General features: G+C 44.6%; 27 protein-coding genes and 1 tRNA gene (1 of these 28 cut by a window edge). 13 read left to right on the forward strand and 15 right to left on the reverse strand.

Annotated features, from left to right (window positions below; genetic code table 11):
• Positions 1-590, forward strand: partial view of a LytR/AlgR family response regulator transcription factor gene (locus ED312_RS14775; RefSeq protein WP_123216789.1) — the 3' portion only. The gene continues 145 nt to the left of window position 1, outside the view; 590 of the gene's 735 nt are visible here — the last part of the coding sequence; the start codon falls outside the window, past its left edge; its stop codon occupies positions 588-590.
• A gap of 43 nt (positions 591-633) precedes the next feature.
• On the opposite strand, the gene ED312_RS14780 is transcribed toward ED312_RS14775, so the two are convergent.
• Positions 634-1428, reverse strand: a complete 795-nt coding sequence (locus ED312_RS14780; protein ID WP_123216790.1) for a DUF2797 domain-containing protein — start codon at positions 1426-1428, stop codon at positions 634-636.
• A gap of 65 nt (positions 1429-1493) precedes the next feature.
• On the opposite strand from ED312_RS14780, the gene ED312_RS14785 reads away from it, so the two are divergent.
• A complete protein-coding gene (locus ED312_RS14785; RefSeq protein ID WP_123216791.1) occupies positions 1494-3050 on the forward strand; it encodes a GH3 auxin-responsive promoter family protein in 1557 nt (518 codons plus the stop codon).
• Positions 3051-3163: 113 nt separating this feature from the next.
• Here ED312_RS14785 and clpX read toward each other — a convergent pair whose 3' ends face one another.
• The 11 genes from clpX to ED312_RS14840 all read right to left on the reverse strand — a co-directional run bounded on the left by clpX (position 3164) and on the right by ED312_RS14840 (position 21843).
• Positions 3164-4396 (reverse strand): ATP-dependent Clp protease ATP-binding subunit ClpX, encoded by a 1233-nt coding sequence (gene clpX, locus ED312_RS14790; protein ID WP_123216792.1) that lies wholly within the window; start codon positions 4394-4396, stop codon positions 3164-3166.
• 149 nt (positions 4397-4545) lie between these two features.
• Positions 4546-5220: an ATP-dependent Clp endopeptidase proteolytic subunit ClpP gene (clpP, locus tag ED312_RS14795; protein ID WP_123216793.1), complete on the reverse strand. Its 675-nt coding sequence runs from the start codon at positions 5218-5220 to the stop codon at positions 4546-4548.
• Positions 5221-5301: 81 nt separating this feature from the next.
• Complete coding sequence (tig, locus tag ED312_RS14800; RefSeq protein WP_123216794.1) at positions 5302-6624, reverse strand: trigger factor; 1323 nt, start codon at positions 6622-6624, stop codon at positions 5302-5304.
• 333 nt (positions 6625-6957) lie between these two features.
• Entirely contained in the window at positions 6958-7314 is a 357-nt protein-coding gene (locus ED312_RS14805) for a phage holin family protein (RefSeq protein ID WP_123216795.1), read from the reverse strand.
• Between the two features lie 147 nt (positions 7315-7461).
• On the reverse strand, positions 7462-9546 hold the full coding sequence (locus ED312_RS14810) for a TonB-dependent receptor family protein (RefSeq protein ID WP_123216796.1): 2085 nt from the start codon (positions 9544-9546) through the stop codon (positions 7462-7464).
• Between the two features lie 127 nt (positions 9547-9673).
• Positions 9674-11191: a RagB/SusD family nutrient uptake outer membrane protein gene (locus ED312_RS14815; protein ID WP_123216797.1), complete on the reverse strand. Its 1518-nt coding sequence runs from the start codon at positions 11189-11191 to the stop codon at positions 9674-9676.
• Between the two features lie 10 nt (positions 11192-11201).
• Complete coding sequence (locus tag ED312_RS14820; protein ID WP_123216798.1) at positions 11202-14285, reverse strand: SusC/RagA family TonB-linked outer membrane protein; 3084 nt, start codon at positions 14283-14285, stop codon at positions 11202-11204.
• A gap of 341 nt (positions 14286-14626) precedes the next feature.
• Complete coding sequence (locus ED312_RS14825) at positions 14627-16063, reverse strand: alpha-amylase (RefSeq protein WP_123216799.1); 1437 nt, start codon at positions 16061-16063, stop codon at positions 14627-14629.
• Between the two features lie 93 nt (positions 16064-16156).
• Positions 16157-17221, reverse strand: a complete 1065-nt coding sequence (locus tag ED312_RS14830) for a SusE domain-containing protein (protein WP_123216800.1) — start codon at positions 17219-17221, stop codon at positions 16157-16159.
• A gap of 92 nt (positions 17222-17313) precedes the next feature.
• Positions 17314-18882, reverse strand: a complete 1569-nt coding sequence (locus ED312_RS14835; protein ID WP_123216801.1) for a RagB/SusD family nutrient uptake outer membrane protein — start codon at positions 18880-18882, stop codon at positions 17314-17316.
• A gap of 21 nt (positions 18883-18903) precedes the next feature.
• On the reverse strand, positions 18904-21843 hold the full coding sequence (locus ED312_RS14840) for a SusC/RagA family TonB-linked outer membrane protein (protein ID WP_206363262.1): 2940 nt from the start codon (positions 21841-21843) through the stop codon (positions 18904-18906).
• 519 nt (positions 21844-22362) lie between these two features.
• Here ED312_RS14840 and ED312_RS14845 point away from each other — a divergent pair.
• The 10 genes from ED312_RS14845 to ED312_RS14890 all read left to right on the forward strand — a co-directional run bounded on the left by ED312_RS14845 (position 22363) and on the right by ED312_RS14890 (position 34071).
• On the forward strand, positions 22363-23385 hold the full coding sequence (locus ED312_RS14845; protein ID WP_123216803.1) for a LacI family DNA-binding transcriptional regulator: 1023 nt from the start codon (positions 22363-22365) through the stop codon (positions 23383-23385).
• Between the two features lie 202 nt (positions 23386-23587).
• Positions 23588-24919, forward strand: a complete 1332-nt coding sequence (locus ED312_RS14850; protein ID WP_123216804.1) for an MFS transporter — start codon at positions 23588-23590, stop codon at positions 24917-24919.
• 118 nt (positions 24920-25037) lie between these two features.
• On the forward strand, positions 25038-25685 hold the full coding sequence (gene pgmB, locus ED312_RS14855; RefSeq protein ID WP_123216805.1) for a beta-phosphoglucomutase: 648 nt from the start codon (positions 25038-25040) through the stop codon (positions 25683-25685).
• 73 nt (positions 25686-25758) lie between these two features.
• A complete protein-coding gene (locus ED312_RS14860; protein ID WP_123216820.1) occupies positions 25759-28068 on the forward strand; it encodes a glycoside hydrolase family 65 protein in 2310 nt (769 codons plus the stop codon).
• Between the two features lie 31 nt (positions 28069-28099).
• Positions 28100-29977 carry a glycoside hydrolase family 13 protein gene (locus ED312_RS14865; RefSeq protein ID WP_123216806.1) on the forward strand — a complete coding sequence of 626 codons (1878 nt, stop codon included), beginning with the start codon at positions 28100-28102 and terminating at the stop codon, positions 29975-29977.
• 36 nt (positions 29978-30013) lie between these two features.
• Positions 30014-31402, forward strand: a complete 1389-nt coding sequence (locus ED312_RS14870) for an alpha-amylase family glycosyl hydrolase (RefSeq protein ID WP_123216807.1) — start codon at positions 30014-30016, stop codon at positions 31400-31402.
• Positions 31403-31528: 126 nt separating this feature from the next.
• Positions 31529-32281, forward strand: a complete 753-nt coding sequence (locus ED312_RS14875; protein WP_123216808.1) for a glycerophosphodiester phosphodiesterase — start codon at positions 31529-31531, stop codon at positions 32279-32281.
• A 146-nt stretch (positions 32282-32427) separates the two neighbouring features.
• Entirely contained in the window at positions 32428-32745 is a 318-nt protein-coding gene (gene trxA / locus ED312_RS14880) for a thioredoxin (protein WP_123216809.1), read from the forward strand.
• Between the two features lie 237 nt (positions 32746-32982).
• On the forward strand, positions 32983-33912 hold the full coding sequence (locus ED312_RS14885) for a DUF58 domain-containing protein (protein ID WP_123216810.1): 930 nt from the start codon (positions 32983-32985) through the stop codon (positions 33910-33912).
• Positions 33913-33997: 85 nt separating this feature from the next.
• Positions 33998-34071: transfer RNA gene (locus ED312_RS14890), tRNA-Asp, on the forward strand.
• Between the two features lie 185 nt (positions 34072-34256).
• Here the strand turns inward: ED312_RS14890 and ED312_RS14895 are convergent.
• The 3 genes from ED312_RS14895 to ED312_RS14905 all read right to left on the reverse strand — a co-directional run bounded on the left by ED312_RS14895 (position 34257) and on the right by ED312_RS14905 (position 40965).
• Positions 34257-36017, reverse strand: coding sequence for a RagB/SusD family nutrient uptake outer membrane protein (locus ED312_RS14895; protein ID WP_123216811.1), 1761 nt, complete (start codon positions 36015-36017; stop codon positions 34257-34259).
• A 113-nt stretch (positions 36018-36130) separates the two neighbouring features.
• Positions 36131-39673, reverse strand: coding sequence for a TonB-dependent receptor (locus ED312_RS14900; protein ID WP_206363263.1), 3543 nt, complete (start codon positions 39671-39673; stop codon positions 36131-36133).
• Between the two features lie 152 nt (positions 39674-39825).
• Positions 39826-40965, reverse strand: coding sequence for a FecR family protein (locus ED312_RS14905; protein WP_170164530.1), 1140 nt, complete (start codon positions 40963-40965; stop codon positions 39826-39828).
• Between the two features lie 120 nt (positions 40966-41085).
• Between ED312_RS14905 and ED312_RS14910 the strand changes: the two genes are divergently transcribed.
• Complete coding sequence (locus ED312_RS14910) at positions 41086-41628, forward strand: RNA polymerase sigma factor (RefSeq protein WP_123216813.1); 543 nt, start codon at positions 41086-41088, stop codon at positions 41626-41628.
• Positions 41629-43038 lie beyond the last annotated feature (1410 nt).

The following is a 43038-nucleotide window of genomic DNA, read 5'->3' on the forward strand; positions in this document are numbered from 1 at the left end:
TTATATTTTCGGATATTGAAATGCCACAGATAAGCGGAATCGATTTTATTCATTCCATGGACAATAAACCCATGTTCATTTTTACTACGGCCTATTCGCAGTATGCTATTGAAGGATTTGAACTGAACGCGGTAGATTATCTCGTAAAGCCCATTCCCTATCACCGTTTTGTAAAAGCGGTAGTACGGGCTAAAGAACTGATGAGTTTTAAAGAGAAAGAGAAAAACATGAGACTACCCCATATTTCACCTTCCTGCGGAGTGCAGGACGGGCAGACGGGATACATTTTTGTAAAAGCCGATTATGAAAATATAAAATTGAATATAGATGACATTGTTTATATACAAGGGCTTAAAGACTATCTTAAAATTCACATTGCCGGGGTTAATAAACCCGTTCTGACCCTGTTGAGTTTCGGGGATTTTCTGGAGAAAGTTCCGGAAGAACAGTTTTTACGTATTCACAAGTCTTTTGTAGTTAATGTAAGTTATATCCGTTCTGTCCAGAAAAACAAGGTTATCATCAATGATAACCGGATCCCGATAGGAGAAAGTTATAAGACCGCTTTTATGGAGCGACTGGGCCTCTAGGTAAATTTACGATTTAACACCATATCGGCATCCTGTTCGCAAATCAGCTTACGGTAATATTTACCACATACCCTTCGCTTCCTCTTACATTGAATACCGTGCTGTCTTCGAAGATGAGGTACTGCCCTTTGATCCCTTTTAATTTTCCGGAGTATTCCGGGGTTTTGTCAAGATTGAGGCTTTTTACCTTTTGCGGGTACTGTAGTACCGGATAATCGATGGAGTAGATCTTCTGATTGGTATCCAGGTAATATGGTTTTACTTCTTCCGGAAGAAAATCGTCGAGACGGTCCTTTTCAAGTACAAGATCGGCGTCTGCCAGGGTATTGGTGAGCATTTTCCGCCAGTTGGTTTTGTCGGTCATGTGCTCTTTCAGGGCAACTTCGGTTATTCCGGCGAGGTAGCGGTTCGGCACTTCCACAACTTCTATGGCCCGGTGTGCCCCCTGGTCTATCCACCTGGTAGGCACCTGTGCTTTCCTTGTTACACCCACTTTTACTTCACTGGACAGTGCCAGGTATACCACATGTGGCTGTAACTGCACCTGTTTTTCGTAATCCAGGTCCCTGTCCTCTTCATCCAGATGGGCCTTGCTCAGTTCGGGCCGCATGATCCAGTCTCCGGCAGAAGCGGTTTCGTAAAAGCAGCTTTTACAGAAGCCCTGACGGTATATGGGCTTGTCCAGATGACAGTTCAGGCACTCGTAGGAAACAAAAGAAAACCTTACTTCTTTGTCCAAAAGCTGATTCATATGGATAAAGTCATTTTTGAAAACCAGGTAGTAGTTTATAGGGCTGGTAAATTCGGTCTTCATTTTTATAAGGACACCTTGGTACATGGTAAAGTTTTTTAGTATTTTTATTCCCTGTCAATATAGAAAAGGACTGTAAAAGTACACAAAAAATGCCGATTCCGTTGTTTAATTCCATAGCTTCCTGGTGGCTGAAAAAAAGGTTCTACCAGATGGAACTCTTCCTGAAATATCCGGAAGAGGTTCAGGTAGAGTTGTTAAATCAGTTACTTATAACCGCAAGAAACACGGATATAGGGAAGAAGTACGGGTTTGAAACCATAACTACCTACGAAAGTTTCAGGGCAAATGTCCCTATCAACAAATATGAGGATATAGAACCGTACATAGAAAGGTCGAGAAGGGGGGAACACAATGTTTTCTGGCCTACACCGATCAGGTGGTTTGCCAAAAGCAGCGGTACGACTAATGCGAAAAGCAAATTTATCCCGGTCAGCACCGAATCCCTTGAGGACTGCCATTTTAAAGCCGGAAAAGATATGCTTTCCCTTTACTTCAATAACAATGAGGATTCCAAACTGTTTACAGGAAAAAGCCTGAGGCTGGGGGGGAGTAAATCGCTGTATGAGGACAACAACACTTTTTTTGGGGACCTGTCTGCCATTATAATAGATAACCTCCCTTTCTGGGCGGAAATGAACAGCACGCCGAGCAATAAGATATCGCTGATGAGCGAATGGGAAGCAAAACTGGAGGCTATTATTACCGAAACCGTTCAGGAGAATGTAACTAGCTTTGCGGGGGTGCCTTCATGGATGCTGGTATTGCTCAACCGGGTGCTGGAAAAAACGGGAAAGGATAATCTCTTCGAGGTCTGGACTAACCTGGAGGTGTATTTCCACGGCGGTGTGAGTTTTAACCCGTACCGTGACCAGTATGAAAGACTGCTTCCGAGGGATTCTTTTAAATACTATGAGATATACAACGCCTCCGAAGGCTTTTTCGCCATTCAGGACCGCAACAATTCCGATGAATTACTACTGATGCTCGATTACGGGATTTTCTATGAATTCATCCTTATGGATACATTCGGTACGGACCGTCAGAAAGCCATTCCGCTGTGGGAAGTGGAAACCGGGAAGAACTATGCTATCGTAATAACGACCAATGCCGGATTATGGCGATATCTTATAGGCGATACCGTACGTTTTACCAGTACAAATCCCTACCGTATTAAAGTGACGGGACGTACCAAACATTTTATTAATGTGTTCGGCGAAGAACTGATTATAGAAAATACGGAAGAGGCCCTGAAAAAAGCTTGTAAATCGGCAGATTGTGAGATCGTGGATTATACGGTTGCCCCTATATTTATGCAGGGGAAGGAAAAGGGGGGGCATGAATGGCTTATTGAATTCCGGAAGTACCCGAGCAGTATGGAGCAATTTACGGTATTGCTCGACGAAGGTCTGAAATCCCTGAATTCGGATTACGAAGCAAAGCGCTATAACAATATGACGCTTAATATGCCGAAGATAAACATTGCCCGTCAAGGCCTGTTCTACGACTGGTTAAAAACATATAACAAACTCGGTGGACAGCATAAAGTACCCAGGCTGTCCAATAAAAGAGATTATCTGGAAGAAATGCTGGGAATGAATGGCTCCTTCACCGGACCGATGCCGGGAAACAGAGGGGTAAATATTTAAAAAATCAGGGAGCCGCCTGAAGATATCATTTTCTGTCGTCCCGAGCGGAGTGACAGTATGAGTCTCAGGCGGCTCCTTTTTGTTTTGAAGCCGAAATATAATACAGGACTTCTTTATGAAGCAGCTTTTAATTTGCTTACTTTGGCCTTAGCGAGTTTTTCGTGGACGTATTGACGGTCTATTTCAAGTGCTTTTTCGTCCGAGCTCGGCAGTTCAAACATGGCGTCTGTTAGTATGGTTTCGCAAAGCGAACGCAGTCCCCTTGCTCCCAGTTTGTACTCCATCGCTTTTTCCACGATAAAATCAAGGGCATCGTTAGAGATGCTGAATTCTATATCATCCATGTCGAAGAGTTTGCTGTACTGTTTTATGATGGCATTCTTCGGCTCGGTGAGTATAGCTCTCAGTACTTTGGCATCCAGAGGGTCCATGTAAGTGAGTACCGGAAGCCTTCCTATGATTTCCGGGATAAGCCCGAACTCTTTCAGGTCTTTCGGTATGATGTACTGCAACAGGTTTTCTTCGTCTATAACCTCTTCCTCCCTGGAAGCATTATATCCTATGGCCTGCATGTTCAGGCGTTTGGTGATCACTTTCTCTATACCGTCAAAAGCACCTCCCGCAATAAACAGGATATTTTCCGTATTCACTTCAATGAACTTCTGGTCCGGGTGTTTTCTTCCGCCTTTCGGTGGTACGTTTACAACCGTTCCTTCCAGCAGTTTCAACAAAGCCTGTTGTACACCTTCTCCGGATACGTCCCGTGTAATGGACGGATTGTCACTTTTCCGGGCGATTTTATCGATTTCATCTATAAAGACGATACCTCTTTCGGCTTTTTCCAGATTGTAATCCGCTGCCTGTAACAGCCGGGTAAGGATACTTTCCACGTCTTCTCCCACGTATCCCGCTTCGGTAAGTACGGTGGCATCTACAATAGCCAGGGGTACATTGAGCATTTTGGCAATGGTTCTGGCCATAAGGGTTTTTCCCGTACCGGTCTGTCCTACCATGATGATGTTGCTCTTTTGTATTTCGATATCATCTTTGGAAGTGGGCTGTAACAACCTTTTGTAGTGGTTGTATACTGCAACCGACATTACTTTCTTGGTAAAATCCTGTCCTATGATATACTGGTCCAGGAAGGATTTTATTTCCTGCGGTTTTTTTAGTATGAGTTCAGCAGAGAGTTCTTCCGACTGGGATTGTTTGATCTCTTCCAGAACAATGCTATGGGCCTGTTCAATACACCGGTCGCATATATGTGCATCCAACCCTGCAATAAGCAGATTGGTTTCCGGTTTTTTCCTTCCGCAAAATGAGCATTCTAATTCTTCTTTAGCCATAACCAATTTTTTAGTGTGCAACCCCTGCTCCCGCAAGGGAACAGGGCTGTGATTTATTATAGGAAAACCGCGGGGCAAAGGTTTTCGTTTGTTCCGGGGCCTTTATATTGTTGATGTTTTTAAGGCCCGGAAGCAGAGGTCACCCTCTTTTATTTTCGGGCCAGTATTTCGTCGATCATACCATATTCCTTGGCCTCGTCTGCTTTCATCCAGTAATCCCTGTCGCTGTCCTTGTTGACTTTGTCATAGGGTTGCCCGGAGTGATTGGCGATGATCTTGTAGAGCTCATCTTTTAGTTTCAGGATTTCCCTTGCGGTGATCTCTATATCGCTGGCCTGGCCTTGCGCACCTCCCAGAGGCTGATGTATCATTACCCTGGAGTGTGTAAGACCGCTCCTTTTTCCTTTTTCACCGGCACAAAGCAATACGGCTGCCATGGAAGCTGCAATACCTGTACAGATAGTGGCTACATCCGGCTTGATGAACTGCATGGTATCGTAAATGCCGAGACCTGCATAAACGCTTCCTCCGGGAGAGTTGATATATATTTCAATGTCTTTTGAAGAATCAACACTGGAAAGGAACAATAACTGTGCCTGTATGATATTAGCTATCTGATCGTCTATCGCAGTCCCCATAAATATGATCCTGTCCATCATAAGGCGCGAAAATACATCCATCGCCACAGCGTTCATCTGGCGCTCTTCTATAATGTTCGGGGTCATGCTTACCGGGGCCATTCTGCTTACGATCTTATCGTAATACATACTATTTACCCCATGATGCTGTATAGCGTATTTTTTGAATTCCTTTTTATAATCCATAGTTTTTCATTTTATATAATAAGGCGTTAAATCAAGTGAATTTAACGCCTTAAATATAGTTATTTTATTTGTTTTTCCGGACTATTGGTAAACCTCTTTGACGAAGTCTTCGTACGTAACTTCTTTAGTCTTGAGGTTTGTTTTTTCTTTATAAAGGCTGAGCAGCTTTTTGCTCATCAGCTGCTCGGACAGGCGTTTTATTTCATCCTGGTTGGAAAGTATCCTGGCGGCAATGCTGTCCAGTTCTTCCTCGGAAGGATCGGTTTGTCCGAACTGTGCCATCTGTATTTTGATAAATTCTTTGGCAAAGTCTTTCAGCTCGTCAAAAGTTACCTGCAGTTCGTTGTCGCGGATAATCTTGCCCTCGATAAGCTGGTATCTCAGGCCTTTTTCGGATTTTTCGTATTCTTCGCTTGCCTGATCTTCTGTCAATGGGTCCTCACCGGTTTGCTGTATCCATTTTTTCAGGAACTCGGCCGGAAGGTCAAATTTGGTATTCTCTACAAGGTATTCGGTCACATCGTTCAGTAATTTCTGATCTGCCTGCTGTTCGAATTGTTTCTCGGCATCTTCTTTGATCCTGGCACGCAGTTCCTCTTCGGAATTCACTGTTCCCGCTGGGAAAAGCTTGTCAAAGAGTTCCTGGTTGAGTTCCGCAGGCTCTCTTTTGTTTATTTCCTCAATGGTAAAGTTTACAGTGATGTCAAGGTCATGAACTTCATCGTGGCTCACTTTCAGGAAGTGCATCAGGTCATGATCGTCCTGAAAGAGGCTTTTGCTCTTCAACTCCAGAACATCCCCGGCTTTAGCTCCGGTGAACTTGTTGAGGTTTCTTTTTCCTTTTATCTTATCAAGAGAGAAAGTTGCCTTGTTCTCTATTTCTTTTTCTTCACTGGTAAAAGTTCCGGTGATTTCGTCACCTTCTTCGACCGTATCCTTGGAAATGAGTTTTCCGTATTGTTTCTGAATTCGCTCTATCTGTTCGTCAAGCATTTTGTCATCTGCAACGATCTGATAACTGGTTATCGCTTTTTTCCCTTTAAGGTTTACTTCAAAATCGGGAGCAAGTCCCAGCTCGAATTCAAAAGAAAAATTTTCAGCATCCCAGTCAAAACCTTCCTGTGCCTTAGGGAGCGGGTTGCCCAGAACATCCAGTTTTTCTTCGGTCAGATACTTATCAAGCGCATCCTGTAAAAGTTTGTTTACCTCATCTACCAAAACCGCTTTTCCGTATTGTTTCTTCACCAATCCAAGCGGTACATGCCCTTTTCTGAAACCGGGAATGTTCGCTTTCTTACGGTAATCGTTAAGGACTGTAGCTACCTTGTCACTGTAATCGTCCTTGCTGATAGCAACCTTTACTATTGCATTCAACTCATCTATGTGCTCTCTTGTAATATCCATTTATTCGCTTTAATAAATTAACATGGCATCTAAAACAGGGTGCAAAATTAGAACATTTTGCAATGTTAACCAACTTTTTGAGCGTCTGAATTTTAGAGCGGGTTTTTCGGCGGAATTCGGGCTTTTACAGAGGGGATGCCTGTGTTCCGGAAGGGAAGAGGACAGGCAGGCAGGATATGAGATGCTGTGCCAGGGGATCCATATGTTTATGGCAGAGGACAAAAGGATGAAGGGAAAGCGGACGATGTTTCCGGTATCGCGGACAAGCAGGGAATACCCGATGAGCTCAGGAATATTCTCCCGGCTTGTCCGGAATGATACTACGCAATGCTTTTATCTGGTACGGTCTGTGTTTTCTTTCAGAAAGGAATGCAGGATAGATTGCAGGAAGGAAAGCAGGAGACTGAACAACAACGCCCACCAGATATTCGTTACATGAAATCCGCCTACAAGGCTGTCGGTAATTAAAATTACCACTGCATTAATTAGAAGTAGGAATAGCCCTAATGTAATTATGGTGATGGGCAGGGTAAGGATAATGAGTATCGGTTTTACAAGAAGGTTCAGGAGGGCCAGTACAACGGCAACGAGGACAGCAGTAAGATAACTGTCCACACTTACCCCGGGAAGTATTTGTGCAATGACTACCACGGCCAGGGCGGTCAGCAATACTCTTAAGAGAACATTCATATTTTTTTCTTTTTTCAGAAAACAGCGAAAAGAACCTTTTCGGTCTGTTTTTCTGTCGGTTATTTTCTTTTAAGCATGTCGGGTACTAACAAAAATAAGTAATTTCTCTCGTTTTATTGCTATTCGGTGCGTTCTCTCTTCGATGTTTTATAACATATAGCGCAACTGAACCCCCCCGTAGAAATTTTGCGGAAGGCCGGGGTAGTAAAACCGTGGTTCGGAATTTCCGAATCCCACGGCATTGATCAGCACGGACTGCGCATAATTTCTGTCGGCAATGTTGTTGATACCGCCGGAGACGTCGAGGATGAATTTCTCCGAAATCTCTTTTCTGTACCCTGCTTTTGCATGGGCAACCCCATAAGAATCCGTGTGCAGGGAGCCGGCGTCGGTAAGAGGGATCTCCCCGACATATTGGTAGTTGACATAAAGATACAGTCCGCTTTGGTGTAGTATCCGTATTCCGGCGTTGGTCTTATTATCCGGTACGCCCGTAAGGTTATTGCCGGAATAGTCATTGTCCCCGTCGATAAAGCGGATAAAACGGTGGTCATTCAGGGAAGTATTAATAAATGGTACAATCGCGAGGTTACGGGTAACAGGGAGATGATATTCCGCCGTGATCTCTACGCCTTTATGCTCGGTTTTTCCGGCGTTTTTCCCGATGTATTGATCTTCTCCCACACGCTGTGCCACCAGCAGGTCCCTGATATTCATAATGTATGCTGCTGCGGACAGGTGAAGGCGGTTTTTCAGTAGCTTCAGGTTTATGCCGGCTTCGTAATGCATTCCTCTTTCAGGGCCCAGTTCAGGGTTTATTACGCCCTCCGGAGTAAGGGTTTCCTCCGTGCCGGGAAAAGAGAACCCGCGGCTTATGTTCGCATAAAAGCGCGTATGTGCATTATAGCTGTAATCTATATTGAGCGAAGGCGCCAGAATGGGATCGAAACGACGGGAGGCACTGGTATTTTCCGCTCCGCTGTTGTAATAGTCCAGGAAGTTGTAGGATGTAAAATTGGCATTTAACCCCAGTTGCACCTTGAGCCCCCTCGCCAGAGGGAGCGTAAGAGAAGCGAAGAGGTTCAGCTGGTTCCGGTATTCTTTATTGTTGCTTAACTGTTCTCCTTCTAGGGTCCCCTGCCCGTTATTTTCCTGGTACAGGTTTTCTATGGTTTGCCAGTTATATACGTCCTTGTACATTTCGGTGCCGAGACGTAGTGTTGCTTTTTCCTCCCGGAAAGAGAAGTCCTGCCGGAATGTGCTCCGTATACCGTAACCATTCGTAAAACCGGTGAGGATATCAAACGGACGGGGTTCATAATGATCCTGATAGGTGTAAAAAACGCTGGTGGTATTTTGAAGACCGGGACTGAAACGATGTGTGTAGCTCAGCCCTGCGAGGGTAGACTTACTGTTTTTGTAGCCTTTGGCTTCGAGCCAGTTGGAGGCTGCCTGTCTCGGGTTTTCTTTAAAAACAGTCTTACTTATGGAACTGGGGATATAGGCATTGTAATCTATTTGGTTAAAGAGGACAGTAAGGGTATTATTGTCATTAAACCGATAGGAGGTATTCAGTAATACCGCATTACGGCGATAAGCACTGTTCTCGCGGTATCCGTCGGTTTCCAGGTGCTCGTAGTTCAGGTTGACCGACAGTTTTTCTCCGGCATAAACGGCGTTGGTGGTATTTTTCAGCAGTTGATATGAACCGAGAGTAAAACTATTCCGGATGTATGATTTTGAGGGGGTCATGGACCGGAGCAGAAGTGCTCCCCCGAGATTAGTCCCGTAAGTCACGGCTTTCGGTCCCTGGATAACCTCAACCTGGCTTATGCTTTCGGGATCAAACACTTCAATGGAAGTTTCTCCTATACCATTGGTAATGGGAATATCATCCAGATAAGCCTTTACTTTGTTACTTCCGTAAGGTGTCCGGGCGCCAACGCCTCTTATGGTAATACGGTTTACATTCATCCCTCCAGAGAGCATGTAAACGCCGGGAATCTGGTTTATGGCCCAGGTTATGTCCACAGGACTGTACTGTTCCAGTTGCTGGCGGGTAGTAATGGGGACCGGAGTAATCAGGGAACTGTCCTTTTGTATGACAGAAAGAGAATCCGAACTGACAACGACTTCTTCTAGGCGGGTTGCTTCTTTATCCTGGGCGCCGGAAATAAAAGGAAGGGACCATACTACAACCGAAAGGAGAGCTGCTTTGATTTTCTTTTTCATTCGGGGGTTTTGCCATAAAAATAATAAAATAAAACAAGAACGATGTAAAACAAAGAAGGTCGCCTTTTGAGACAACCTTCTTTTTTAATTCAAAATAAATCAGTGGTAAAAACGGTATTTTGCGGTATTAATATCCGGTGTTTTGAACAAGGTTCGGATTAGACACCAGAGCGGTGGCTGGAATGGGATAGAGAACACGGAATTCTTCGGTGTTTTCTTTGAATTCCCAGGTGTCGGTAAATACGCCGAAGCGGATCATATCGTTTCTCCTCCAGCCTTCCGTATAGAGCTCTCTCGCTCTTTCATCGAGCAGTTCCGGCAGATCGACTGAACTGAATGCAGATGCCCCTCTTATGGCACGAAGCTCATTTATAAGTGCCGTTGCGTCCTCACCGGAAGATCCGCCTCTCAGTATGGCTTCTGCTTTCATCAGGTGTGCATCGGAATAACGGAAAATAATCATTCCGGTAGCTTGTGCACCATTACTCGGGTGATATTTCAGTACTCTTATCCCTGTTCTTTCATTGTTACCTACCAATGCCGGAAAGTCCCTGGTAAATACCAACGGATTACCTGCACGGTCGTTCAGAGGTGTCCCGTCGGCGGCATATTGTTGTCCGAGAAGGAAACCATACCCGATACCCTTGGCAGGTACATATCCTCTGCGTTCTTCCTGTCCGGAACCTTCTGCGTTGGTGTCGGGCGGGCCTTCAAAAAGATCGAAGAGTCCCGCCAGGGTGGAGAATCCGTTCCAGCCGCCCGAAGTATTGTCAGGTACAACTTGATGGTAATGTAGTCCGGGCCACATCCTGGTGCCTACCGAAGCATCCGTATACCATATGGTCTCATTGTCCGGATCGTTTTTAAAGATATCGAAAAAGCCTTCCTGTAATTCAAAACCATCTGCTGCTATGGCATCGACCTCTTCTATAACCCTGGTCATATCTGCCGGATCGGGACTTTCGGTTCCTTTATATATATGTTTATTAAGATATAACTTGGCCAAAAGAAAATGAACTGATGCTTTCGAGGCCTTTATAGTCCCTGCGCCGGGGGCAAGGGCCGGAAGATCGGGAAGAGCTTCGTTGAGGTCATTAATAATAAAATCAAAAGCTTCGCTTGCCGTAAATACCCTGGGGTTCACATCCACTCCTTCGTCCGCTTCACGAAAGGGGACCTGTCCATAAAGATCCATAACATGGAACATGCTGAACGCCCGGAGGAATTTACCCTCCGCAGCCTGTAGTGAACTGGCCTCGGATTGCGGGGCCAACAGTTGATTGATCCTGTAAATGTTGGAGTTAAGCCTGTTCCACGTATTTAATATATCACGATGAGTAGGGTCCCATGTATGTTCATGGAGAAGCCTCCATACACCGTTATCCCCCCAGTCGGTACCTCTGGTCGGAACGAGTACCTCGTCCGTGGAAACTTCGGATAGGGCATATAAAGCTTCCTGTGTGTTAAAACTATTACGGATATCAACATATGCGGAATTCAGTGTTTGACCCGGGTCTACTCCTCCGAACCCTTCATCGGTATCCGGAATCACAATGGAGTCTTTTTCATCTACTTCGAGGTCGGTACAGGAAAAAATGAGGATGATACAACTTATAGTGAGAATGTTTCTGCTTAAATTTTTCATGATTACTTTTTTAGAATGTTACATTTAACCCTAAAGTAAATATTCTCGGCCTTGGATAAGAGGTATAGTCTATTCCGAGTGAAGGGACACCATCCAGTTCCTTGTTTGTATTTACTTCGGGGTCAAGCCCGGAATAATCGGTAATGACAAACAGGTTCTGGGCATTGGCATAGATACGGAAAGATTTGAAGACATTGGAATCTTCGGCAAACCTGAAATTATGCCCTATGGTGAGGTTCTGTAACCGGAGAAAATCTCCTTTTTCGAGGAACCGCGTAGATACGTCGGCGGCATTGAGATTCGATTCTTCACTGCTCAGTACGTCCCGGGTAACATTTCTTCCGTTTCCTATAGCGCCGGCGGTAAAAAATGCATTTCGCGTATTATTATAGATATAGTGTCCGAACTGACCGGCAAAGAAAGCGGACAAATCCCAGTTCTTGTACTGAAAGTTGGTGGAAATACCGAGGTTGTACTTGGGTAGGGCACTTTTACCTACAAATTTCTGAATATCTCCTCCTTCGTATTCTGCCAACCCGTTTTCGTTATACCCGGAAAATTCCCGTAGAAAATAGGAGAACAAAGGCTGGCCGTCCTGTATACGCTGTGCAAATGCCCCGGTGAGGCCCTGGCCGTTTATACCACCCGTGTCTACGGTACCATCAAAGTTTTTTACCATATTGTCATTATAGGACAGGTTGGTGCCTAATTCCCAGGTAAAATCTTCATTTTCTATAATGCCGTAATTCAATGTGATTTCAAATCCCTTGTTTATAACATCGGCATCGAGATTGCGGTAAACAAATTCCTGCGGGGCAGGTTGTGCGGACATGATCTGCATTAATAGGTCTGTTGTGTTTTTTCGATAGAAATCGACAGATCCGCTCAAACGATTGTCGAGGAAACCAAAATCCAGACCTATATTAAACTGCTGTGTCTGTTCCCATTTCAGGTCGGGGTTGGCAAAAGCCACATTATCCAGTCCTACCCGTTGTACTTCGCCGCTGTTGGCATTAATACCGAGCCCGGCATATCGCTGCCTGGTCTGGTAGCGGTTATGCGGTATTTCCTGGTTTCCGGTAACACCGTATCCCAGACGTAATTTCAGGTTGTAAAAAACCTCGGGAATAAACTCCTCGTCAGATAATATCCAGGCAAAGGCCCCGGAAGGGAAGTACCCGTATTTGTTGTTACCCCCGAAACGGGAGGAGCCGTCCGCCCGAAGCGTGGCCGTAAACAGGTAACGATCTTTGAGCGTATAATTCAAACGGCCGAAGAAGGATTGTAACTCGTCAGTATAGTCGAACCAGTCCGAAATTGCTGCCCTGATAGGAGCACCGGACACGGTAATTTCTTCCGTAACATTTTCGGGGAACAAACGGTTCACAAAAGCTCCTGTAGTGCCGTAACCGTATTGCTGATAAGATCCGGCAATGGAATTTCTTATGCTCCTGTCCGTTACTTTGAGATCACTGATCATATTATCCATATTAGTGCCCGGGAAACCCCATCCCTGGTAATTTCTGCCATCGGTATTGAATTCCTGGTAAGAGTACCCCAGCATAGCGGAAAATTTGGAATTCCGGAATTCTTTGCGATAATTGAACAATACCTCGAGTAATTGACTGCTGTTATCCACTTCCGAGATAAAAGCCCGTCCGTTTTCGAATACTCCCCCCATAAACAATAAGGGAGAGAGTGCGCCTTCTCTCCTGGAAGATGAATTGTCAAAACCGGTATTGACCTTGACATTGAATTCATCGGTAAAGTCATATTGAGCAGAGAGGTTGATGAGGCTCCTGTTCGTATGTGTATTATCCTGGTAGTATTTCAGCAATGCCAACGGATTGAGGGTGGAAGTAGAGAACTGGTATTCGGGATCGGCAGGCCAGGTGGGATTGGCCGCGTAAGTGGCACCGAGAAGGTCTCCTTCAAAACCTGCATTGTCGGTAATGAGGGGAGCTTCGTCATTCACCCGGGAAAAGGTTATCTGTGCCCCCAGTTTCAACTTATCATTGAAGAGGCGTTGATTCAGGTTCAGCCTTCCGTTAAGACGCTCCATAGAGGAGTTTTTTATAATTCCTTCCTGGTCAGAATAGCTCAGCGATAGCCTGTAGTTACCGGTATCGTACCCATTGGAATAGGAGAGGTTGTGCGTATGCGAAAATGATGTACGGGATATTTCATCCTGCCAGTCGGTGTTTGCTCCTTTATCCTGTTCACTTACAATTCCTCCGTATTTATCAATACCCTGAAGGAATTGTTCCCTGTTCAGCAAATCGTATTCGTTAGCAGGGGAAGATACACTGGTAGTAGTCGAATATTCCAGGGTGCCTTCCTGGCCTTTCCCGCTTTTTGTTGTAATAATAACCACCCCGTTGGCCCCTCTGGAACCATAAATGGCGGTTGCAGAAGCATCTTTGAGTACATCGATACTGGCAATATCGTTAGGGTTGATAAAATTCAACGGGTTTTTGGAGGCTGAAGAACCGCGCCCTATATCCGCACCTCCGGAGGCAGTATTGTCACCGGAAAGCGGAATTCCGTCCACTACAAATAATGGATTATTGTTACTCCTTACGGAAGATGTACCCCGGATACGGATATTGATTCCCGCCCCGGGCTCACCACTGGAGGAAGTGATCTGTACCCCGGCACTTTTTCCCTGTATCAGTTCTTCGGGGGCGGCAATAACCCCTTGGTTGAAGTCTTCGGCTTTTACGGAGACTACAGATCCGGTAGCATCCCTTCTCGTTGTTTCACCATAACCGATGATAACTACTTCATCCAGTGCCTGGGCATCTTCAACCATGGTAACGTTGATGGTTGACCTCCCGTTTACCGGAATTTCCTGGGTTTTGAACCCAACGTAACTAAAAACCAGAATATCCTTTTCCTCCACATTGTCGAGGGAATAATTCCCGTCAAAATCCGATTGGGTTCCGTTGGTGGTACCCTTTACCAGGATATTTGCGCCCGGTAAAGGCCCCATGGCATCCGAGACTGTTCCGGATACGGTAATCTGTGCCTGTGTACTACCATATACGAAAATGGTAAAAATAAGGGCCAGATTTTTAATAATGTTAATTTTCATAGATAGTAGTTTTGATGTGTTTTGACGACGTGAAAAATCATTATAAAGTTAAATTTATGTGAAATTTTCAATACCACCATGTTGCTGTTGAACGAAAACGTTGTAGTGTTGATAACTTTGAATATTTTAACATATGCTCAATTAATAATGGTTTATTTGACTTTATGTATCTAAAATATACTTTTAAGTGAATTTTTCTTAAAAATTTAAGCTTTTTAATGAGAACGGAATTTCGTGAAAACGACATGAACAGAGAGGTTTATGCAGTTTTTTACGTAAAATAATACAGAAAAAGATTGTTAATGAAAATGAGCGGAAGTTTCCGTAACTTACAGGAGAAATTACTCTCCCGAAACCGACCATATGGCAAAACCACGGGCAGGGGCTTCTATTGTTACCTCTCCCTGGCTGTCTGTAGTCAGCCACGCGCTGGTATTGTTGGAATAGTCTACGAGTTTTTTCTCTTTCCAGTTGGATAAGACGGTTCTTTGGCGGTTACCGGTACCGATATTCATATAGAATATGAGTCCCGGATTACCATTGCTACCGTTTCTTTTCATGATATATTCTTCTTCACTTTGATGCAGTATTTCCATATCGCCGGTAGCAATACTGTTATGGATACGAATAAGATTTTTTAATTTCGATTTGTAGTTGTTGTTCTCGTAATCCCCGTAAAACACGGTAGGATATCCGGTATGGGTAAGAATATAAGCATAAGCCAGCATTTTGTTAGCCGCACTGATATTATTTTCGGGGTTTTCGTCTTTTTCCGTATCGTGATTGGCAACAAAGGTCACGGCTTTTTCGGGATGGGTTTTCCAAAGCATATTTCCCTCGAGTACGTTCAGGTCGCTTTTGCGGTCCAGGGCTTCGTCAAGTTTATAGAAGCAGGCAAAATCGAATGCAGCAGATCCCGAAGCTTCCACCCATTCCACAAGTGTGGGAGCGTGGCCGTCCCAGTATTCTCCAACAGAAAAACCACCGACCTCGTCATTCCATGCCTTCACTACCCATGCTCCGAAGCCTTTTACATAATCGAATCGCCAGCCGTCGAATTTCATCGTGTTTTTGTAGTACCTGGCAACGGAGTTCTCTCCTTTCCATAGCCATTCCTGTACCCGGGGCTGATGATGGCAAAGGTCCTGTTCCTCGAAGAAAAGTGCTTCCTCATCATGCTCATGCAAACTGTTGGGATGGAAATCTTCGTAACTCCGGTCGAATTTCCCCGAAGCGTTACCATTTATAGTTTCAAAAAGCGTGTATGTATTTTTATCCCGGTAGGGATTATATTCTTCCCCGCCACCGGAATTGTGATTAAGTACAATATCGGCGATAACTTCCAGTCCGTTATTATGTGCCTTTTGTATCAGGTTTTCCAGTTGTTCCCTGGTGCCGAAACGGGTTGGGATGGTGCCGTGCTGGTCGAATTCCCCGAAATCAAAATAATCCGAAGGGTCATATCCCATTGAGTATCCGCCCGACTGTCCTTTGGTTGTGACGGGAAGCCATATTCTGTCTACACCGGTTGCAGCCCAGTCTTCCACTTTTTCGGAGAGGGTGTTCCACCATTCGAACCGCGGTTCCACATCCCAGTAAAATGCCTGCATCATTACCCGTCGGCCATTGTCGTAATGGCTCAGGTCGGCTTTTTTGGGAATGGTTTCCGGTGGGGCTATGGTATAATTATTATTGTCATCGCTACTGCACGCGAGGAACGTAAGGATTAAAAAAGAAAGAACAACTGTGTTTTTTAGCGCAGTGTGAGGTGTTTTCATAATTTTCGGTTTGGTGGGTTTTTAAAAAACGGAATGGGACCTGTTGGTATCCGCATTCCGTTTTATGTGATCGATCAACAGGGATACGAAGGTCTATTTTGCGGTAACTGTATATGTGTATTCTCCGGGGTTACTTAAATTGAGAACTATGGTGTAACTTCCGCCTGCATCTATTTTCATGTTGGTCCCTTCTTTTTCCAGGATACCGTCGCCTTCGTCATCTCCGTAATCCAGTTCCCAGCTATCATTGGCCCGGAATTTAAATTCTCCCGGTTGCAGATCAAGTGTGATGGTCCAGGTTTTCCCGGTCACATCGTAGGTCATATCTAGGTCACTGTCCCATCCGGTCCCGGGAATGGCATCCCCGATGATCCCCCAGTTGGTATCCAGCAAGCTGTAAGTGAGTTTCTCCGTATCTACGTGTAGCAGGTAATATCCTGCCGGGGCAGATAAATTGGGACCGTCATTTAATAATAATGTGCCCGAACCGCCGTCTCCGTATTCACCGTTACCCCATTCCGGTGCGGCTGTAAATTTGTATTCCGATGTGTCGGCGAAATAGATATACCCTTCGAATTCCGTATCGGAAGAAGGAAGCGACCGGAGCTGAGGTGCTTCGGCCGGGCTCCAGTCTCCACCGTAATTTCCGGCGGACTGATAGCCGCCCGGGACCCAGAGGTATGATGGACCCGTATTGCCCGAACCATAGGGGGTGACACTTACAAGAATAGTTTCGGAAATCAGCTTTTCCGTATTATCACTTACGGATGCTACTACCCGGATTTCCATTTCGGAAGCTTCTCCCGAAGGTAATCCAAGGGTTAAGGCCGAATTGTTCAGGTGTTCTGTGCTTACGGAAAGTTGTGTGGCGGTAGTTTCTCCCAGTATGGCGGGTGATTGGAAGTCATTACCAGATATATCGGCCTGAAGGCTGTAATTGATTTGCGTAGGTACATTGAACCCCGCTTTGTTCCATACAAAGCGATCTGCCTGTTCGGAGGCATTGTCTTCTGTAAGTATATAACCGGTTCCGGATGTAGGGGCGGTAATGACCGGTTCGTCAGAAGGGATCATCACAGGGTTGTTGTCATCGTCTGAGCAGGACCAGAATAGCCCGCCTGAAAAAATCAGTCCGGCGAGGATTTTAGCTGTCTTCATTTTTTATGTCCTTTTAGGTTAGTATTAATTGTGGTGGTATGGTATCCGGGAGAGTATGGAACAGGCAATTCCGCATACCCTCCCGGTATATATTAATATCCCGGATTCTGGACCAGGTTGGAGTTTACCCCCAGGTCTGTGAGCGGAATAGGGAGCAAGGTGCGGAACGATTCCACTCCCGAACCGTTCAGGCTACCACCTTTCCAGGGCCACAGGTATTCGCTGCCCGTAAATTTTCCGAAACGGATGAGGTCGGTTCTCCGGTGTCCTTCCCAGTAGAGTTCTCTTCCCCTTTCGTCCAGGATAAAATCCAGGGTAAGCTGAGCGGAAGTGATGTTTCCAGACGTATTACCGTAAGCCCGTTCCCTGAGTTGGTTTACAAGGTCGAGTGCAGTAGTCATATCACTTCCGGTACGTAACGCGGCTTCCGCATACATAAGGTATGCATCCGCCAGACGGAATAAAGGATAGTCCGTATCTACGAATTCCCCGCTGGTATCGGACCCGATCTCTCCGGTTGAAGTGAGGTTTTTATATTTGGCAATAGCATACCCGTTATTAAAGGCCGTATAGTCCGTATTTTCTTTGATGTGTCCTTCCGTGTGAAACAATGCCCGTTGATCGGGGTTGGTATCCAGGTTGCCGAAAAGGTCTGCAAAAGACGAAGTAGTACGGTTTCCTTCCCATCCCCCGTTAACTCCGTATTCGGAAGGGTCCATGGTGGAATTGCTTATCCCGGCGTGGATAATATAGGTTGTACCTCCGTAAGATTGGCTCCGGAGTCCGTCTGAAGCCAATGGCAGAATAATCTCGGTGGAATTGTCATTGTCTGCGAGGAAGAGATTCTGGTATACCGGTTCCAGCGTATATCCTCCTTCCTGAACGATCTTATCGAGATAGGTCAGGGCTTCGCTGTACTTGACCTCACCCGTGTATACCTCGGCATTCAGGTATAGTTTGGCCAGAAGCATCCATCCGGCAACCCTGTCGGCTCTCGCATATTCATTGGACCGCGGTTCCTTCATCAGGGGAATGATCTCCAGGAGTTCGCTTTCCAGATAATCGAAAAGTTCTTCCCGGGTGTATCTTGGCGGCTCGAAGTTGCCTACAGGATCGTTTTCCGTTACAAAAGGTACATTGCCGAACATGTCTATGGCATGCCAGTAAGCCAGGGCGCGTAAAAAGCGGGCTTCGTTTCTATAGTCCTGTATCTCCGCATCTTCGATGCCGTCAGTTTCTCTGAGGAAATTATTGGCCATGGCTATCTCCAGGTAAATGCGATCGTAGAGGATGCGCACAAAATTGTTTCCGGCAGTCCAGTTGAGCCTGTTCAGGGCGTCCAGTCCGCCATCTCCCCAACGGTTGAGGGCCTCATCTGTGGTGAGTTCCTGAAAGTTCCAGTAGTTCCGGATATAGGAGGAAGCCCCGGCATCGGGAGCCACTACATCGGTCTGCCCGGAAGTTTCCTGGCCTGTAAGTATAAATGCACTGTATATCTTGGCGAGCATTCCTTTATAGGCCTCCGGGTCTTCAGCCAGGATATTGTCTTTGGTCTGCTCTACCCGCGGGTCCGTATCCAGGTCGCCGGTGCAGGAGGTTACGGAGACTGCAATGAGCCCCAGAATCCCTGCATAAATATTTTTAAACTTTATTTTTTTCATGTCGAATGTCTTAAGGTTTATTTAGAAGTCCAGGCTCACTCCCAGGAGGAATGTCCTCGGACGGGGGTAGATGTTATAATCGTTTCCGTTCTGTACTTCCGGATCCAGTCCGTCATACCCGGTAACGGTAAATACATTTTGTACGGAACCGTAAATTCTTGCGGACAGGCTGTTACCAAGGAAATTTCCGGCATTATACCCGAGAGTAATATTGTCCAGTCTCAGGAACGACGCATTCTGGATATAGTAGTCGGAAAGCCTTACCTGGTCTGTCGCCTGAACGAATCCTGCTTCGTTGTAGTTGTCCACAATGTTGGTAAGAAAGGTAGAGCTTGTAAATACCCCGTTGCGGATACCTACGTTGGAATCTATGTTGTTGTACACATAATTACCGGCCTGTCCACGGAACACCATGTTCAGATCCCATTTTTTGTACCGGAACTGCGAGGTAAAGCCATAGTAAACGTCCGGAAGGGCAGATTTGTGAATATAACGGTCGTTGTCATCCACTACTCCGTCACCGTTGCGGTCTACGAATACATTTTCCATAGGCTTTCCATTTTCGTCATATACCTGTTCGTAAACATAAAAACTGTACGGAGTTTCACCCACGGCGTGAACCTGGTTAAAGAGACCGGTGCCTCCGGAGATATTCCTGTCCTGTACGGAGATAAAGTCCGTGTCGGCATTGAGCCCGGTTACTTCCGAACTGTTCCAGGTAAAGTTGGCGCCTAGGTTCCAGCTGAAGTTATCCGTCCGGATAGGTGTAGCATTAATTTCGAATTCCACACCTTTGTTTTCCATAGTCCCTACGTTATCCACAAAAACATTGGAAAGGTTGCTTCCCGCAGGAGTGGATACTTCGCTGAGCAGGTCTTTGGTTTTCCTGTAATACACATCTACGGCACCTGTAATACGGTTGTCAAGGAAACCGTAATCGAGCCCGGCGTTATAGGTAGTCGTCTCTTCCCAGGTAAGGCTGGTACTGTATGGGTTGGGACGATAAGTTGTGTAATAGTTATCCCCGAAAGGATACTGTACCTGTGGTGTCCCGGCCAGATATACGGCCAGGTAAGGGAAATATCTTCCCGGAAGGTCCTGCTGCCCGGTAATACCCCATCCCATACGAAGTTTAAGGTTGCTGAGGGTGTTGGAATTTTCCAGCCAGGGTTCGTTATATATATTCCATGCAAATGCCGCCGAAGGAAAATTACCCCAGCGTACGTCCGGATCGAACCGTGAAGATCCGTCCCGTCGAAGGGTAGCCGTAAACAGGTATTTGTTTTTTATGGATACGTTTGCCCTTCCGAAGAAGGAAGCGATGACAACGGGATTGTAATACCTGGTAACGATAACCTGGTCATTAATGTAATCATAGTTGTTTTTGTATCCGTTATTGGTGAAGGATTGGTAAGAATGTCCCGCTGTGACATCCACGTTGGTAACAAAGCTGCCTTCGAAAGACCTGGAATAGTTCAGGTAGAAATCCATGAGGAGGTTTCTCTTGTTCTGGGATTCGGTTTCCAGGTGGCCATAACCGGTACCGTTCCTGTAATAATTGGCTGATTCTTCGAAACCCCGGTCATTCCGTTTTCCGGTAGAAACATCATATCCCAGATTTAAATTGGCCCGAAGCTCCGGAAGGAAATGAAATTTGTAATCCAGTTCTATATTTCCCACACTTCGTTTCACATCGCCGGTATTATCTCTTTGTTTCAGAAGGGCAAGAGGGTTTCTCGGGGCCAGGGTCTCTACATTGCCGTTGGTGAACTCTTCATAATATCCGCCAAAAGGCATACTGCTGTCGTAAACCGGGTTGGTAGGGTTAATCAGTATGGCACTTCCTATCGCCCCGGTATCTGCAAAACGACTGTCGCTCATAATCCCTTTTACATTGATGTCCACTTTGAGGTGATTGTCGAAAAACTTCGGGGTCATACCAAAAGAACCTGTCCATCTTTCAAGAGATGATGTTTTTAATACCCCGTCCTGTTCCGTGTAACCTACAGAAGCACGAAACGGAGTATTGCCGAACAATTGCCCTTTTACGCTGAAATTCTGGTCAAAACTGATCGCATCTTTGAAAATGATGTCCTGCCAGTTGGTGTTGCTTTCTCCCAGTAATGTCTGTTGCGCATCCGAACCGTACGTTTGCACGAGGTTGCGGAAATCATTGGCAGAAAAGGCATCGACGGTCCGGGTGATGGTACTTACGGAAGTTTTGGCGTTGTAGTTGAACTGAAGTTCGCCGCTGCTTCCCTTTTTAGTGGTAATGATAATAACACCGTTGGATGCCCTGGAACCGTAAATGGCAGCGGCAGAAGCGTCCTTTAATACGGTAAAGCTCTCAATGTCGTTAGGATTGACAATGTTCAGCGGGTTACTTACCCCGGCAATACCTTCTTTGTCTACGGGGACCCCGTCGATAACGATCAACGGATCGTTGCTGGCGTTAAGAGAAGCTCCTCCGCGAATACGTATGTTGGCACCGGCTCCCGGTTCCCCTCCGCTGGTAGTGATCTGTACACCGGCGGTTTTCCCGGCAATAAGCTGATCGGGGGAGACCACCATACCATTGTTAAAGTCATCACTTCTTACGGTGGTTACCGATCCTGTAGCATCTTTCTTTTTAACCTGTCCGTAACCGATGAGTACTACTTCATCCAGTTGCTGGGTGTCTTCTTCCAGAAGGACATTAAGGGTAGTGCCGGATACTGTTTTTTCCACAGTCCTGTAGCCAATGTAAGAAAAGACCAGGATATCTCCTTCGGAAGCATCGATACTGTAGTTACCGTCAAAATCGGTGGTGGTTCCGTTGGTTGTGCCTTTTACAACCACGTTTACCCCTGGTAAAGGACCTGTATTATCGGTCACGGTACCGCTTACTGCTGTTTGTGCATATGCCCCGAAAGGAATACATAAGAGAAACAACAGCAGGATAGAAATATGAAATGTTTTCATGCTGTAGATAAATTTGATTTTAAAGCATACACGAAATCCACATTACGTATTTTTCATGCAATTTTTTTGTTGATTTAATTAAAAATCAGCCTTATAATTTTACTTCCCGGAGCTAAAACTATGTAAATTTTATGTTAAGTAGAGAGGCGAAAACGTATTACAACGTTTTCGTGTGAAAAACTTTTATGAAAATGAGGTCTGTTTACAGTTTTTTCATGTTAAAAATGAAGTATTTTGAATTTAACGGAGGTGAAATTAAGGGATATTTAAAAAAACGGCTCCGTAGTGAGAAATTGATTGGGATATTATAACCTTTTTTTGTTGCGGATTCCCGTTTTTTCAATGCAGGTCGGGCTATTAGAAAAGAAGGGGTATCTTTGTGAAGAAGGATTTGTGGAAAAGGTGTCGAAATATAATGTAAGGCCTTGGGTATGAGTATAGCCTTTCCATATAACCCCAGAGCAAAAGAAAAGGGATAGAGGGAATCCTTTACGGTTATCCGTTTCATCTGAAGCAAGAATGAAAAAGAAAGTCACTATAAAACAAATCGCCCGCGAACTGGATGTATCTGTTTCAACAGTATCCAAAGCGTTGCGGGACAGCAAAGAAATAAGCCTGGACACAAGACAAAAGGTACAGGCATTTGCAAAATTGCTCAATTACAGGCCCAACAATATAGCGGTTAGCCTGAAGAACCGGAAGACCAAAAATATCGGGGTGATTATCCCGGAGATCGTACATCATTTCTTCACTACGGTTATCAGTGGTATAGAAAGAGAAGCGAACAAGGCCGGCTATAACGTCATAGTGTGCCTTTCCGACGAATCTTTTGACAAGGAGGTTATTAATATGGAAACCCTTGCCAATGGAAGTATTGATGGTTTTATACTGTCTCTTTCCAAGGAAACCCAGTCAAAAAAGGATTTTCACCATTTACGCGAGGTGATCGACCAGGGGATGCCGCTGGTGATGTTCGACCGGGTCTCGGATGAAATTCCCGGGGATAAAGTGGTGATCGATGATGTGGAAGGTGCTGTGAATGCCGTGAACTACCTGCTGGATAGCGGTTGTAACAGAATAGCCCTTCTCACTACGGTAGATTATGTCAGTGTGGGTAAGTTACGGACCGAAGGTTATATCCGTGCATTACGACAGGCCGGAAAAGAAGTGGACGAATCCCTTATTGTTAAGATCGAAGATATTGATAATTGTGAACAACAGATAGCCCTTCTTTTTGATTCCGGAAAATTCGATGCGGTTTTTGCAGTGAACGAACTGTTTGCCGTAACAGCCATGAAGGAAGCTCAGCGAAGAGGATACAGGATTCCGGAAGACATTTCTTTTATGGGCTTTACAGATGGTATATTGTCTCAATTTGCCTTTCCCCCGCTTACGACTGTAGACCAGCACGGATTGGAAATGGGAGGTATGGCAGCCAAGATGCTGATCCAGAGACTGGAAAACGACGATATGGGTGATGAATCGTATGTAACCGAGGTAATACCGACATCCATCAAAGAGCGTGAAAGTACTCGTAAATAAGGGTATTTCATATGTTTACAGAACATTTTTCAATAGGATCTACTACAACGTTGTAGTAGAAAAAACTTGTAAATTAGCAACTTACCAGCAAAAAATATTTTATATTTACACCCGTCAGGACTTATAGTTTTACTTCTCAACCCGATATAAAGTCTTGATAAGTCATAGCGCTTATCGTAGTATATAAACGAAAATTACGATAATGAAAAAGCGTAAGCTGAGTTTTCTGGAAATCTGGAACATGAGTTTCGGTTTTCTGGGAATACAAATGGGTTTTGCTCTCCAGAATGCGAATGCCAGTAGAATTTTACAGATTTTCGGTGCGGATGTGCACGAGTTGTCCTGGTTTTGGCTGGTAGCCCCACTTACCGGGCTTATTGTTCAGCCCATTATAGGGCACTACAGTGACAGGACCTGGACCCGGCTCGGACGCAGACGACCTTTCTTTTTAACCGGTGCCATCCTGGCTTCCATAGGTTTGGTACTCATGCCCAAAGCAGACATGTTCGTAGCTTTTCTGCCTGCCCTTTGGGTTGGAGCGGGAATGTTGATGATCATGGATGCCTCCTTTAATGTGGCCATGGAACCTTTTCGGGCACTCGTGGCCGACAACCTGCCGTCCGACCAGCGGACCCTCGGTTTTAGCATACAAACGGTACTTATAGGTATCGGTGCTGTGGTGGGCTCTTGGCTGCCCTATGTACTGGCCAACTGGATGGGGGTTTCCAACGAAGCGGTATTGGGGAAAGTTCCGTTAAATCTTCTGATTTCCTTTATTATCGGTGCCCTGGTACTTCTGGCAAGTATTCTGGTTACGGTTATTACAACCAAAGAGTACACCCCAGAGGAACTTGCACTGCTGGAGCCGGAAGACCCGGCAGAACCGGAGGAAACCACCGGATTGCTGACCATATTTTCCGATTTTGTAAAAATGCCGAAAACCATGCGACAGCTCAGCTGGGTGCAATTCTTTTCCTGGTTCGGCCTGTTCGGTATGTGGGTATTTTCTACTCCTGCCATCGCACATCATATTTACGGACTTCCCCTGGAGGACTCTCAAAGCAGGACCTATCAGGATGCGGGGGACTGGGTAGGTGTGCTGTTCGGTATCTACAATGCAGTTTCGGCGGTTTTTGCATTTTTTCTGCCGGTAATAGCCGCGAAGTTCGGAAGAAAGACCACTCATGTTATATCTCTTATTATAGGCGGACTGGGTCTTATTTCCATATATTTTGCGCCCAACCAGTATTGGCTGATAGTCTCCATGCTTGCCGTGGGAATTGCCTGGGCCAGCATACTGGCCATGCCATATGCCATTCTGGCCGGATCCATTCCGGCAAGGAAAATGGGAGTTTATATGGGGATATTCAATTTCTTTATCGTTATTCCGCAGATCATCAATGCCCTGATCGGCGGGCCTATGGTTCAATATCTCTACGGAGGCAACGCCATCTATGCCATTGTAATAAGTGGAGTATCTTTCTTATTGGCAGCTGCCCTTGTTTTTCGTGTTGAAGATGTGGATGAAGTTTAAATAAGGGACCAATTCGATAACGAATTAAAAAAGAGGATTCTCTCCTCCTTTAAGGGAGATGCCGAAAGAATAGGGAACTCCTGAAAACTCACTAACCCAATAACTCAATAACTAAAAAATGAAAGGATTTATTTTCGACCTGGACGGGGTCATTGTAGACACGGCCAGATATCATTTTCTCGCGTGGAAAAAACTTGCTGAAGAACTCGGGGTCGATTTTACGGTTGAAGACAATGAAAGGTTAAAAGGCGTAAGCAGGGCCCGCTCCCTGGAGATTATCCTCGAACTGGGAGATATTCGGGCTACGGAGGCAGAAAAACAAGTATGGATGCGGCAGAAAAATGATGATTATCTGGAATACGTTTCCCGGATGGATCAGAAAGAGGTGCTCCCTGGAGTGCTTTCGACACTGCGTTTTTTAAAAGAAAATAAGGGGAAGATCGCCCTGGGCTCCGCAAGCAAAAATGCCAGGCTTATCCTGGAGAAAACAAATATCCTGCCCTTGTTTGATGCCGTGGTGGACGGTAATGATGTTTCCAAAGCCAAGCCAGACCCGGAAGTATTTGCCCTTGCAGCGCAACAGATAGGTGTAAATGCCGCCGATTGCGTGGTATTTGAAGATTCGGTTGCAGGAATACAGGCAGCCAATGCGGCAGGAATGGCGAGTATCGGTATAGGTGATGCGGGTATATTACAGGAAGCCGATATGGTATATCCCGATTTTATACATATCGATGCCGAATCCCTTTTGAAGAAAATCAGATAATGACACAGGCCTTGTGCCTCTGCAGGAAACATATCATGGATTTACAGAACACAATAAAAATTTAAGAGAAGAAATGAACCAGGATTATATAAAACCCGATGCATGGTCTATTATAGAAGAAGGGTTTGAGAAAGACAGGGTAAAATCGTCCGAAAGCCTGTTCAGTATAGGTAACGGGGCAATGGGACAACGTGCTAATTTTGAAGAAGGTTATTCGGGTCCTACTTTCCAGGGGAGCTATATTGCCGGAGTATATTATCCGGACAAGACCAGGGTAGGCTGGTGGAAAAACGGCTATCCGGAATATTTTGCAAAAGTATTGAACGCCCCTAACTGGATAGGGATAGAGGTGGAGATAAACGGAGAGAAACTGGACCTGGCCCGGTGCATTGAAGTTCGCAAGTTCCGGCGGGAGCTCAATATGAAGGAAGGATGGTATCACCGCTCATTCGAAACTGTTCTGCAAAACGGAACAGAGGTCCGGGTAGATGCCAGGCGGTTCCTTTCTCTGGAAACGGATGAACTTGGAGTGATAAAATATGAAGTGACGCCACTGAATAAGGATGCCAGGGTGATTTTTCGCCCCTATGTAGATGCCGGAATTACCAACGAAGATGCCAACTGGGACGAAAAATTCTGGGAACCTCTGGAAACCAGACACTCTTTGCGTGAGGCCTTTGTAGTGGCACGTACCTTCAAGACCCATTTTAAAGTAGCTACCTTTATGCATAATACGCTTTTCCGTGACGGAAAAGAACTCCCTGTTAAACCGTTGACCACACAGGCAGGAGATGACAAAATATGCCTCGCTTACGAAGTAGCCGTGTCCAGGGGAGAGAAAGCAGAACTCCAAAAACTGGGAGGATATACGGTTTCCATGAACCATGCTGAAGATAAGCTGATAGCTGCAGCACAGGAGGTCATCCGAAAAGCAGCGGAGAAAGGGTATGAAACCCTTCTGGACGCACAGAAAAAAGCATGGGCCGGGATATGGGAAATGGCAGACATTACCATTCAGGGCGATGTAAAGGCCCAGCAGGGTATACGTTTTAACATTTTTCAGCTCAACCAGACATATCTCGGAAAAGATGCACGCCTCAATATAGGACCGAAAGGATTCACCGGCGAAAAGTACGGGGGAAGTACATATTGGGATACCGAAGCATACTGCCTGCCTTTTTACATGTCTACCAAAAACCAGCAGGTAGCGCGCAATCTCCTGGCCTACCGCTATAACCAATTGGACAAGGCCATAGAAAATGCGGAGAAACTGGGCTTTACCGGAGGTGCTGCCCTCTATCCCATGGTAACCATGAACGGGGAGGAATGCCATAACGAATGGGAAATAACTTTCGAAGAGATTCACCGTAACGGGGCCATAGCTTTCGCCATATATAATTATTACCGTTTTACCGGGGATTATAGCTATATCCCCGAAAAAGGACTGGAAGTACTTATTGGTATTGCCCGTTTCTGGAAACAGAGAGCAACATACTCTGCGGCAAAGAACAAATATGTTATTCTGGGAGTGACGGGACCTAACGAATATGAAAATAATGTCAATAACAACTGGTATACCAACTACATAGCCAGGTGGTGCCTGGAATATTCTGCGGAGCAGGTGCGCAAGGTGGAAACGGAATATGCTTCCGATTACGCCCGTATCAAGGAAAAAACAGGAGTAAAAGATACGGAAATCAGGCAATGGGAGGAAGTGGCTGGAGCTATGTACTTCCCTTATTCCGAAACCCACGGCGTATACCTTCAACAGGATGGTTTCCTGGATAAAGAACTCATAAGAGTTTCCGATCTCAATGGCTCTCAAAGACCGCTCAATCAAAAATGGTCATGGGACCGCATCCTGCGTTCTCCTTATATCAAACAGGCAGACGTCTTACAGGGGTTTTATTTCTTTGAAGACCACTTTACCAGGGAAGAACTGGAAAAACACTTCGATTTTTACGAACCGTTTACCGTTCACGAATCCTCCCTGTCCCCTTGCGTACACTCCATACAGGCAGCACTGCTCGGAAGAATGGAACAGGCTTATGAGTTTTACCTGAGAACATCCCGGCTCGACCTGGATGATTATAACAAGGAAGTAAAAGAAGGTTGCCATATCACCTCTATGGCCGGGACCTGGATGAGTATAGTGGAAGGATTCGGCGGGATGCGCGTGAAAGACGATGTGCTGCATTTCAGTCCGAAAATACCTGAACAATGGGAAGCCTATTCCTTTAAGATCAACTTCAGGGGACAGGTACTGAAGATAAACGTAAAAGTCTCCGGGACCGAATTTACACTGGAAGGGGAGACTGCACTTACCGTCATTGTAAACGGAAAACAGGTCCTGGTAAAACCAGGCAACCTGGTCGCCGTTTAGGAAAATACAAGTAATCAGAAAGAGAATAACCATGAAAAAAATACTCTGTATATTAATTTTTTTGAATACCTTTTTTCTTGCCGCCCAGGGTCTGGAAAGAGTGGAACCCCCATTCTGGTGGAGCGGCATGAAACACAATACCTTACAGTTAATGCTCTACGGAAAGGATATTGCCCGTAATACCCCTGAAATGGAAGGGGTAACCATTAAAAATGTCCGCAAAACAGAAAATCCCAATTACCTGTTTGTGACTGTCAATACGGAAGATGTTCCGGAAGGAAAATACGTTCTCCGGTTAAAAAGAGGTAAAAAGGAAGTGTCGCGCTACACGTATGAATTCAGGAAAAGGGAAGAAGGATCGGCATTGCGGAAAGGCTTCGACAGTTCCGATGTGATGTACCTCATTATGCCCGACAGGTTTGCGAACGGTGATCCGGATAATGATTCCAGTCCTGAAATGACCGAGAAGGCCGATCGCAGCAAGCAGGGGGGACGCCATGGAGGAGATATACAGGGGATCACAGATCATATCGATTATATCCGTGAGCTGGGAGCTACAACAGTATGGAGCACTCCCTTGCTGGAAGATAACGATCCGGAATATTCCTATCACACCTATGCCCAGAGCGATGTGTATCGCATAGATCCGCGTTACGGGACCAATGAAGATTACAGGCGCCTGGCAGATGAACTTCATAAAAATGACATGAAGCTGGTTATGGATTATGTGACCAATCACTGGGGAGCAGAGCACTGGATGATAAAAGACCTGCCCACATATGACTGGATACACCAGTTTTCCGACGTCGATACCTCTCTGCTTCCTGAACGAAGCCTAAAGGTCGGCTATGCCAATTCCAATTACCGGATGGAGACACAATACGATCCGAATGCCTCCGGGATCGACAGAAAGTATTGTGTGGATGGCTGGTTTACTTCCACCATGCCCGATCTCAACCAGAGCAATCCGCTGGTGCTGAATTACCTTGTTCAGAATGCCATATGGTGGATAGAGTATGCCGGGCTGGACGGTTTTAGGGTAGACACCTATTCATATAACGATAAAGAGGCTATAGCACAATGGACAAAAGCCATCATGGATGAATACCCTTATTTTAATATTGTTGGCGAGGTATGGTTACACGACCAGGCACAGATAGCCTACTGGCAGAAAGATAGTAGAATAGGAGCTTTGCAGGATTTTAATTCCAACCTGCCGAGCGTCATGGACTTTACCCTGCATGATGCCATAGGAACGGTATTTAATGAAGATGAAGCAACATGGAATGAAGGAATTACAAAAGTGTATGGCAATTTTGTCAATGATTTTCTATACCCTGATGTAAACAACCTTCTGGTGTTTGCGGAAAATCACGATACCCAACGACTCAATCATATTTATAACAAGGACCTTCAGAAGTATAAAATGGCGATGGCCGTTGTGGCAACGGTGCGTGGTATTCCCCAATTGTATTACGGAAGCGAAATAGGGATGGTCGGTAACAAAGATAAAGGAGACGGGGACATCCGGAGAGATTTTCCCGGAGGGTGGAAAGGAGATGACAATAATGCTTTTACGGCTGCCGGGCGCACCGCTGAGCAGAAGGAGTATTTTGATTTTACCTCGAAGTTGTTCCGATGGAGAAAAGATACTCCTGTAATTCACAAGGGTAAGACAAAACATTACCTGCCCGAAAACAATGTTTACGTATATTTTCGGTATAATGACAAGGATACCGTAATGGTAGTGGTAAATAACAGCAATGAAGATCAGACCCTGAAAACAGAACGGCTTAAAGAAAGTATCGGCCGTTTTGCGAAAGGAAAAGAAGTGATCAGTGGAAAAAACATATCCCTAGGGGAAATGACCATAGCGCCCAAAACCGTATGGATAATGGAACTGGAGTAACAAATTGAGTAAAAGCAACATTATAAAAATACCCGAATGAAAAAGATATTTATTTTGATTGTGGGGATCTGTAGCCTCATTGCATGTAAGAACGAACCGAAAAAGCAGGAAAAGGAAGAAAAACCACGGGCAGAACAGCCGGTCCCCATCTCGGATGATGTATTGGAAACAGCCGTGATCTACGAAGCCAATATCCGGCAGTATTCCGAAGAAGGAAGCTTTAATGCGTTTACCAAAGATATCCCGAAGCTGAAAGAACTCGGGGTAAAAGTGATCTGGTTGATGCCCGTCTATCCCATATCTTCTACAAAGAGTAAAGGATCTTTGGGGAGCTATTACGCGATTACCGATTATACGAAGGTAAATCCGGAATTTGGTACCCTGGAGGATTTCAGAAACCTGGTAAAAATCGCCCACGAAAACGATATGTACATTATTCTCGACTGGGTGGCCAATCACACCGGGTGGGACCATGTCTGGATAAAAGAACATCCCGAATACTATACTCAGGACAAAGACGGAAACATTATAGACCCTATCAATCCCGAAACCGGCGAGTCCTGGGACTGGACGGATGTGGCCGATCTCAATTATGATAACAGGGAGATGCGACAGGAAATGATAAAAGACATGCTGTATTGGGTGAAAGAGGAAGGGATAGATGGTTATCGTTGCGATGTGGCACACCAGGTCCCGGTAGATTTCTGGGAAGATGCAGCGGCCAGGCTTCGCGAAGTGAAACCCGTATTTATGCTTGCTGAAGCGGAACAACCCGAACTGTTGAAAAATGCTTTCGATATGCAATATGCCTGGAAAGGACATCATATTATGAACGAAATTGCACAGGGAAAGAAGAATGCGGAAGACTGGGATGCGTATATCGCTAAAAATGATACGCTATTGGAAGAGGATGATATTTTCATGAATTTCACCTCCAATCACGATGAAAACTCCTGGAACGGAACAGTTTTCGAGCGCATGGGAGATGCAGCAGAAACTTTTGCGGTGATGACTTATGCCATTCCCGGCATGCCTTTGATCTACAGCGGGCAGGAATACGACATGGACAAAAGGCTCCTTTTCTTTGAAAAAGATACTATTTTAAAGAATAAAGGGAAATTCTACCCTTTGTATGAAAAACTCGGGAAGCTTAAAAAACAAAACACAGCATTGAACGGAGGTAAGAAGGCAGCTTCTTATAACAGGCTGTCCACTTCCGATGACAAGAAAGTCCTGGCTTTCGCAAGAGAAAAAGGAGGAGACAAGATAGTGTTTATAGCCAATCTAACGGACAATCCGCTCCGGTTTACCGTAGATGCCAGGGGGAGTTATACCAATTATATGACTGGAGAGAAGATGGAAATAAATGCCGGTACTTCCTACGACTTTAAACCCTGGGAGTACGTTATACTTACAGCAAACTAAACCCGGACAGGACATAAATTTCAAAACCCGCGACGATAAGAGTTTGCGGGTTTTTTGTTGATCTGCCGTTGTTTTAAGGATGACCGGATTTTTATGTATCTTGAAGCATTAAAAACATAATGATTCATGCACCGGTTCGTTTCCTTTTTCCTTTGTACCCTTTTCTGCCTTTCGGGCTGTGATACCACGGAAAACAGGATAATGGTTATCGGGCATCGGGGCGCTAAGGGGTACGAAACCGAAAATACGCTGGCATCCGTACAAAAAGCACTGGAACTGGAGGTAGATATGGTACATATAGACCTGTTTCGTATAAAAAGCGGGGAACTGGTGGTTTTTCATGACAGGTATGTGGATGAACTTACCAATGGCACCGGAGATGTCGAAGAATACAACATACTGGACATAAAATCGCTTTTGCTGGACGGAAATCACCGGATACCTACCTTACAGGACGTATTGGAGCTCATAGACCGTCGTTGCAGGTTGAATATTGAGCTCAGGGGAACGGACATGGCGGGTAAAGTAGATTATATGTTACGCCATTATATAGAAGAGAAAGGATGGAAGGCCGATGATTTTCTGATTTCCGGACCGGATCGTCATGAACTCGGGGAATTCCGGAAACTAAATCCGGCAATCCCTATTGCTCTCATGACAGGGGAAGACCCCTCAAAAGTTGTGGGAACAGCAAGGCTTTTAGGTGCGGTGGCTATTGATGCCGAATATACTGTCCTGACCGAAGAGAATATCAGGAAGGCTCGGCATGCCGGCTTTAAAGTCTTTGCCCGGACCGTAAATTTGCCGGAAGACATTGCTGCGGTCCGAAAATCAGGCTTGGATGGCATTATTACCGATTTTCCCGATCGGATAAGGTAAAAGGAGGTGCGGAGAGTGGTTGTATAACATACTATCATTATTTGCAATACATTCATAATCAAAACTAATATACGGGGGTGAGATCGGGAAGAATATTTGATTAAATTTGCAGTGTAAACCAGATAGGAAATTAAAAATTTTATATTATGGCATTAGAGATCACAGACGCTACTTTCGAAGAAGTAGTATTAAAGAGCGATAAACCCGTTATGGTAGACTTCTGGGCCGCATGGTGCGGACCATGTAGAATGGTTGGACCCATCATCGAGGAAGTCAGCTCTGAGTATGAAGGAAAAGTAGTAGTAGGAAAAGTAGATGTAGACGCCAATCAGGAGTTTGCAGCCAAATATGGTGTACGTAACATTCCTACCGTATTGGTCTTTCAGAACGGTGAAGTGGTAGGGAGACAGGTAGGTGTAGCTCCTAAAGCAACTTACACGGAAGCACTTGATTCTTTATTGTAAAGATAAACCGGAATCATAAGAAATAAAAAAGGTTTGGCTTGGGGCCGGACCTTTTTTATTTTTGGTTATTGAAGTATCGGTTTTACCGGAAGTCTGCCTGCCGGGGGTGAAAAGATGCGTAAAATCCCGATTACTAGCCTGGGATTGTGAAAATTAATGACTATTTTCATCATGGGATCACCGGATGAAGTAGTCTGGTATCTAAGATTTCATATTCTTCCATCTAAACAAAAATAAGTGGACATACAAGGCGAATTAAATAACGTACAGCTTTTTAAAAACATCGGTTTACTTGCCAATCAGGTTGTAGAAGGGTTTATAAGCGGAATGCACAAAAGTCCCTTTCACGGGTTTTCTTCGGAGTTTGCAGAACATAAGATATACAATCCGGGGGAAAGTACGAGACATATAGACTGGAAACTCTTTGCAAAAACAGATAAACTGTACTCCAAGAATTACGAAGAGGAAACCAATCTTCGCTGTCATATTATCATAGACAATTCGTCATCGATGTATTACCCGGAAGTAAAGGACCTTTCGGTATCCCGTTTGAATAAGATCGGCTTCTCCGTATTGGCGGCAGCTTCCCTGATGAATTTGCTAAAGCGTCAGCGCGATGCCATGGGATTGAGCATATATTCCGATGCCTATAACTTTTACGCCCCGGAAAAAGGAAGTCACAGGCATTACCAGATGCTTCTCGGCGTACTGGGAGATGTAGCGGAACACACGGAAAAGGAACGGACGACAAAAACATATACCTACCTGCACCAGATAGCGGAAAAAATACATCGCAGAAGCATGATCTTCCTTTTTACCGATATGTTCCAGAATGAAACGGGGGAGGAAGAACTCTTTAACGCATTACGTCACCTGAAATACAATAAACACGAGGTAGTGCTTTTTCATGTGATGGATAAAGCCAGTGAATACGATTTTGACTTTGATAACCGCCCGAAACGTTTTGTGGATGTAGAGACCGGGGAACATATCGATCTCTACGCCGACACTATGAAGGAAGAATATAAAAAAGCATTGGAAACTTATACCAGTAAGATAAAACTAAAAGCCGCACAGTACCGTATAAAATATGTGGAAGCCGATATTCAAAAAGATTTGGAAAAAATTTTACAGGCCTACCTTGTTGAAAGACAAAAGTTTATTTGAAAGGGTGAAATAAGTTTTGTTTTTTTTAATGAAAACATTTGCGGAATTGAAAAACCAGCGTATATTTGCAACCGCAATACAGGAAGGTCCGGTAGTTCAGTTGGTTAGAATACATGCCTGTCACGCATGGGGTCGCGGGTTCGAGTCCCGTCCGGACCGCTGAAAAAACAAAAAAGCTCATCGAAAGATGGGCTTTTTTTATTTCCGTACTTATGATTGTGCAGGGGCTTTAAAAGGATCATTCCCATTTGTTGTGGACTACGCAAAAATTCTAAAAAAACGGATCATTCCGGATCCTGTATACAGAGTAATTGCAGAAGGGTCGAATCATAAAAGCTTAAAAATCAGTGCAAGGTCGGATCAAAAGAGCCGCCCCAACCTACATTCTGTTCCAATGCCGGGCTTCTGTCTAAAACATCTTTCTGAACAGGAAAGAAATAGTAGTTCTCGGGGAGTGTGCTTTGTCGTACTCCCGAACGGGGAACCTGTAGGGTAGAATATTTAAAGTCCTTTTCAACAAGCTCATAATTATCCGCAAGTTCCCTTGCTTTTCCAATTTCCATTTCACTTTGGTCCGGTTCGATAGCAATGGCCTCAACACCTTCTTTTATGGTTCCGTCAAGACGATTCAGCAGACGTAACCTTCTCAGGTCCCAAAAACGGTGGCCTTCAAAACAAAATTCTATGTTTCTTTCCGCCAATATGGCTTCTCTTACTTCTTCTCTGCTACCAGCAGTAATGCCGTAGTTTCCGTCAACACCAGGCTCAATACCGGCCCTTTCCCGGATCTGTTTAAGAATGGCCAGGGCTGTCTCCGAATCACCTGTTTCATTGGCTGTTTCGGCATAGTTCAACATGATTTCGGCAAAGCGCATGAGTACAAAATCCAGGTCGTACTGCTGTACTTCCGCCTGGGTTAAATGAAGAAGGCTGTTCTTTAAGATAAAGAAACCGGTATATCGATTTAAATTGGATGAATTTATATTCGCATTCGGGTTTATCCCGAAATCGTCCAGTTCATGGGCAATTCCCAATGCGGTATACTGCCTTTTTCCTGTTTTTCCGGAAACCTCATACAGCTTCCCGTTCCAAACAACGGATTTATCAAACCTGGGATCCCTGTTTTTCCAGTAATTCTGTAAAAACTCCTCGTCAGACATGGTATAAGCGCTTAAAGGGTCATTGTAGCGCCTTCCGTCTTTCATGGGAAACTCTTTAACAAATTGCCAGGTAGGACAGGCACTTGCCGCCCCCCGGCTTTCCGAGCCGGGACGTACACCGTGATCCCAGGCAGCGGTCTTGTTGGGATAAGTGTTGATAACCGAGAATACCACTTCTTTGTTCCGCTCTTCCAAAGCAATATTCGAATAATCTTCTACGAGTCCGTAGCCCTGGCCCAACAACGATTCATAGGCTTCTTTATTCACCGCGTTCGCCTCCTGCCAATAAGGGTTATTCCACGGCTGGGAAGGATTGAATTGTGGAGAGGCCTTGTAAAGCAGTACTTTGGCTTTAAAGGCCAGCGCAAAATTCCCATCGATTTTTCCGTAATCGCCTGATGCGGGAGTAATATGCTGAGGTAGAAGTGAAATAGCCATATCGAGATCTTCCTTCATAAAATCAAAACATTCTTCGGTAGAATTCCTGGGTACATTCAGATCATCTTCATACCGATCCTGCGGCACGGTGATATAGGGGACGCCTCCGTGGTACTTAACCATGTTGAAATAGGCGTAGGCCCGCATAAAAAGTGCCTGACCGGTGATATGGTCCTTGACCTTCTGCGGAAGCATTCCGCTTTTAACATCGATAATCGCCTGGTTTATAAGCCGGATCCTCGAGTAATCCCAGCTTTTAAAATTTTCATTTGAAATGGTTACTCTGTCAGGGTACCATTCTATGCCTGCCAGTTGTTGACTCAGTCTGTCAGCCCCGGAGTCCCAGTTCCCGAACATGGGATATAAATTGGCCATATAGGCATTGGCAAGGTTTTCGTCGTTCCAGACGGCATCCGGGTTGTAGCTGTCAATATTTTCTATGTCGAGAGCATCGGAGCAACCCGCCAGAAAAATAAAAAGTCCGAATATGTATATTAGTTTTTTCATGTGTCTATTTTTATTGTTTTCTCAATGGTCACATGGAACCTTTGATGTTTAAAATAATTGTCAAACACACAGGAGAACAATTATTTTAAACATGCCGGTTTCATTTTGATCCGTTAAAATTTAAAGTTCATTCCAAGGGAATATGTTTTCATAACAGGGTAGGAATCGTAATTTTTTTGCTCGGGGTCGTGAAATTCCTTAATCTCCGAAATGGCAAACAGGTTGGTGCCGTTGAAAAATAATTGTACACTCGATATCCCTATGCTTTCCAGTATTTCTTTCGGCAAACTATATCCTATGTTTAAATTTTTCAATCTCAGATAAGCCCCGTTGTGAATCCAGAAAGACGTGGCACCTGTTCCGGACTCGTACCAATTCTGTCCGACAACGCGAGGGTATTTGGCATTGGGATTTTCCGGGGTCCACACATCATCTGCCCAGATCGGGTAGTAGGGGCGAACAGTGCCGCCGTGTTGTCTCATACCTGCTCCTTCCTGGTTGCTTATGATGCGATCGTAATTGGTGACCCCTTGAAAATGGGCATCTAAGGTGATATTTCCCCAACCGAGGTTAAAGCCGAACCCATAGTTAACCCTGGGGATCGCATTTTCGGACAGCAGCTGAAAATCATTACCGTCTATTTTACCATCAGGTCCCGGAGAATAGCCATCGCCACGGATATCTTCGAAATACAGCCCTCCTAAATAGGGATCTCTGCCGTATTGGGTAAATCCCTGGGCCAGTAACTCATCTAATTGTTCCTGTGTACGTATGATCCCCAGGGATCTTAGACCGAAGATACGGTCAATGGGCTGTCCTATTTTTGATTCGGAAGCTCTGAGTCCTCCCGGTTCGAAAATCGGATCCTGATCGATCTTATCCCATTGATCCCTGGCATAACCTATATTTCCGTATACCGAATATTTAAATTTGCCATCTTCCGAGTAATCGCGCCACATCAGTGAAAGTTCACCGCCGTGCCAGGATCTTTCGGCATAATTTTCCGGGGCCAGGGACCGGCCGTAATTGTCGGGGAGTGTCACCAGTCTCGAACCTAAAATATCGACTTCCTTTTTTTTGAAAATGTCTATGGATCCGATAATCTTCCTGTCCAGCATCTCAAAATTCACACCGGCATTATAAGTGGTAGAAGTAGCCCAGGTCAGGTTAGGGTTAGGTGTTGCACCGGGTCCGATACCACGGTAGAGGTCGGTCCCGAAAATATAACTTCCGGTATTATTGTAGGTATTGACAAATGAAAAAGGAGAGATCTTCTCGTTATTCACATCCAGATCATTCCCGGTAGTTCCGTAAGAGACCCTTAGTTTAAGTTCGTCTAACCAATCGGCCCCGGCCATAAAGGACTCTTCCGAAATTCTCCAGGCCGCTGAAAAGGAAGGAAAAAAGCCCCAACGTTTATTTTTCGGAAACAGGGTATTCCCGTCATACCTGAAGGAAAACTCGGCAATATACCGTTCGTTGAATTCGTAATTGACACGCCCTATTATTGACTGCCTGGCTCCTATTTCCTCGTATCCTCTGCCATATCTTCTTTCCGCATCGTTCGAATACACAAAGTCCTGGTCGTAATCAGTCACGGGATCTTCGGCCTTGGCATAAGCCCCGTACAAACCGTTTTCGGCCTGTTCGAATACTGTCATGGCCTTGATTCCGTGTTTTCCGAATCTCTTCTCGTAATTGAGGAACCAGTTGACCTGGTATTCCCAGGCCGTATTTATCTCATAACTTAAAAATTCCTGGTTTTGACTAAAGGTAAAGGTGTTGATTTTATTGGGGTCCGGAGGGCCGGGAATAAACCGGTTACCATCGGGGTCAGCCTGATTGAAAACATAATTTTCCTGGAAGGTCAGAAAATGTTTCCGCATATAATCCTTCGCCAGATAACTTCCTACAAATTTCGTGGATAGTCCCGGTATATAATTGCCCAGATCAATATTCAGAGAGACCAAAGAACTCAGTTGTCGCTTTCTGGTTCTTATATACCGGTTTCCTACGATCTGATCGATTACACTCCAAGCGAGCCAGCTCCCCATAGGTGTCTGTACGGGATAATCGGTAACCCGATTACTCGGTGTACCATCGGCTTCCGTGTAAAACGGATAGGTCTTCGGCCAGTTGAAAGTAACCCGGTAAAGATCGGAAACGTCATAATCGTCATCTTCGGAAAACGGCCAGTAAAACCGGTCGTGATTTTGCTGGCTTGCCGCAAGGTTTATATCGAGAGTAATGCTTTCCGAAAGTTTGGCCGAGACATTTGACCGGAGGTTAAACTTTTTGTAATCCAGCCCTTTGAAAGAGCCTTCCTGCCCGCGATAACTGGCAAGGGTGTAATAGGTAATCGCGTCACCTCCCCCGTTCACACTCATGGTATAGTCGAGACTCGAAGGATTCCTCCAGATCATATCATTGACATTATAACTCTTATCCTTGAAATAATCGAACTCCACAGGTCCGTTAGGCGGTGTGGTGCCGTTGAATTCCGCGACGCGGTTCTGATAGATCAGTTCGTCGGTAGCTGTGGTCAGATCGGAAAGAAGGGTCTGCGTATGGGATGATGAGGAATACGAGGTCTGAAAATTAAAAACCGGCTTTTGCTTGCGCCCTTTTTTGGTGGTGACCAGTACAACTCCATTACCGGCCCTGGACCCGTATATGGAAGCAGTGGCCGCATCCTTTAAGAAGCTCAGTTGCTCGACTTCGTTAGCATTAAGTGCGTCAAAGGCCTCTTTATCTCTTACGATACCGTCAATGACGTATAATGGTTCCCCGAAACCTCCCCGAATTCTAATGCTCGAAGATGCTCCGGACAGACCGGAGGTATTCGTTATGTTCACTCCGGGAGCACGGCCGGCCAGGGTATTGGATAAATTACTCGCTGGTACTTGATTTAATTCTTCTGTTTTTACAGAGGTTATAGCTCCCGTTATATTCACTTTCTTTTGCGTACCGTAACCTACCACAACCACTTCATCCAGGGCGGAAAGCTCTGTTTTTAATGTAATGTTTATAACAGAACGCCCTTCGACGGGAATTTCCTGGGTAGTATACCCTATATAGCTGAAAATCAACACGCTGTCGGGTGGTGCCTGGATGGAATAGTTGCCGTCAAAATCCGAGACAACCCCTACAGTGGTATTTTTAATAACAACATTTACTCCTGGCACCGGGGTTCCCGTATCTGCGTCGATCACCGTCCCTGTGACCGGTTGTTCCTGCCTTTCTTCCCGCTCTTTCTCCTGTTTACGCTCCGGAACGGGATCTTCGGCGGCAGGCGGCGACTTCTTCTTTAATATGATCTGTTTGTCGAGAACAGTATAGGTTATGGCAGTGTTCTTGAAAAGTATATCCAGGATCTCAAAAATATCTTTCTTTTTGACCTTTATGGATACCGGCGGATAATTTTCTATAACCTCCGCATTACCGAGGAACTTGAAATCACTTTTAGATTCAATGGCCCGGAGAATGGTCATCACCCCGGCGTTTTCAAAATCGAGTGAGATCTTTGTGTTCTGGGAATAATTACTGGCACGAATATGCAGTAATACAGCGAATAAGAACAATACGGCAAGCCGTATCTTCAGCGATAATTTAAACAGGGGAAGCCTGCAGAGCTCCCTCATTAATAATAATTTCATAATTTAGTACAGTTTATCGGGTTAATGATTAAATGTCATAACTCACAGATCGGGAAGTGTTGGCGCATTTCCTGATCTTTTTGCAAGAGTGATGACGGGTCGGGTTGTGATATAACTCAGGTGATATATAAAGCTTTCATGATGATTGGTTTTTATGGTTTGTCAATGATGATATGATCTCCGTTGATCTGATAGGAAAAAGGTTCACTTCGCTGGAAAGACCGGAGCACCTCTTCGATGCTTTCTACATCGAATTTTGCAAAAAAACGTTTGTTTCCCAGTTCCTTGTACCTATTGGTGATTTGCACGTTATAATGCCTTTCCAGCACCCTGATAATCTCCGAAAAGGGACGGATCTTAAACAGGAGAACTCCATCGACCCATGCAATGTATTCGGCGGTATCTACATCTTTTACCCGGATACTCCTGTCATTCCTGTTGTAAACAGCTAATTCTCCGGGAGAAAGTTTGATCATGTTATCTTTCGGGAAGTTGTTTTCCGAATCGTGATGGAGTTCTACCACCCCCTCTACCAGAACAGTGCTTATACTTTGATCTTCCGTATAGGAATTTACATTGAATTTTGTGCCGAGGACCCGGACATGAAATCCGTTGCTATTGACCATGAAGGGACGTTGCCTGTCTTTGACCACATCGAAAAAAGCCTCACCCTCCAGAAAAACTTCACGTGGCTCGTTTTTCGTGAAGGCCACGGGAAATTTAAGCCGGGACCCCGCATTGAGACTTACTTTGGTTCCATCTTCCAGCAACAGGCGGAATTTTTTACCAAAAGGAACGGATAATTCGTTATACACTGTTTTTTGGGGAGAGACAGTATCATCACTCCGGTAATTAATAATATTGCCATCATGCCGGGCAATGGTATTACCTTCTTTGTCCAGTATATTCGAAACCCCTTCTTCCGAGAGCTTTTTTATTTTGCCGTCATGTAATTTAATGGTTATTGTATCCGGGGAGATATCGGGCCGGGAAAGGACGGATAATTTCATGTAAAGTCCTATGCCGAGAACGATAACCAGAATAGCCGCAGCCCTGTAAAAAACCTGTATCCTTTTTTTCTTTTTAATGTTGATCCGGTGAAGGATGGTAGTGTATTCTTTTTCCGGATCGAGAATGGTTAACGTTTTGTTTACCAGATAGTGGTCCTCCACATATTTTCTGAATTCTTCCCGGTTGGCAGCATCGGACAGGAGCGATTCAAGGGTGAGCAGCTCTTTCTCCGTAATCTGCCCGGATAAATATTTTATTACAAGTTTTTTTAATAAAATCATATAAAAAACATCAATTACACCCATATAACAAGTCCACATATAAAAACCCTTAAAAGATTATTAATTTTTTTTGATATTTGTTAACGTGCACATTTTCGAATTGATTTTTTTGGTATCCTAATGAACAACGAAACAGGTATAGTCAATAAATTAAGGAAAGGGGATCACACCATATTTAAAATAGTGTTCGAGGAACTTTATCCGTCAGTGGTAGCCTATGTATTGACACTCACGGGCGATGATGCAAAAGCCAAGGATATTGCCCAGAACAGTTTTATAATTCTTTGGGAAAAAAGGAAAAAACTCCGGGAAGAATCATCACTCAGGTCTTACCTGTTTAAAATTGCATATAATCTCTATATCAATCAATATCACAAAGAGAAGTTCAGGAAAAGGGTACTGGAAGAATTTAAGTACGATGCGCTGCAAAAAACAATATCCGGAGAAGAGGATCAGGAGGATAACCGCCAGAAACGATTACAGGAAATTATTGACGCATTACCGGTGAAGTGCCGGGAAATCCTCCTGCTTCATAAAAAAGAAGGTAAAAAATATAAAGACATTGCGGTTTTATTGAATATTTCCGTCAAAACAGTAGAATCGCAGATGCGAATCGCCTATATAAAAATAAGAGAAGGGTTTGAATTGTGGAATAATGAATAATACACACTGTTGCACATTTTGAACGGGATGTGTACACGGCGAGGTTCATCTTACAATAATATCATGATTACGATCTCCGCCAGGGAATCAAAAAGCCTTATTGCCGCACATAATAAATTACCCTTATAAGAGCCACCTGTAATTTCAGATATTTTTACTCAGAAAGCTCACATAAAAGTTCCAAATCCTGCAAAAATTGGTTCGGGATAGGTATCTGTGGGGAAACATAAGGAGATTTCATTACAAAATTCCATTTTCGTATGGAGAAGAAGTATTTTTTTAATTTTCAAACGATTGTGACTTATCCCATGCAGCATAGAGAGGTGTCCGATAGATACCATTTTATAGTATAAATTGCTGTCGAACGGGATAAGTATAAATTCTCTTTTCTTTATTCCTGGTAAGACAAAACCGTGCTTCCGCCCACCAAATCTTTCGAAACAGGAAGTATGGCAATACTACCGGCTAACTGTAGTTATTAGTTTCAACATACATAAAAATTACCCCGGATCTTTGTACGACATTTGGAGCAAACGTCTGAATCAATACGGAGAGTTATTCGGTGAGTAGGGAAATTTTTTGTTTTTGGACTATGATTGAATGGCTTTCTTTCCTTAAAGAGGATTGATACTTTATAATTTTTTCAAAATAATTTTATCTTACTAAATCGTTTTAGTATATTTATCAATATTAGAATGTTATTAGTCAAGGCAAAACCAAAAATTAATGAGAAACTTTGATATTGTAAACCCTGCGTTTAAAGAATATAGGAAGAAAGCCATATTTTATCCGAAAAAATTGCTTCAACCTTTACTGTTATAGTCCTTTTTTAATGAGTCATGACAAAGGCATTTTAACTAATGATCTTCAGAAAGCTGCCAAAAGATTAGAGATAGTAACCGGGAACTTTTAATCGGGATGTCCATCCGGAAAAAATATCAGATGGAATTCAGGATGATTTTGAAGTAGAATACGTCATCAATGTGGATTTCCGGGATACATACCTGCCCGAAAGGGGAGTATCAGGTTTCATTAAGTCATTCTGATGAAATTGGGTTGCTGGCAATTCGACGCTTCGGTAACTTTCGAAGAATTTAATGAAACATGAGTGCTTTTCTGTTGCCGTATCTGAAAAAAAACAATACCGATCTGCCATTCATGAGGGGAGGTATCGGCAGGGCATATGCTATTTTTTGTCCGTTGTTCGTAAAAAACAGCTACAGTAGAAACAGGATGTGCCGGTAGTTATTGTAAAATATACCGAAAGAGCAGGTATCATAGACCCAGTCCATCTTTTTGATGTGCCCTTCCGGAACCAGATTAAAAATGATTTACCGGATATACAAAAGGTTTAGTTAACCTTAAAAACCCACCTGCTTTGCAGGTGGTCATGTTCTGATGGCTATGCCT

The sequence above is a fragment of the Sinomicrobium pectinilyticum genome, from assembly GCF_003725735.1.
Taxonomy (GTDB): Bacteria; Bacteroidota; Bacteroidia; order Flavobacteriales; family Flavobacteriaceae; genus Sinomicrobium; species Sinomicrobium pectinilyticum.

Bases quoted from the DNA above. Each gene is read 5' to 3' on its own strand.
- ED312_RS14870 (WP_123216807.1), top strand. From the start codon at position 30,014: ATGAAAAAGATATTTATTTTGATTGTGGGGATCTGTAGCCTCATTGCA.
- ED312_RS14810 (WP_123216796.1), bottom strand. From the start codon at position 9,546: ATGAAAAAGAAAATCAAAGCAGCTCTCCTTTCGGTTGTAGTATGGTCC.
- ED312_RS14900 (WP_206363263.1), bottom strand. From the start codon at position 39,673: ATGAAATTATTATTAATGAGGGAGCTCTGCAGGCTTCCCCTGTTTAAA.
- ED312_RS14785 (WP_123216791.1), top strand. From the start codon at position 1,494: ATGCCGATTCCGTTGTTTAATTCCATAGCTTCCTGGTGGCTGAAAAAA.
- ED312_RS14780 (WP_123216790.1), bottom strand. From the start codon at position 1,428: ATGTACCAAGGTGTCCTTATAAAAATGAAGACCGAATTTACCAGCCCT.
- ED312_RS14845 (WP_123216803.1), top strand. From the start codon at position 22,363: ATGAAAAAGAAAGTCACTATAAAACAAATCGCCCGCGAACTGGATGTA.
- trxA (WP_123216809.1), top strand. From the start codon at position 32,428: ATGGCATTAGAGATCACAGACGCTACTTTCGAAGAAGTAGTATTAAAG.
- ED312_RS14850 (WP_123216804.1), top strand. From the start codon at position 23,588: ATGAAAAAGCGTAAGCTGAGTTTTCTGGAAATCTGGAACATGAGTTTC.
- ED312_RS14895 (WP_123216811.1), bottom strand. From the start codon at position 36,017: ATGAAAAAACTAATATACATATTCGGACTTTTTATTTTTCTGGCGGGT.
- ED312_RS14805 (WP_123216795.1), bottom strand. From the start codon at position 7,314: ATGAATGTTCTCTTAAGAGTATTGCTGACCGCCCTGGCCGTGGTAGTC.
- clpX (WP_123216792.1), bottom strand. From the start codon at position 4,396: ATGGCTAAAGAAGAATTAGAATGCTCATTTTGCGGAAGGAAAAAACCG.
- ED312_RS14825 (WP_123216799.1), bottom strand. From the start codon at position 16,063: ATGAAAACACCTCACACTGCGCTAAAAAACACAGTTGTTCTTTCTTTT.
- tig (WP_123216794.1), bottom strand. From the start codon at position 6,624: ATGGATATTACAAGAGAGCACATAGATGAGTTGAATGCAATAGTAAAG.
- ED312_RS14820 (WP_123216798.1), bottom strand. From the start codon at position 14,285: ATGAAAATTAACATTATTAAAAATCTGGCCCTTATTTTTACCATTTTC.
- ED312_RS14835 (WP_123216801.1), bottom strand. From the start codon at position 18,882: ATGAAAAAAATAAAGTTTAAAAATATTTATGCAGGGATTCTGGGGCTC.
- ED312_RS14875 (WP_123216808.1), top strand. From the start codon at position 31,529: ATGCACCGGTTCGTTTCCTTTTTCCTTTGTACCCTTTTCTGCCTTTCG.
- ED312_RS14815 (WP_123216797.1), bottom strand. From the start codon at position 11,191: ATGAAAAATTTAAGCAGAAACATTCTCACTATAAGTTGTATCATCCTC.
- ED312_RS14865 (WP_123216806.1), top strand. From the start codon at position 28,100: ATGAAAAAAATACTCTGTATATTAATTTTTTTGAATACCTTTTTTCTT.
- ED312_RS14905 (WP_170164530.1), bottom strand. From the start codon at position 40,965: ATGATTTTATTAAAAAAACTTGTAATAAAATATTTATCCGGGCAGATT.
- pgmB (WP_123216805.1), top strand. From the start codon at position 25,038: ATGAAAGGATTTATTTTCGACCTGGACGGGGTCATTGTAGACACGGCC.
- ED312_RS14860 (WP_123216820.1), top strand. From the start codon at position 25,759: ATGAACCAGGATTATATAAAACCCGATGCATGGTCTATTATAGAAGAA.
- ED312_RS14910 (WP_123216813.1), top strand. From the start codon at position 41,086: ATGAACAACGAAACAGGTATAGTCAATAAATTAAGGAAAGGGGATCAC.
- ED312_RS14840 (WP_206363262.1), bottom strand. From the start codon at position 21,843: ATGAAAACATTTCATATTTCTATCCTGCTGTTGTTTCTCTTATGTATT.
- clpP (WP_123216793.1), bottom strand. From the start codon at position 5,220: ATGGATTATAAAAAGGAATTCAAAAAATACGCTATACAGCATCATGGG.
- ED312_RS14830 (WP_123216800.1), bottom strand. From the start codon at position 17,221: ATGAAGACAGCTAAAATCCTCGCCGGACTGATTTTTTCAGGCGGGCTA.